The 57,671-nt window shown below is 52.2% G+C and carries 53 protein-coding genes, 1 rRNA gene and 2 pseudogenes (2 of these 56 only partly in view); 18 read left to right on the plus strand and 38 right to left on the minus strand.

What is annotated here, in order from left to right; all coding sequences use genetic code 11:
• The 4 genes from CIG75_RS15080 to CIG75_RS15095 form a co-directional block, all read right to left on the minus strand.
• A 16S ribosomal RNA gene (locus CIG75_RS15080) occupies positions 1–518 on the minus strand; it reaches 1,027 nt to the left of the window's first position.
• Between the two features lie 430 nt (positions 519–948).
• Positions 949–1,812 carry a 2-oxoacid:ferredoxin oxidoreductase subunit beta gene (locus tag CIG75_RS15085; RefSeq protein ID WP_094237367.1) on the minus strand — a complete coding sequence of 288 codons (864 nt, stop codon included), beginning with the start codon at positions 1,810–1,812 and terminating at the stop codon, positions 949–951.
• Positions 1,812–3,578, minus strand: coding sequence for a 2-oxoacid:acceptor oxidoreductase subunit alpha (locus tag CIG75_RS15090; protein WP_094237368.1), 1,767 nt, complete (start codon positions 3,576–3,578; stop codon positions 1,812–1,814). The genes CIG75_RS15085 and CIG75_RS15090 overlap by 1 nt, the downstream gene beginning before the upstream one ends.
• A gap of 262 nt (positions 3,579–3,840) precedes the next feature.
• On the minus strand, positions 3,841–5,028 hold the full coding sequence (locus tag CIG75_RS15095; protein WP_094237369.1) for a trans-sulfuration enzyme family protein: 1,188 nt from the start codon (positions 5,026–5,028) through the stop codon (positions 3,841–3,843).
• Positions 5,029–5,173: 145 nt separating this feature from the next.
• On the opposite strand from CIG75_RS15095, the gene CIG75_RS15100 reads away from it, so the two are divergent.
• Positions 5,174–5,887, plus strand: coding sequence for a 3D domain-containing protein (locus tag CIG75_RS15100; RefSeq protein ID WP_094237370.1), 714 nt, complete (start codon positions 5,174–5,176; stop codon positions 5,885–5,887).
• A 31-nt stretch (positions 5,888–5,918) separates the two neighbouring features.
• On the opposite strand, the gene CIG75_RS15105 is transcribed toward CIG75_RS15100, so the two are convergent.
• Complete coding sequence (locus CIG75_RS15105; RefSeq protein WP_094237371.1) at positions 5,919–6,704, minus strand: ABC transporter permease; 786 nt, start codon at positions 6,702–6,704, stop codon at positions 5,919–5,921.
• A 93-nt stretch (positions 6,705–6,797) separates the two neighbouring features.
• Here CIG75_RS15105 and CIG75_RS15110 point away from each other — a divergent pair, with 93 nt between their 5' ends.
• Positions 6,798–7,868, plus strand: a complete 1,071-nt coding sequence (locus tag CIG75_RS15110; protein WP_094237372.1) for a hypothetical protein — start codon at positions 6,798–6,800, stop codon at positions 7,866–7,868.
• A gap of 53 nt (positions 7,869–7,921) precedes the next feature.
• On the opposite strand, the gene CIG75_RS15115 is transcribed toward CIG75_RS15110, so the two are convergent.
• The 7 genes from CIG75_RS15115 to CIG75_RS15145 form a co-directional block, all read right to left on the minus strand.
• The gene (locus CIG75_RS15115; RefSeq protein WP_094237373.1) at positions 7,922–8,731 is read right to left on the minus strand and encodes an ABC transporter permease; all 810 of its coding nucleotides are present in this window, start codon (positions 8,729–8,731) and stop codon (positions 7,922–7,924) included.
• On the minus strand, positions 8,728–9,717 hold the full coding sequence (locus tag CIG75_RS15120; protein ID WP_094237374.1) for an ABC transporter ATP-binding protein: 990 nt from the start codon (positions 9,715–9,717) through the stop codon (positions 8,728–8,730). Before CIG75_RS15120 ends, CIG75_RS15115 begins: the two co-directional genes overlap by 4 nt.
• Positions 9,718–9,731: 14 nt before the next feature.
• Positions 9,732–10,166 carry a type VII toxin-antitoxin system HepT family RNase toxin gene (hepT, locus tag CIG75_RS15125; RefSeq protein ID WP_094237375.1) on the minus strand — a complete coding sequence of 145 codons (435 nt, stop codon included), beginning with the start codon at positions 10,164–10,166 and terminating at the stop codon, positions 9,732–9,734.
• Between the two features lie 301 nt (positions 10,167–10,467).
• Positions 10,468–11,760 carry a CapA family protein gene (locus CIG75_RS15130; RefSeq protein WP_094237376.1) on the minus strand — a complete coding sequence of 431 codons (1,293 nt, stop codon included), beginning with the start codon at positions 11,758–11,760 and terminating at the stop codon, positions 10,468–10,470.
• 28 nt (positions 11,761–11,788) lie between these two features.
• Positions 11,789–12,997 (minus strand): MFS transporter, encoded by a 1,209-nt coding sequence (locus CIG75_RS15135; protein WP_157729578.1) that lies wholly within the window; start codon positions 12,995–12,997, stop codon positions 11,789–11,791.
• A 14-nt stretch (positions 12,998–13,011) separates the two neighbouring features.
• Positions 13,012–14,223, minus strand: coding sequence for a tetratricopeptide repeat protein (locus tag CIG75_RS15140; protein ID WP_094237378.1), 1,212 nt, complete (start codon positions 14,221–14,223; stop codon positions 13,012–13,014).
• A gap of 620 nt (positions 14,224–14,843) precedes the next feature.
• Positions 14,844–16,118, minus strand: a complete 1,275-nt coding sequence (locus tag CIG75_RS15145) for an aKG-HExxH-type peptide beta-hydroxylase (RefSeq protein ID WP_094237379.1) — start codon at positions 16,116–16,118, stop codon at positions 14,844–14,846.
• Positions 16,119–16,384: 266 nt separating this feature from the next.
• Between CIG75_RS15145 and thiE the strand changes: the two genes are divergently transcribed.
• Together thiE and thiO are read left to right on the plus strand one after the other, a co-directional pair.
• Positions 16,385–17,050 carry a thiamine phosphate synthase gene (gene thiE / locus CIG75_RS15150; protein WP_094237380.1) on the plus strand — a complete coding sequence of 222 codons (666 nt, stop codon included), beginning with the start codon at positions 16,385–16,387 and terminating at the stop codon, positions 17,048–17,050.
• Positions 17,051–17,065: 15 nt separating this feature from the next.
• Positions 17,066–18,196, plus strand: coding sequence for a glycine oxidase ThiO (gene thiO / locus CIG75_RS15155; protein WP_094237381.1), 1,131 nt, complete (start codon positions 17,066–17,068; stop codon positions 18,194–18,196).
• Between the two features lie 173 nt (positions 18,197–18,369).
• Here the strand turns inward: thiO and CIG75_RS15160 are convergent, their stop codons facing one another.
• The 3 genes from CIG75_RS15160 to CIG75_RS15170 form a co-directional block, all read right to left on the minus strand.
• Positions 18,370–19,563 (minus strand): class I SAM-dependent methyltransferase, encoded by a 1,194-nt coding sequence (locus tag CIG75_RS15160; RefSeq protein WP_094237382.1) that lies wholly within the window; start codon positions 19,561–19,563, stop codon positions 18,370–18,372.
• 72 nt (positions 19,564–19,635) lie between these two features.
• Positions 19,636–21,396 (minus strand): DEAD/DEAH box helicase, encoded by a 1,761-nt coding sequence (locus tag CIG75_RS15165; RefSeq protein ID WP_094237383.1) that lies wholly within the window; start codon positions 21,394–21,396, stop codon positions 19,636–19,638.
• A gap of 139 nt (positions 21,397–21,535) precedes the next feature.
• Positions 21,536–21,976 carry a hypothetical protein gene (locus CIG75_RS15170; protein WP_094237384.1) on the minus strand — a complete coding sequence of 147 codons (441 nt, stop codon included), beginning with the start codon at positions 21,974–21,976 and terminating at the stop codon, positions 21,536–21,538.
• A gap of 96 nt (positions 21,977–22,072) precedes the next feature.
• Here CIG75_RS15170 and CIG75_RS15175 point away from each other — a divergent pair, with 96 nt between their 5' ends.
• Positions 22,073–22,333 carry a hypothetical protein gene (locus CIG75_RS15175; protein ID WP_227874243.1) on the plus strand — a complete coding sequence of 87 codons (261 nt, stop codon included), beginning with the start codon at positions 22,073–22,075 and terminating at the stop codon, positions 22,331–22,333.
• A gap of 20 nt (positions 22,334–22,353) precedes the next feature.
• Complete coding sequence (locus tag CIG75_RS15180; RefSeq protein WP_227874244.1) at positions 22,354–22,707, plus strand: spore coat protein; 354 nt, start codon at positions 22,354–22,356, stop codon at positions 22,705–22,707.
• A gap of 138 nt (positions 22,708–22,845) precedes the next feature.
• On the opposite strand, the gene CIG75_RS15185 is transcribed toward CIG75_RS15180, so the two are convergent.
• Complete coding sequence (locus tag CIG75_RS15185) at positions 22,846–23,589, minus strand: glycerophosphodiester phosphodiesterase (RefSeq protein ID WP_094237385.1); 744 nt, start codon at positions 23,587–23,589, stop codon at positions 22,846–22,848.
• A 164-nt stretch (positions 23,590–23,753) separates the two neighbouring features.
• Between CIG75_RS15185 and CIG75_RS15190 the strand changes: the two genes are divergently transcribed.
• From CIG75_RS15190 to CIG75_RS21635, 4 genes and pseudogenes are all read left to right on the plus strand, one after another.
• The gene (locus tag CIG75_RS15190) at positions 23,754–24,719 is read left to right on the plus strand and encodes a GntR family transcriptional regulator (protein ID WP_094237386.1); all 966 of its coding nucleotides are present in this window, start codon (positions 23,754–23,756) and stop codon (positions 24,717–24,719) included.
• A gap of 85 nt (positions 24,720–24,804) precedes the next feature.
• The gene (locus CIG75_RS15195) at positions 24,805–26,535 is read left to right on the plus strand and encodes a 2-oxoacid:acceptor oxidoreductase subunit alpha (RefSeq protein ID WP_094237387.1); all 1,731 of its coding nucleotides are present in this window, start codon (positions 24,805–24,807) and stop codon (positions 26,533–26,535) included.
• A 2-nt stretch (positions 26,536–26,537) separates the two neighbouring features.
• Complete coding sequence (locus tag CIG75_RS15200) at positions 26,538–27,407, plus strand: 2-oxoacid:ferredoxin oxidoreductase subunit beta (RefSeq protein ID WP_094237388.1); 870 nt, start codon at positions 26,538–26,540, stop codon at positions 27,405–27,407.
• Positions 27,408–28,498: 1,091 nt separating this feature from the next.
• Positions 28,499–28,678: pseudogene (locus tag CIG75_RS21635) on the plus strand (DapH/DapD/GlmU-related protein); the annotation flags it as partial.
• Between the two features lie 41 nt (positions 28,679–28,719).
• On the opposite strand, the gene CIG75_RS15210 reads toward CIG75_RS21635, so the two are convergent.
• From CIG75_RS15210 to CIG75_RS15230, 5 genes are read right to left on the minus strand one after another with little or no spacing between them, the layout of a single operon-like run.
• Positions 28,720–29,853: an alanine racemase gene (locus tag CIG75_RS15210; protein ID WP_094237389.1), complete on the minus strand. Its 1,134-nt coding sequence runs from the start codon at positions 29,851–29,853 to the stop codon at positions 28,720–28,722.
• Positions 29,854–29,859: 6 nt separating this feature from the next.
• Positions 29,860–30,351, minus strand: a complete 492-nt coding sequence (locus tag CIG75_RS15215; RefSeq protein ID WP_227874245.1) for an NUDIX domain-containing protein — start codon at positions 30,349–30,351, stop codon at positions 29,860–29,862.
• Positions 30,348–31,295, minus strand: a complete 948-nt coding sequence (locus tag CIG75_RS15220) for an NAD(P)/FAD-dependent oxidoreductase (protein ID WP_227874246.1) — start codon at positions 31,293–31,295, stop codon at positions 30,348–30,350. The genes CIG75_RS15215 and CIG75_RS15220 overlap by 4 nt, the downstream gene beginning before the upstream one ends.
• A complete protein-coding gene (locus CIG75_RS15225) occupies positions 31,279–31,845 on the minus strand; it encodes a 5' nucleotidase, NT5C type (protein ID WP_227874247.1) in 567 nt (188 codons plus the stop codon). Before CIG75_RS15225 ends, CIG75_RS15220 begins: the two co-directional genes overlap by 17 nt.
• Before the next feature lie 21 nt (positions 31,846–31,866).
• The gene (locus CIG75_RS15230; RefSeq protein WP_157729580.1) at positions 31,867–33,021 is read right to left on the minus strand and encodes a class I SAM-dependent methyltransferase; all 1,155 of its coding nucleotides are present in this window, start codon (positions 33,019–33,021) and stop codon (positions 31,867–31,869) included.
• Positions 33,022–33,084: 63 nt separating this feature from the next.
• Here CIG75_RS15230 and CIG75_RS15235 point away from each other — a divergent pair, with 63 nt between their 5' ends.
• Entirely contained in the window at positions 33,085–33,561 is a 477-nt protein-coding gene (locus CIG75_RS15235) for a GNAT family N-acetyltransferase (protein WP_094238460.1), read from the plus strand.
• A 13-nt stretch (positions 33,562–33,574) separates the two neighbouring features.
• Here CIG75_RS15235 and CIG75_RS15240 read toward each other — a convergent pair whose 3' ends face one another.
• Positions 33,575–34,600, minus strand: a complete 1,026-nt coding sequence (locus CIG75_RS15240; protein ID WP_094237391.1) for a hypothetical protein — start codon at positions 34,598–34,600, stop codon at positions 33,575–33,577.
• Positions 34,601–34,719: 119 nt separating this feature from the next.
• Between CIG75_RS15240 and CIG75_RS15245 the strand changes: the two genes are divergently transcribed.
• Complete coding sequence (locus CIG75_RS15245) at positions 34,720–34,968, plus strand: hypothetical protein (protein ID WP_094237392.1); 249 nt, start codon at positions 34,720–34,722, stop codon at positions 34,966–34,968.
• A gap of 258 nt (positions 34,969–35,226) precedes the next feature.
• Here CIG75_RS15245 and CIG75_RS15250 read toward each other — a convergent pair whose 3' ends face one another.
• Positions 35,227–36,396, minus strand: coding sequence for a CapA family protein (locus CIG75_RS15250; protein WP_094237393.1), 1,170 nt, complete (start codon positions 36,394–36,396; stop codon positions 35,227–35,229).
• 771 nt (positions 36,397–37,167) lie between these two features.
• On the opposite strand from CIG75_RS15250, the gene CIG75_RS20805 reads away from it, so the two are divergent.
• On the plus strand, positions 37,168–37,509 hold the full coding sequence (locus tag CIG75_RS20805; RefSeq protein ID WP_157729581.1) for a hypothetical protein: 342 nt from the start codon (positions 37,168–37,170) through the stop codon (positions 37,507–37,509).
• A gap of 2,076 nt (positions 37,510–39,585) precedes the next feature.
• Here CIG75_RS20805 and CIG75_RS15255 read toward each other — a convergent pair.
• From CIG75_RS15255 to CIG75_RS15275, 6 genes and pseudogenes are all read right to left on the minus strand, one after another.
• Positions 39,586–39,894: a hypothetical protein gene (locus CIG75_RS15255; protein WP_094237394.1), complete on the minus strand. Its 309-nt coding sequence runs from the start codon at positions 39,892–39,894 to the stop codon at positions 39,586–39,588.
• A gap of 12 nt (positions 39,895–39,906) precedes the next feature.
• Positions 39,907–40,026, minus strand: a pseudogene (locus tag CIG75_RS21640) (spore photoproduct lyase family protein); the annotation flags it as partial.
• A gap of 15 nt (positions 40,027–40,041) precedes the next feature.
• On the minus strand, positions 40,042–40,521 hold the full coding sequence (locus CIG75_RS15260) for a divergent PAP2 family protein (RefSeq protein WP_094237395.1): 480 nt from the start codon (positions 40,519–40,521) through the stop codon (positions 40,042–40,044).
• Between the two features lie 85 nt (positions 40,522–40,606).
• Positions 40,607–41,683 carry a M42 family metallopeptidase gene (locus CIG75_RS15265; protein WP_094237396.1) on the minus strand — a complete coding sequence of 359 codons (1,077 nt, stop codon included), beginning with the start codon at positions 41,681–41,683 and terminating at the stop codon, positions 40,607–40,609.
• Positions 41,684–41,886: 203 nt separating this feature from the next.
• A complete protein-coding gene (locus CIG75_RS15270) occupies positions 41,887–42,525 on the minus strand; it encodes a DUF2306 domain-containing protein (RefSeq protein WP_094237397.1) in 639 nt (212 codons plus the stop codon).
• A 157-nt stretch (positions 42,526–42,682) separates the two neighbouring features.
• A complete protein-coding gene (locus CIG75_RS15275; RefSeq protein ID WP_094237398.1) occupies positions 42,683–44,467 on the minus strand; it encodes a B12-binding domain-containing radical SAM protein in 1,785 nt (594 codons plus the stop codon).
• Between the two features lie 79 nt (positions 44,468–44,546).
• Here CIG75_RS15275 and CIG75_RS15280 point away from each other — a divergent pair, with 79 nt between their 5' ends.
• Positions 44,547–44,876: a YunC family protein gene (locus CIG75_RS15280; RefSeq protein WP_094237399.1), complete on the plus strand. Its 330-nt coding sequence runs from the start codon at positions 44,547–44,549 to the stop codon at positions 44,874–44,876.
• Between the two features lie 74 nt (positions 44,877–44,950).
• Here the strand turns inward: CIG75_RS15280 and CIG75_RS15285 are convergent, their stop codons facing one another.
• Positions 44,951–46,198 (minus strand): glycosyltransferase family 2 protein, encoded by a 1,248-nt coding sequence (locus CIG75_RS15285; RefSeq protein ID WP_094237400.1) that lies wholly within the window; start codon positions 46,196–46,198, stop codon positions 44,951–44,953.
• Positions 46,199–46,363: 165 nt separating this feature from the next.
• Here CIG75_RS15285 and CIG75_RS15290 point away from each other — a divergent pair, with 165 nt between their 5' ends.
• Both CIG75_RS15290 and CIG75_RS15295 read left to right on the plus strand, forming a co-directional pair.
• Positions 46,364–47,362, plus strand: coding sequence for a CotS family spore coat protein (locus CIG75_RS15290; RefSeq protein WP_094237401.1), 999 nt, complete (start codon positions 46,364–46,366; stop codon positions 47,360–47,362).
• Positions 47,363–47,397: 35 nt separating this feature from the next.
• Positions 47,398–48,018, plus strand: a complete 621-nt coding sequence (locus CIG75_RS15295; protein WP_094237402.1) for a DedA family protein — start codon at positions 47,398–47,400, stop codon at positions 48,016–48,018.
• 51 nt (positions 48,019–48,069) lie between these two features.
• On the opposite strand, the gene CIG75_RS15300 is transcribed toward CIG75_RS15295, so the two are convergent.
• The 5 genes from CIG75_RS15300 to phnC all read right to left on the minus strand — a co-directional run bounded on the left by CIG75_RS15300 (position 48,070) and on the right by phnC (position 52,029).
• Positions 48,070–49,200 carry an MFS transporter gene (locus CIG75_RS15300; protein ID WP_094238461.1) on the minus strand — a complete coding sequence of 377 codons (1,131 nt, stop codon included), beginning with the start codon at positions 49,198–49,200 and terminating at the stop codon, positions 48,070–48,072.
• Positions 49,201–49,269: 69 nt separating this feature from the next.
• Positions 49,270–49,548, minus strand: a complete 279-nt coding sequence (locus CIG75_RS15305) for a hypothetical protein (protein ID WP_094237403.1) — start codon at positions 49,546–49,548, stop codon at positions 49,270–49,272.
• A 116-nt stretch (positions 49,549–49,664) separates the two neighbouring features.
• On the minus strand, positions 49,665–50,474 hold the full coding sequence (phnE, locus tag CIG75_RS15310; protein WP_094237404.1) for a phosphonate ABC transporter, permease protein PhnE: 810 nt from the start codon (positions 50,472–50,474) through the stop codon (positions 49,665–49,667).
• Positions 50,471–51,253 carry a phosphonate ABC transporter, permease protein PhnE gene (gene phnE / locus CIG75_RS15315; protein ID WP_094237405.1) on the minus strand — a complete coding sequence of 261 codons (783 nt, stop codon included), beginning with the start codon at positions 51,251–51,253 and terminating at the stop codon, positions 50,471–50,473. Before phnE (CIG75_RS15315) ends, phnE (CIG75_RS15310) begins: the two co-directional genes overlap by 4 nt.
• Complete coding sequence (phnC, locus tag CIG75_RS15320) at positions 51,250–52,029, minus strand: phosphonate ABC transporter ATP-binding protein (RefSeq protein ID WP_094237406.1); 780 nt, start codon at positions 52,027–52,029, stop codon at positions 51,250–51,252. The genes phnE (CIG75_RS15315) and phnC overlap by 4 nt, the downstream gene beginning before the upstream one ends.
• Before the next feature lie 228 nt (positions 52,030–52,257).
• Here phnC and CIG75_RS15325 point away from each other — a divergent pair, with 228 nt between their 5' ends.
• Complete coding sequence (locus tag CIG75_RS15325) at positions 52,258–53,103, plus strand: HAD family hydrolase (protein WP_094237407.1); 846 nt, start codon at positions 52,258–52,260, stop codon at positions 53,101–53,103.
• 44 nt (positions 53,104–53,147) lie between these two features.
• Here the strand turns inward: CIG75_RS15325 and CIG75_RS15330 are convergent, their stop codons facing one another.
• The 3 genes from CIG75_RS15330 to CIG75_RS15340 all read right to left on the minus strand — a co-directional run bounded on the left by CIG75_RS15330 (position 53,148) and on the right by CIG75_RS15340 (position 57,330).
• On the minus strand, positions 53,148–55,130 hold the full coding sequence (locus tag CIG75_RS15330; RefSeq protein ID WP_094237408.1) for a methyl-accepting chemotaxis protein: 1,983 nt from the start codon (positions 55,128–55,130) through the stop codon (positions 53,148–53,150).
• A gap of 84 nt (positions 55,131–55,214) precedes the next feature.
• Positions 55,215–56,045 carry a Cof-type HAD-IIB family hydrolase gene (locus tag CIG75_RS15335; protein WP_094237409.1) on the minus strand — a complete coding sequence of 277 codons (831 nt, stop codon included), beginning with the start codon at positions 56,043–56,045 and terminating at the stop codon, positions 55,215–55,217.
• 16 nt (positions 56,046–56,061) lie between these two features.
• Positions 56,062–57,330, minus strand: coding sequence for an HD domain-containing protein (locus CIG75_RS15340; protein WP_094237410.1), 1,269 nt, complete (start codon positions 57,328–57,330; stop codon positions 56,062–56,064).
• Positions 57,331–57,502: 172 nt separating this feature from the next.
• Between CIG75_RS15340 and CIG75_RS15345 the strand changes: the two genes are divergently transcribed.
• Positions 57,503–57,671: the 5' end (the start) of a hypothetical protein gene (locus CIG75_RS15345; RefSeq protein WP_094237411.1), read on the plus strand. The gene runs 254 nt beyond the window's last position; only the first 169 of its 423 coding nucleotides appear in the window; it begins with the start codon at positions 57,503–57,505; its stop codon lies off the right edge, out of view.

Genomic DNA, 57,671 nt, shown 5'->3' on the forward strand with positions numbered 1-57,671 from the left:
TAGTTAGCCGGGGCTTCCTCCTCTGTTACCGTCAGGGTGTGAGCATTCCCTTCTCACACTTGTTCTTCACAGAAGACAGAATTTTACAACCCGAAGGCCTTCATCATTCACGCGGCGTTGCTCCATCAGGCTTGCGCCCATTGTGGAAGATTCCCTACTGCTGCCTCCCGTAGGAGTCTGGGCCGTGTCTCAGTCCCAGTGTGGCCGATCACCCTCTCAGGTCGGCTACGCATCGTCGCCTTGGTGAGCCGTTACCTCACCAACTAGCTAATGCGCCGCGGGCTCATCCGACAGTGAAGCGAAAGCTTCTTTCTCGATCCCCTCATGCGAGGGAATCGCTTATCCGGTATTAGCACTCGTTTCCAAGCGTTATCCCAGTCTGTCGGGCAGATTGCCCACGTGTTACTCACCCGTCCGCCGCTAACCTTTGGGAGCAAGCTCCCTCCGGTCCGCTCGACTTGCATGTATTAGGCACGCCGCCAGCGTTCGTCCTGAGCCAGGATCAAACTCTCAATAAAAGTTGAAAAAGTTTGTATCTTGACTCGCATCAGATCTCTGTAACACTCGTTTAGTTTTCAAGGATCAACAACGTTATATAGAATATCATATCGCCGCCAGCAAATCAACTGGTAGAATGTGTGCTTCGTCCGATGTCTCATCCGCGGCGACAGGAACTATCTTATCACGCCTGCGCTCAGACACCAATCTCAAGACTTGGACAAACGCAAACAAATCAATCCTCCTCGTTACTCCAAACAACAACACTCCTCTCATTCTCTAAAATGCACAGTATTGCTTGGCGTACTCACTCACCAATCCGTCAGCCATTTTAGATCATGTCGAAATTCAAGTTCAAGGCAATCCCTCTGCCGTTACAACCTTTTTCAGCAGCACAAAATCCTAACAAACAAAAGGCCCCCGCATTGCGGGAGCCTTTCGAAAACAACCTTATTTGAATTGAACTGCGAGCTTTTCCCACTGTTCACGAGTGAACTTGAGATCGTTTTTCGCGATCGCTTGCTCCGGATAGCCGCGCAGAACTTCGTCGTACGCTTGCTTGCTCGGATCATGGTAGAGGATGCCCGTTACATTTTCTTCAGCTTCCTCGATCTTGCGGATCGCAGCAAAACGGTCCGTTTTGTCATAGCTTGCATCGTCGTCTACATTGACCAGGTTGGCTTTGTAGTAGTCGTATGTGTTTACTTTATTGAAAGTAACGCACGGGGAATAGATGTTGATCAGGGAGAATCCACGGTGTTGGATCCCTTTTTCGATCAATTCGGTCAGTTGCTTCAGGTTACCGGAGTACCCTTGTGCAACAAATCCACATCCAGCCATGATCGCCATTTGCAGCGGATGTACCGGCTCTTCGACAGCACCTTCCGGAGCGGTTTTGGTTTTCGACCCTTTATCGGAAGTCGGGGAAGTCTGACCGGTAGTCAAACCGTAGATGTGGTTGTCCATTACCAAATACGTGATGTCGATGTTACGGCGCATCGCATGGATAAAGTGACCCATACCGATCCCATAACCGTCACCGTCGCCGCCTGCAGCAACTACGGTCAGGTCACGGTTCGCAAGTTTCACTGCCGTCGCAACCGGCAAGGAGCGACCATGCAGAGAGTGGAAACCGAAAGAACCCATGTATTGGGAAAGTTTACCAGAGCAACCGATCCCGGAAACGGTCACCATTTCCTCCGGCTCAAGACCGATGTTAACCGCTGCCTTTTGCAGAGCAGCCAGAACGGTGAAGTCACCGCAACCTGGGCACCAGTTCGGTTTTTCAGCACGGAAATCAACGATTGTTGCCATTAGAGAGTCACCTCTTTCTTCAAGCTGTCCGCGAGCGCCTTCGCCTTCGCATAGATCTCGTTCACGAGGAACGGATCACCGCTGTACTTCAGGCAGGACTCAAATTTGTTGTGATCGCCGTTGATGAACTGTTTCAATTGATTCTTCAACTGACCAGTCGAGTTCATCTCAGTGACGAGAACTTTCTTGGCGTTGTTGATGTACCCTTTGATCTCTTCGGTCGGGAACGGCAGCAAGCGAGCGATGCTCAGATGACCGACGCTCACACCTTCAGCAGCCAACTCTTCATACACTTCACGCTGCGGACCGGTCATCGAACCGAAATCAACGAGCAGCAGTTCTGCGTTTTCAGCACCGACATAAGTTGCGCCTGCAACGTCGTTGAAGTTCACCAGTTTCTTCGCACGCTTATCCATTTGCTTCACGCGCAGTTCCGGCTCTTCCATTTCCACGCCCACTTCGTCATGTTCGTTACCCATCGCAACGAAACGGCCGTTCTTTTGTCCCGGAATCGAGCGGAAAGAAACGCCGTCTTCAGGGGTGACGTCAAAGCGCTTGAATGCGCCTTTTTCCAACTCAGCGAGCTGCTCATCAGAGATCAGCTTGCCACGGTTGATTTTGAATTTATCGAAGTCGATCGATGCGACCGTTTGTTTGTTCATACCCATGTACAGGTCGGTAGCCACGATAACCGGGCATTGGTATTTCTCCGCCAAGTTAAACGCTTCCATCGTGAAGAAGAAGCACTCTTCCACGTTGCGCGGAGTCAGTACAATGCGCGGAATTTCACCGTGCGAACCATACATCATCGTGTACAAATCCGATTGCTCCGTCTTGGTTGGCAGGCCGGTGGACGGGCCAGAACGTTGTACGTCGATGATGACGAGCGGCGTTTCAGAGATACCAGCCAGACCGAGCGCTTCCATCATCAGCGACAAGCCCGGGCCGGAAGTAGCAGTCATCGAGCGCACACCGGTGTAGTTAGCACCGATCGACATCATCACCGCAGCGATTTCGTCTTCTGCCTGAACGACAGTACCGCCAACTTGCGGGAATTGCTTGATGATCTGGTACATAACTTCGGTCGCCGGAGTGATCGGGTATTGAGCGAGCAGACGGCAGCCGCCTGCGATTGCACCAAGCGATACCGCGTCGTTACCAGAGATGTAAAGGCGCTCCGATTTCAGTTCCGGACGAGCCGGCAATTCGATGGTCGCAGAGAAGTTCTCTTTTGCGAAATCGAACCCTTTTTGAATCGCAGCGATGTTGCTGTCGACAATCTCGTCGCCTTTGCCGCCAAACTTGTCAACGACAACCGAACGGAAATCGTCCGGAGTCAGGCCGATGATCGCAGCCGTCACACCCATCGAGACCATGTTTTTCATGATCGGGGAGCCAGCTTCTTTTGCAATTTCAGTGAGCGGAACCGGACAGATGTTGACTTTATCGTTTTCCGGTACTGTTGCATCTTTGATCGCGGTGTCATAGATCAACACGCCGCCATCGATCAGTTCGTGGAAGTTGTGGTTGATCGTCTCTTGGTCAAACGCCAACAAAATGTGGAGATCGTCGCCATGATGCCCAGTGATTTCGGACGTGATGCGAACTTTACCGTTCGTATGACCGCCCTTGATCAAAGACATGAAGTGACGATACGTGGAAACATAATAACCGAGACGGAACAACGACAGTGCAAAGATATCCTGAGTGGAGTCGATGCCTTCGCCTTGTGCGCCGCCTACTTTCCAGCCTAAATCTTTAATCACGATGGTTCACCCCTGTTTATACAAACTTTATGGATAACAACCCTGTATCAGTGAAGAGACAGCATCTGTTCCATTGTATCAACACTTTAGCAAAAATAGAATAGGCTAGTACACAAAAAAAGAGAATTTGATACTTTCGTCCATCTTTGTACTGATTAGTCACGGCGTATCATCCTAAAAATCGATCTGTATTACTGTGTTAAAAACAAAAAGACCCCAGCTGCAAAGCCGAGGTCTTTTCTAGCATTTGTTCGATCACAAGTTACGCCCGCAGCGCTTGATCCAGATCGGCGATGATGTCTTCCACATCTTCAATACCGACCGACAGACGAATCAAGCCGTCTGTTACACCAGAAGCTTCTCGTTCTGCTTTCGGCATGATCGCATGTGTCATCGAAGCCGGATGTTGAATCAACGTGTGCACATCGCCGAGCGAGACAGCAAGATGAGCCAGTTTCACACTGTTCATCAGCTTCTTACCTTTTTCGAACGATTTCACCTCGAACGACAATGTTCCACCGAAACCGCTCATTTGCTTTTTCGCCAGCTCATACTGTGGATGACTTTTCAGACCTGGGTAGTAGACCGCTTCCACTTCCGGATGCCCTTCCAAAAACTCGGCCACTTTGAGCGCATTTTCGTTGTGCTTCTCCATCCGCAGCGCCAAGGTGCGCACCCCGCGGTTCAGCAGAAACGCATCGAACGGCCCCATGATCGGCCCGATCTCTTTCAGATCGGCAAACAGCGGCTTGATGATATTCGCATACCCGACAGCGATCCCACCGACCACGTCGCCATGACCGCCGATATATTTGGTCGCAGAGTGGATCGACACATGCGCCCCGAGGTCGATCGGACGCTGGAAGTACGGGGACATGAAGGTGTTATCGACCACCACTTTGATCTCCGTGCCTTTGGTCAATTCTGCAATCGCTGCGATGTCGGCCATTTTCATCGTCGGATTGGCTGGCGTCTCCAAATAGATGACACGGGTGTTCGGCTTGATTGCAGCTTTTACTTTCTCAACATCGGAGGTATCCACCCAATCGATCTCCACACCGTATTTGTTTTTCAACGTCTTCTCAAACAGCGCAAACGTCGCGCCATACAGCGCATCGGCAGCCACCACATGGTCGCCCGTTTTCACCAAATGGAACATTACAGTTGAAATCGCAGCCATCCCCGAGCCGAAGCACAGACCCGCCTCCGCATTTTCCAACGCAGCGATCTTCTCCGCCAACGCATCTGTGTTCGGATTGCCCAGACGGCTGTATTTATAACCTGGATCGGTACCGCTAAAGCGCGCCGCACCTTGATCGGCATCTTCAAACACGAACGTCGAAGTCTGATAGATCGGCATCGTATGCGATCCGGTCGTCGGGTCCACTTTATGCCCCGCATGCAAAATTCGCGTCGAATACCCCAGTTTGCTAAAATCGTGCTTTTTCATCTCGACTTCCCCTTTCGACTATTTCCTCGGAAATAACTGACACTCTTCAACAAAAATTGCCTGTTGCCCGCATAGCCGTTTTGGACGGTGGGCAAGCTAACAAAAGTTTTAAAAACATACACTTCGAATGGAGTGACACATTGCCATGCAACCACGAAGTATGGTGATGGCCGTTTTGACCGCAATCCTGTTGCTGGTTACCAGCGGCCATCCCGCAAGCGAGGCGGAACAGGCGACGCCAGCTCTTCCGGCTCCAACTCTTACTGTCGCGCAGGCAGCAAACCAAACACCGCCGCTCGTCGAGCACACCGTGCAGACGGGGGACACGCTCTATGCGCTCGCAGGACGCTACAACACGACGATCGAGCACATCGTCAACCGCAACCCCGACGTAAACCCGGACAACTTGAAAGTCGGAGCTGTGCTTCGTGTGCCGACGAACACCGTAATAAAAGCGAAGTCTCGCGAAGAACTGGCACAAACTGCCGATAAGATGGTTCTCTCCTCATCCGGTGAGCCGAACCTCTATAGTAGAAAGATGCCCTGCAAACTCACCGCTTACACCAACTCCTTCGCGTCGACCGGGAAGCATCCCGGCGATCCGGGCTACGGGGTCACCGCCAGCGGCCGCTTGGCCAAAGAAGGCTTGACGATCGCTATCGACCCTTCCGTCATACCGATGCACAGCGTGGTGTACATCCCGGGAATTGGCGTGCGGTATGCAGAAGACACCGGCGGCGCTGTGATCGGCAATCACATCGACGTCTTCTACAACGATGATCACTATGCACAGACATTTGGCGTCAAAGACAACGTAACGGTCTACATCTTGGAAGAAGGGCCAAAAGGGGAGTCGTAAAGACTCCCTTTTTCCCTGCCCGACTCCAGCCTCAACTGCTCGCCGACTGGTAATTGCGCAAGGCGGTCTTCCAAAACAGCCTCGACAGCACGAGCAGTCCCCCAGCCATCAAAAGCGAGATCAGCGCCTCGCGTCCGCTCAGCCCGCCCGTAAACGCCGCCGCTGGAAAGGTGGTCAGCACGGCGACCGGAAACAGGTACGTCAGCAGCACGCGCAGCCAACCTTTGTAGACCTGTACCGGAAAGCGCGCCGTCTCGAACAGCGAGGTAAACACCAGAGTCAAATTCTCCACTTTCACAAACCAAAACGATAACGTCATCATCAAAAACCAAAGCGAATACAGCGTGACGACCGCGGCCAAAAAGATGACAAGGAACCAGAGCACGCTGAACAGCGACATCGCCACACCCATCTTCCAGCCCCCGTATATGATCATCCCAAAGCCGACCAGCACATCGCTGACCGGCCAGAAGACGATGTGCCGAAACGAGATGAAGAACTGGCTGTCGACCGGTTTGGTCAAAATGAAATCGAGCGTTCCTTTTCTGATATGCTGCACGATTCGTCCTATGTTCGGGCGCAGCACCATGCTCACGACGCCGCTCAGCGCGTTAAATACCCCCAGCAGCACCAGAACCTGCTCAAACGACCACCCGCCGATCTGTTCGGTCTGCAAGAAGAACACCTGCAGGGTGAGCAGCGCAAAAAACAGCCCGGACACCGTCCCCAGCACGTTGGCGAAGAAATTCGACCGGTACTCAAATTCCTCGACGACAGCGGCGCGAATGAACTCTTTCAGCAATCGAACGTATTTCACGGTCGCCCTCCTCAAAAATAGCTCCCTCACAGCAGGGACATCAGAATCGCATGTGGAAATTAGCAGAATTATATCTCGATGGGGGAATCACTTTTGAAAACGCAGATTCCAAAACAGCGCAAGAAGCAAGCGAACACGTCTCGCCCTGCCCCAGCTTCGTCGCCCAGTCAAGTCTCGTCCCCCTTGCCTGCTTCCCGCATCACCCAGCTCCAGCAGACGATCGGCAATCGCGCCACGATGCAGCTGCTCAAATCCCGCACCGCACATCCGCCCGACCGTTCACAACCCCCGATTCAAGGCTGGTGGCTGCGCCGGAACAACGCCGTCACGTGGCAAGGAAAGACCGACCACCCGCTGGACTCGGAACAAAGCAGGTATCAAAAGACCGGGGACAAGCGCTGGAAGTACTCCTACCTGCCGTCGTTCCTGAACTCCGAGCTGGACATCTGGGAAGAGCGGCCGAAACAAGTGCCGAAAAAAAGCGGCAAAGGCAGAACAGCAACTCCCCCCTCTACAACCACCGTTCAGTCGCCTACGCTGACCGAGCCACTCAGTGATCTGTCGTCCCGTCATGAACCGTCGACTTCCATCACCACAACCCGCATCGAGCCGCAGCGCCCGACCAAGCCGCCGATTCAAGAACTGACCCGCAAAGAATTGAAATTCCGGGTCGAGCAGGAACTGAGTAAGAAAAAGCGGCAAAAGGAAGAAAAAGATGAGACCTATTTCACGCGGGTTCACGAAAGCCTGTTGCGCATGATCGGCAACGATTACACCATCGACGACGAAGGCAGTACGACCTTGCTGGACTACATTAAGGAGGTCGTGAAAGAAATCTCCGACCAGACCACCACCGATGCGCCCGTCACCGTCGCCACAACCGAACGTCGGGGAACTACACGGCCTCAGCGCACGTACGCGATCAACGACCTCGCTCGCCACGGGAATCTCACAACGGACACGCTCGCCCGCATCCAAGAGCGGATCGACGCCTACAACAACAATGAAAGAGGCTTCCACCTGCACATCGGGGTCGGCAACGTCCCGACGATGGACGTGACGGGGACGCAGTTTGGCGGCAACGGACGCGGTGACGTGCGGCTACAATTCCTGTCCGACGGCACGCTGCGGCTTGTCGGCCACAACAACCGCTCCCTGATCTGAGCCTGTACAGGCGGTTCGCGCTCTTCAGAGCAGTGAACCGCCATTTCTTTTCCTCAGCCTCCCACTGCGCTGTACTTCTTCATGCCGCGGTTCCACATCCAAAAGTACAGCACGATGAACAGCACTTGCCAGAACGCCTGAACGCCAAGGCCAAACCACACGTCCCCGCCGCTTATCTTCCCGGTGATCACATCGACCGGGAATCCCATCGTCCAGTAGAACGGCAAATAGCTCGACACCTGCTGCACCCACTCCGGCAGCAGCGCATACGGCGCGATCCGCCCGGAGATGAACTGGTCGGCGAGCATGACAAGGTTAAAAATCGCCATCATCCGCGTCGTCCAAAACGCGAGCAAGGACAGGCAAAAGCCCATCATGTAGCGGATCATCACCGCCAAGAGCACCGACGAGCAAAAGACAGCGAGGAATCCTGGCTCCAGCGGGATGCGCACCACTTCAAAAAACGGCCAGCAGAGCGCCCACGCAGCCACCATCAGCACCCCGTAAAACAGCTTGTACACCAGGTTTTCCGCAAAGCGCCAGTGAAAATACGCCGACGGACGCAACAGATAATTGGACAACGAACCGTCCCTCATGCGCTCCTCCAGCTCCCACGGTTCCCAATGTGCGGCCAGTCTGGAGACGAACAGTACCGCTAAAAAATAGAGTATAAAATCCTGCTGGCTGTAGCTGCCGATCGCACCGTTTTCCGAGATCGTCAGCCAGACGGCCAGCGTCACGAGCGGAGAGATCACAGAGCCGAGCATATAGAAAAACGTATCGCCCCGATATTCCAGCAGAATCGCCCAATGCACTTTCATCATCCGGACGTAGACGCAAAACATCCGCTGCGCCGCGCTCACGCTCTCGACCTCGCAAACGCCAGTCCGATCACATCTTCCATCGACGGATCTTCGACCGTGAAATCCTGCACCGGCAGCTGCGCCAAAATCTGGGCCGACCGCGCCGATACATCCGCCCGCGGCAGTTTGATCGAGACTTGCAGGTTGTCGCTGTGCAGCACTTCGCCGTAGGTTTCCAACACACCCTGCGCCACCGGTTCGGACAAGACGAGCTTGGCCACTTTGTACGGAGCCAGCGTCGTCGCCAGCCGCCCCAAATCGCCGTCGAACAGGATCTTGCCGTGGTTAATGATGATCACCCGCTTGCAGAGCGCCGTCACGTCCGCCATATAGTGCGAAGTCAGCAGGAAGGTGGCCTTGAAGCGCTCATTGTACTGTTGGATGAACCTGCGCACCGCTTCCTGCATGTTGACATCAAGCCCGATCGTCGGCTCGTCCAAAAACACGATGTCCGGCCGATGCAATAGCGACGCGGCCAGCTCGCATTTCATCCGCTCGCCCAGCGACAGGTTGCGCACCGGCTTTTTCAAGAGCGGCGTGAGATCGAGCAGGTCGGTCAGCTCGCCCAGGATCTCCTTGAACTGGTGATCAGGAATCTCGTAGATCGCCTGGTTGACCAGAAAGGTCTCCGAAGCGGGCAAGTCCCAGATCAGCTGCGACTTCTGCCCCATGACGAGGGTGATGCGGCGCTTGAAGTCCGCTTTTTGCTCAAACGGGACATAGCCGCCCACTTGCACGCGGCCGCCGGACGGGTGCAGCAGCCCGGTGAGCATCTTCATCGTCGTCGTCTTGCCAGCGCCGTTCGGGCCGAGGAAGCCGACGATCTCGCCCGGCTCGATCGAGAAGGAGATGTCATCGACCGCCTCGACCATGCGGAACTTGCGGTTGAACAGGGATCTCCACGCACCGCTGAGGCCAGCCTCACGCTCATGGACTTTGAAATGCTTGCTCAGGTGTTCGACTGTGATTCCGTTGTTCGGCTTCATCGCTCACCTGCGTTCTACGTAAGCTGCACGTACTTGGCGATCGAAGTCTTAACCGTTGCAAAATCCTCCGCATGCTCCTGCACCACGCGAAAGACATGCTCATGGGTCAGATCGAGGTAGTCGTGCACCAGTGTTTTACGGAAGCGCACCGCTTTTACAAAATGCTCGGCAAACTCTTTTTCAAACACGCCTTCTTCCGTCAAAATCAAGAAGATGTCTTCATAGCTCGCCGCGTCGCGCATGACCAGCGCATCGATGATGATGTTGCCGATGTCGGTAAGACATTCCAAAGCAATATGTAAAGCGCGTTCCGCGGCCGCTTGCAGCACAGGCTGCGTTTGAAACTCATCGGGAGTGTGCTCTTTAATTGTGCAGAGAATTTGGGACTGCCCCTCCATCACTTCCAAAAACCTGCGAATCTGTGTGCGATGTTGATCTGTGATGAACATGGATATGTAACCCCCTCTGATAAAAAACAAAGTTATCCTATCTTCATTGTACCTATAAATGCCGATCGAGTCCACGTCCGCACATCACACAATAAATACTATGTGGATGGCAAAAGTCGCCCTTCAATGAATTTTCCATAAAAATATAAAAGAGCGCATGGTCACGACTCGACCGATGACGCTCTTTTACTAGCCAAGGAAAACTGCATACTCCCGATAAACGATTTATTCAATAATTTTGCGCTTTTGCAAGACTCTCGTTGATATGAATGGTCCCAGATCCCTTTGATCGTGCAGGTTTTCATCGTCCAACCTCGATAATCCCAATCCCATTTTGTTTGTGAAGAGTTGTCCCGAACTGCTGCGACAGATGCTGTAGTTTGTCCAAGATCTCCTCTTTCTCTTGCCAATCGGCTAGGGCCGGGACCCCCTTTCTTGAGCGCGGTAAATCAAAGCCTAACGAAACGGGGTGTAGCTCAATCGTTTTCAGCGCTCCTGCTTCCATAACAATAGAAGCAATGACCGAAAGATAATTGTCCCGCATCACCGACAAGCCTTTTGTTCCGTGATCACTTCTAGCCAAATAGGCATCCATAGGAACATGCTCAGCACCTAACCCATATCGATCAAAAAATTCAGAAGGCTGTTTTTCAACCGTTTCATTCTGAAAAATGAAGTTGCCCAAACTATAAAAGATTGGTGCATTTTTATAAACCTCAATCCCTCGTAGCACATGCGGCCCATGCCCCAAATAGGCGTGCGCTCCTTGGTCGATACAAAAGCGGGCAAACTCCTGAAGAAAATCGGCTGGTTGCTCACTTGACTCCCCTTTCTTCTCATGAGCATGATGGCTGACCAGCACAACATCAGCTTGTTGCGCTGCGGAACGAATCGAATGCCCAATCCTTTTTGCATCTTTTTGATTCATCACAGTTTCGGTACGTCCCGCAACACCTTCCCGAAACGATAAATCTCCCAAACTGAGTTCCTCATCACTATGAGAAAGTTGAATCATCCTCTGTGCATTCCCTTCCATTGTTAGAAGGGTACGTTTCAGTTGCGCGAAGTCTTGTTTCGAGACGTAGTGTGTTGAACGGTATCGTAGCGCATTCACACCAGGTCGCCCGAGCAGGTCAGGACGCTGCTCCCCAGCCAAATGCCAGTCCGGAACGGTACTAGTAACCGCAACTAAGGCAACACGACCGTGCTTGGTCTCAAAAAACTTTGGCTGATTCGCCTCCGTCAAGTTGCGCCCCACACCTGCATAAATCCAGTCTTCCCGCTCTAAATGTTCAAGCGTCTTCAACAGACCATGGTGAGACCAGTCAAGGGTGTGGTTGTTGGCACATGCCATCAGATTAAACCCTAACCACCTCAAGTCTTTCAGCACCGCAGGACGTGCCGCAGCCCAAGTTCCTCCGCTGACCGCCGAAGGATATACATCATAGTCATGAATCGTCACTTCCAAATTGGTAAATCGCACATCTGCTTGGTTGAGCAGTGTTCGCACCTGATCCAGGTTAGTACTCTCGCAAGCAAGTCTCTGCGCAATAAAACTATCTCCAGTCGCCATAATTCTAATTTCCTTCTCCATGCGATCCTCCTCGTTTACCTACAGTTGTTTAGGTAACGGCCGACGTTTGCTTCATGTCAGTACCCGCGTATCTTTTCATGCGCAACGTTAAAAGAGCGGTCAGCAAAAGGGCAGACACCCCGATACCTGCTAGCGCCAATTCCAAACCAACCCAGTCAAATAACACACCGATGAGTAGAATCGTGCAATTCATGACGACCCGTTCCAACATGTTGGAAAATGAAAAAAAGCGTCCGTGAAATTCTTCTGGAATGTTTTGTTGAAAAATCGTATTGATCAACGGAAAATAAATGCCAGACGCCATCCCGAATAATGCGAAGGAGAGCATCGTAATCCAATGACTATGGGCAAAGAACAATAACAATTGTGAAAGGCCAACAACCGAACAAATGACACCGATCAGCACGGTGACATTTCGTCCCTGAGCCAGTCGCTTTCCAAAGAACCCGATTAAGATGAGTGCAATTCCTTCAATCGCATACAAATATCCTTTGATCGTCGGGTCGCCCTGTAAGACGCTGATCTCCATGACGATCAGGTTGAATCCGCCAATAAAAATCATCGGGATAACCTGACTGATCATCACCAGTTTTACGAGGGAATTTCCAGAAATCACTGGTAACACCTCGCGAAACGTCCCGCGACTTTTCTTTTGATTCGGCTCCCTCTGCCGTGTGGATTCTTGTACTCGCAAAAACAACGTGAAGAGCAAAAGCAGAGAATATCCGATGATCGCACAGCTATACAACATTTCTAAAGATAAAATTGTCAACAAAGTACCGGCCAACACCGTTCCTACAATCCTTGCTGTTGTCAATACGTTAAAATACAGGGCGTTTGCCTGCATCAAATGCTCCTTGTCTGTCACTCTCGGTATTAGCGCTCTGACTGCCGGAATGTAAAACCCTGCGGAGCACGCGATACACAAACTGTAAACAACCATTAAGGAAACCGATCCGGACCACATCGCGAGGAACATGCTCCCTACTCCAATGATGCGAACCGCCCCTGTTACAAGCAGGATTTTCTTTTTATCATAGCGATCGACCGCCGATCCGGCATAAGGGGCGATCAAGAGAGCAACCACAGGACCTGAGATCAGTAGCAAAGCTTGTAGCGCATGTGAGGCGACATGAGTTTGCAAAAATTCCAAATTGCCGATCAGCCCCATCCAAAGCCCCAACTCAGCCCCCAGCACACCTGTGATCAATATCCATAGATTTTTATTTCTCCACATTTGCAACACCTTCTTCATAGAAAGAAATATGTTTCCGGCTTATTCAAAGATTTCGCAAGGAACGCGATTCGTTTTAAAGCGGCCTGACCACCGCCTGTCGGACTAAACTGAACAGAATTTTGGTACGCTTGAAGCGCAGCTTCTGGTTCTTGAAGCAATTCATAGCATTGACCTGTCATAAACCAAGCGAGCGGAGTCAGCGGAAAACCTAATTCAGCAGAGTGACGATATGAAGCCAACGCTTCCACGATCCGATTTTGCTCGAGTAGTAGCTTCCCAAGCCTTAAATGGGTTTTCGGATCATACGGATCATGTTCGACAAGTCTCCGTGTTCTTTCAAATGCCAATTCGGTATCACCTAGCCATTTCGCCTCTCTCGCCCGCGTCTCCAACAACGGAAACATGTTTTCCCGATACATCTGTTGATATCTGGTATCCTCCGCTGGAATTTGCTGGCCCAGTTCCATTGCCAGATCTAAGATTCGAACTGTCTCTGCTCGATCTCCTTTGAGGAAAGGCAAGAAACTGGAGGCACGATAATACATGCTAACCAAGAGAGTTTCAACAGGATCAACTGCCGGAGTTCGATAGTGAAGCGCATGATCGCCTAGTTCACACCATTCCTGAACTTGTGCGATCTCGTTTTGTTTCGAATAATAAACGATCAACTGGGTAATCGCAGCAAACCGCTCAGGGCTTTCCACAGGTGTGAGTCGAACGATTTTTTTATAGAGATCGATCGATACTTGCCGATTTACTCGTTTGCCCAGCGCATTCGCGTACCTGCGCGCCAAGCGCGCCATCGTCGGATCTTTTGCAATTTCTTGATCCTCAATCGGATCTACATAATCCAGAACGGTTTGGTAAAAGCCAAGACGGCACAACACCAACACTGTGTTGTCTTTTTCGACTGCGTTTAAGTTATCCCAACGATCAAGAAGATCGCACAACCTTTGCCAAGCGTCAGTCCGCAACGATTCAGGAAGTTCATGTGGTGATTGGATGACTACATCCTGGGGGTAAAGTTCGTGTAACATTGACCGAAAAACGGAAAGTGTGTTTAATTGATGCGGAATCGCTGATACATGAGCATGATGCAGCAGATTCTGGCCCAGTTTGACTAACGAAAGTGCATGAATCGGTCCCTTATCCCCTTCAACTGCTCCAAGGTTGAAATAAGGCTGTAGACAGTTCATTATATACTTATCAGAAGATGATAAAATCATCAACTCCTCCCTCCCCTTCAAATCAATAATAAGTTAAGAAAACGCCAAGCACCCTGACAAATGTACAGGATGCTTAGCACTCGGTATTTGCAGTTCCACAAGATTAGTCACAGTATTGACCTTCGTCCATCCCCATCACGATCCCGAACTCTGCGTTGAGTTCTTGCTCAGTTGCAACGATGTTGTTGGTTTCCATTGTCGATTCACCTCCTTCTCTTCTTGATCTACGCCAAGACAAATTAGTCACAGTATTGACCCTCATCCATCCCCATCACGATCCCGAACTCTGCGTTGAGTTCTTGCTCGGTTGCAACGATATTGTTGGTTTCCATCTTCGACTCACCTCCTCCTTTTCTTTCTCTATGCTAAGTCAAATTAGTCACAGTATTGACCTTCATCCATCCCCATCACGATCCCGAATTCTGCGTTGAGTTCTTGCTCGGTTGCAACGATATTGTTGGTTTCCATCTTCGACTCACCTCCTTCTCTTCTTGATCTACACCAAGTCAAATTAGTCACAGTATTGACCTTCATCCATCCCCATCACGATCCCGAACTCTGCATTGAGTTCTTGCTCAGTTGCAACGATGTTGTTCGTTTCCATTTTGATTCACCTCCTTTCAAGAAACTTGTGGAGCAGTAGAGAATCGATATTCTTCACGATAACGCAAGACGATCTCAGACATCTCCCCCATCAATCTCTGCCCACGATCTGTAAAAGTTGCGTGTTCATTGAGAACTTGCAAGGCCCCGTCAAGCTGTATCAGAACTTTTTCCAACCGTTGGAGGTAGGCAATCTCTTTAGACACCCGGTAGCCTCTCGCACAAAATTCAGCGATTCTCGCAAACACGAATGCACCATGGAAGATTCCGCGAAGTGGCCTTGGGTCGCGTCGAAACGGTGAAGTGTATAGTCCTTGCTCTGCCTTCTCCGTGAACAGACGGTCTGATCCCATAATGATCGTTAATCGCAAATGGGACGCTTCGTGGAGGAAATGCTCCGCGGTATACATACGATCTGCAAAGGGCTTTAGGGTCTGGGACATAAATACAGCGCCCATGAACACTGAATCTGTAAAAGTGGACGACCAACTGCTTTTATACGGTACGATCAACTTTACATAGCGCGTTGCCTCTTTCCATAGATCCGGCCAAACTTCTTTCAATAATTCGAAGGAATATTCGAAATGTTCCATGTACTCTGTTGAAAAATCGTCCATCGATTCAAAATCGTATGACCCATATCCTTCTAATGGAGGTCGACTATTAAAGGCGGCGAACAAATTCCCTACCCAAGGGTCTGTCGCGTCGATTTCAAATCCAGATCGTGAGCGTTTTCTCGACTTCAGCATTGGGTGCTGCGAGTCACCTTCAGCACACAGCAGATCTGCTACCGGAATGCGATACTCGGAAAATTTGCCCGTCAGTACAAGCGCTTCCCCTTCTAAAGTGGCGAGCAATTCGGTCTCTTGCGTTTCGCCTAGGGAAATATGATGGCGAATACCTGGGAACCGCACCTCATTGTGTACAACGTGAAGCACAATTGATTGTTTCCCCCATGTGCCGTTCTTGAGCAATGGGATGACCAAAAACCGCCCAAAATCTGCTAACCACGCCGCAATCTGCTCACTTTGCCCTGATTTGACTCTGTCAACAAGCTTCAGCCACCAGTAGATAAAATACGGATGACCTACCACTTGCATTCGAACCGCCTCGGGAAGCTCCAGATAACTCTTGATCAGCTCAGAATGTCTAGAACCAACTTCCTCATTGAGCACTCCCAACAATCGAGGGGCAACTCTTGGAATTGCCTTATCGAGGCTTTCAAGGTAATGCTTCTGTTCAATGTCATCTGAAGCGGCGATCTCCAGAGTAAATTCTCGCTCTCGATTCAAGTATGTTCACCACGCTTCCAATGTTTTACTTGCCTTCATTATAAGTACATAAAACATAGAGGTCAATATTATTTCTTATTATTTTTAGTATTATTAATATTTTCTGTTACCTATGAATTTATTCATTCCTTTATTCCATCTTTCTCACAACGCGCGGAATATTCAGTTAATTTTATTTGTTCATCTCTTTTACCAGCACTTTAGAAACTTGTGCTAAAATGGTTTCAGTTTCAAACTCGTACATTCGTAGAAAGTAGGTAGCAAGTTTGACGACCAATCGACGTTTTCAACTCCATGTGATCACCGACGGCATTCGTCAGGTGGAAGAACTGAAAACAATCGTCCGTCTTGCGGTACAAGGCGGCGCTGATGTGATTCAACTTCGCTATAAATCTGCTCCTGCGCTCGATCTGTTTCGTCTCGGTGAGGCGATCCATCCTTTGATTCAGCAGGAAGGCGGTCGGCTTTTGATCAATGACCGGGTCGATGTGGCCCTGGCACTCAATGCCAGCGGTGTTCATCTCGCAGGCAAAAGCCTGCCGATCGCAGCCGCTCGCCCGCTGTTTGCGCGGTCAGAAAAATGGACGGGCTGCTCGGTACACAGCGTGGAAGAGGCGCTGCTCGCCGAGCGACAAGGCGCGACCTATGTGACCTATGGGCACGTCTTCACCACCGGTTCTAAGCCCGGGTTGCCTCCGCGCGGATTGGATGCTTTGCGTCAAGTCGTGGAAGCGGTACAGATTCCGGTGCTGGCGATCGGCGGCATCACGACGGACAATATTGATGACGTGCTGGCGACCGGAGCAGCAGGCATCGCCGTGATCTCGGCAGTCATGGCCGACGGCAACCCCGAGCGTGCCGCGCGGGAACTGCGCGAGAAAATGGACGCCTCTTCACACCAGCCGCGACATGCACTTCCCGGCAGCAAGTAGAAAGGGGACATCATCATGATTGGAACTTCATACCAGACGGACACGTTGATCGTCGGCGGCGGCGTGATCGGTTGCGCGATTGCATACGAACTGGCCAAAGCGGGGGTACAGGTGACCGTGCTGGAAAAAGATACCCTAGGCTCTCAGTCCACCCGAGCCGGCGCAGGCATGCTCGGCGCGCAGGTGGAGATGACGAAGCCCGACCCGATGTTCGACTTGAGCATCCAAAGCCGCGCCCTGTTCCCGAAACTGCGTGAAGAACTGCTAGAGCTCTCCGGCATCGACATGGAACTGCACACATCGGGCATCTTCCGCATCGCCGTCGATGAAGCAGACCGCGCGGCGCTGCTCGACCGACAATCCTGGCAGACGGAAGCGGGTCAGCGTGCCGTGTGGTTTGAAGACGAAGAGTTGCGCGGGGAGCTGGGCGATATACTGTCCCCCACGTATGGTGCCCTGTATCTGCCAGACGATCATCAGGTGCGCAATCCGCAACTGTTGCTTGCTTTGGCCGCTTCCTCGAAACGGCTAGGCGCACGTTTTCTGGAACATTCGGCGATGGTCTGCTTCCTCCAGGACAACGGAGCGATCGTCGGCGTCAAGACGGTTGACAGCGAAATTCGTGCCGATCGCGTGATCCTCGCCGCAGGGGCCTGGTCGGGGTTGATCGCCAATCAGCTCGGATTGGAACTCCCCGTCTTTCCCGTGAAAGGACAGTCTTTTCTGCTCGACTCCTATTCTCCGCCGACGCCATTCACGATCTACACCCATGGCTGCTACATCCTGCCGAAACGAAACGGCCAAGTGTATGTGGGAGCGACCGAAGAAACTCGCTCCGGCTTTGACCGTCGCCCCAACCTTCGTTCGTTGGCCACGCTCTCATCGCAAGCGGTGCAACTGTTGCCCTCGCTCGGCGATCTGCCCTTTTCCACTCCGCTGGCCGGACTGCGGCCCGGTTCGCTTGATGGTCTGCCCTTTCTCGGTTCTGTCCCTGGCATCGCAGGTCTCTACGTCGCAACGGGCCATTTCCGAAATGGCGTGCTGCTGTCAGCGATCACCGGCCGCCTGATCGCCGAGTTGCTCACAGGCAAAACGCCTTCGGTCGATCTGGAACCCTTTTCGCTATCTAGATTGCAACACTCATAACACAAAAAGAGCGCACGTCTTTTAGCCAAGACGCTGCGCTCTTTTTGATTCCCAATGCATTCTCATCTCCACAGACTGTTGCTCGCACAAATACGCTCGCTCCATCTCGCTGTCATGATTCTCCAAGACCTGCCCCAAAGACACGTATAAACAACTAACCATGCGATGGCTTACTAGTCGCCTCGCGTTTGCAGTTGAAAGATCGGCTCCAGCTTGTCCTTTAACACCACTTCCAAATACGGCTCGATCTGCAAAAACGACTTGAACGCCAGATAGCTCTCCGCAATCTTTCGAACATCCGCCTGTCGCTCTTGTTTGACAGCGCGAATTAGCAGATTCTTCGGAGTATGCTCAAGATCGATAAACTCCAGCAACTGCGTCTTATATCCGACCAGATCTAACAGCTGTGCCCGCACCGAATCGGTCGCCAGCGCAGCGAAACGCTCCTTGATGATCCCGTGCTGAAGCATGGTCTCCAGCGTTTTGTTCTCAAGCTGCGCGTTCAACTCATGTTGGCAACATGGCACAGACAAGATCACATCGGCTCCCCAGCGCACCGCTTTTTCCAACGCCGCATCGGTAGCCGTGTCACACGCATGCAGTGTCACAACCAGATCGACTTGATCAAGTTCGTCGTACTGATTGATATCCCCATGCAAAAACGTGAGGTGTTCATAGTTCAGCGCCACCGCCAACGCATTGCAATGGGTGATCACATCCCGCTTTAAATCAAGGCCGATCACATTCAGCTCGAATCCTTGTTCTTCCTTCAGATAATGATACAGTGCAAACGTCAGATACGATTTGCCACAGCCAAAATCGACAATGTTCAAGATGCGGTCTTTTTTCAAAAACGGCACCACATCGTCGATCATCTCCAAAAATCGGTTGATCTGCTTGAACTTGTCGTATTTTTTGGCCAGCACTTTGCCCTCTTTGTTCATTACGCCAAGCTCGATCAGAAACGGCACGGGCTTACCTTCTTCGAGCAAATATTTCTTTTTCCGATTGTGGGATAGCTCCACAGTCGCCTTCGTCGCCTTTTGCTTGAGGATTGTCGCACTGCCCTTTTTCGAAATCAACACTTGATGGTCCGCTTCTTTACTATGCAAAAGCGCCTGACGAAAGACCGTTTGCATGAGCTCGACTAGTTTCTGTTGCGTCTGTGCTCCCGATCGATTCTCATTGGTAGTCTTTTTGGCAAAATGATAGGTGAATTGGTATTTCAGTTCATCTTTGATCAGCACCGGCTTGACCGTTACTTTATTGAACGCATCTGCATCTTTCTGCCTGACATTGCTCAAAGTCGCCTGTGTCAATTGAGCTTCGCCGATCAGTTTAGCTAGCAAGGATTCCAGCGTTTGCATCCAGATTCTCCTCTCGCGTCTGTGGGTAAAAAGAAGCACATCCCCCTAACAGGAGGATGTGCAGGTGACATCTTAGAAATGCGTGCGTCGTCCGCCGCCGGTACCGCCGCGATTGCCATCGCGATTACCATCGCGTCTGCCTTCACGGTTGCCATAGCCGCCGCCTTCACGGTTGCCATAGCCACCGCCTTCACGGTTGCCATAGCCGCCGCCTTCACGGTTGCCATAGCCGCCGCCTTCACGGTTGCCGTAGCCGCCACTGCGCTTCTCACCGTATCCACCGCCGGTGCTGCTACCACCACCGTAGCCGCCGCCCGATGCACGACGATCTTTGTTGTAACCGCCGCCACCAGTGCCGCTCGATTTCTTGTAACCGCCACCGCTGCTGCGACGATCACCACCACGGTAGCCGCCGCCACCGCGACGATCACCATACCCACCGCCACTGCCGCCGTAGCCGCCGCCCGGTCGGCTTTGACGCTGATCTTTGAAGCGCTTGGAGAAGTCGATGACTTCGGACGCGCTCATGTCGATCGAAGACAATTCTTGATCGCCTGTCAGATCGTTGCCGATGATCTTCAGTGCGGCTGCCAGCACAGCCGTCGAGTTGTGCTGAGCCAGCAATTCGGACGCCAGTTCTTCATACTGCGAAGCGGTCTCGTCAATTTCGCCGAGCAATTTTTCCATGATGCGCGCCTGTTGACGCTCTTTTAATTCCATCAGCGTCGGCAGCAACGATTTGTGAATGCGCTTGCCGATCGCCGATTCGATCATGCGCAGCAATTTGAACTCGCGCGGGGTGATCAAGGTCAGCGCCTTCCCTTCACGACCTGCACGACCGGTACGTCCAATACGGTGCACGTACGAGTCAACGTCCTGCGGGATGTCATAGTTGAAGACGTGTGTAACCCCTTCAACGTCCAGACCACGCGCTGCGACGTCAGTTGCGATCAGCAGGTCGATCGAGCTTTGACGGAACTGATGCATAACTTGATCACGTTCACGCTGAGTCATGTCCCCGTGCAGACCTGCTGCCAAGTAGCCACGGCTCTGCAGAACGCGCTGCAGTTCATCGACACCTTTTTTCGTGCGGCAGAAGATCACGCCGAGTTCCGGCGACTCAACATCGAGGAGACGGGTCAGCGCATCCACTTTGTTCTTTTCAGCCACTTCATAATAGATCTGAGCAATTTTCGGCGCAGTCACGCCTTGCGGTTGGATCTTAACAACCTTCGGGGAGTGCATGAAACGCTCAGCCAGACGGCGAATCGGGTCGGGCATCGTCGCCGAGAAGAGCAGAGTCTGGCGCTCGGTCGGGATTTCAGCGAGGATCGATTCGATGTCCTCCAAGAAGCCCATGTCGAGCATTTCATCCGCTTCGTCCAAGATGACGATCTGTACTTCACTCAAGTTGACCGTTTTGCGGCGAATGTGGTCGAGCAGACGCCCCGGCGTACCGATGATCATCTGCGGAGTGCGCTTCAACGCTTTGATTTGACGATCGATCGGTTGGCCACCGTAAACCGGAAGAACATTGATGCGCGAATATTTACCAAGTCTCGAAGTCTCTTCCGAAACCTGAATCGCCAGTTCCCGCGTCGGAGCCATGACCAACACCTGAATTGCACGTTTATTCATATCGATTCGCGAAATAGTCGGGATGACAAAGGCTGCGGTTTTACCCGTACCCGTCTGTGCTTGCCCGATTACGTCGTGCCCTTCGAGGGCGATCGGAATTGTTTCCGTTTGGATGGGAGTCGCTTGCTCAAACCCCATCTCCTCCAGGGATTTCATGATGTCTTCCCGTATATTCAGCTCTTGAAATGTAGCCATTCATTTTCCTCCTATTTGTCAAAAACCTCACTGGTTAAAGTATGCCCAATTTCCGCGCAGAAAAAAAAGAGCAATTTCTTGGAGCTCTTCACAAGTCTCCATGTGCTCACCCAAAAAACTATTATACAGCAAATCCTTCTTACGTGCGAACTTTTTTCCAATCTCCCTTGACAACTTCGTGAAAATCTAGCGTTTCATCCCCCCATAGCCCTTGGTTCAACACAAAACGCACCTTCGTATCCTCGCCAAATCCCATTTTGCGAAAGGCTGCTTCGGCCTCTTTCACTGCCGCTTTCATCTCATCCAGCTCCAAGTTCCCCAGATCGGCCACTTCCAATTTATTTTCAGCGAAAAAGCACACGACCGAAATTCCCTCCTCATCCAGTTCGGCCACGGCGAGATCGTGGAGCAATTCTATGGTAAACGCATACAGCTCACCTTCTGGAGTCAACAGCACACGGCATTTGCCCGGATGCTCCGTCTGTTTGGCGAGCTCTTCTACATCGCTTCGATCAGGACTGATATAGACCTCATAGTAGCGCTTGTCATATTTACCGAGAAATCCGGTATGAAACGGCATTGGGTATTCCTCCAATTCGCGAGTCTCTGTCCATTATATACAACTCATCGCGAAGAAAAAAGAAGCCATACTCTCTTGTAAAGGAGTGTGAAACTCATGCAACAACAGTCACAACAAATGAAACAGCAGATCAAACATCAGTATGCCGGCCAATACAGCCAGCTTTCGACCAAGGACTTCAACTATATCAAAGACCATCTGTCCTGGGAACTGCTCGCTGCAAAAAAATGTGCACATTATGCCCAAGAAAGCCAAGACCCACAACTTGCCACTCTGATCAACCAGATCGGCCTGATGCACCAGCGCCATTACAACACGCTGTTGCAATACGTCAATCCGCAAAGCGTACAAGACTAGCACGTGACAGGGGGATCTACATGCAACACATACCGACCAATACGCAGGAACATATCATGATGGTACAGCAAACGGGCAACCTACCTCAAGTAAAAGATCCACAGATGAACGACCGCGACCGCCTCAACGATCTGCTCGCCACCGAGAAGTATTTGTCGATGGGTTACAATGTGGCACTAAACGAATTTTCACACCGGGAACTATATGATACGGTCAAAATGATCCTAAGCGATACGCACGATGCCCACCGCGTCACGTTCGAGCAGATGTTTAACCTCGGTTGGTACAAACTGCCGCAACAACCGCTCGATACGGTGGCGCTGGCCTACAATCAATTTTCAAATTATCAGGGTCAATTCCCTTATCAACAGTGACAACACAAAAGCACACCCGTCCTTTCGGCGGGTGTGTGCAACACATTGGCTTGAAAATGTTTGGGCCAAAGTTTCGCTTGAATCCGATAGCTTCCTATTATATAGTCTATGAACTGCATTTAACTTACTAGATTGAGTCTAATCCAAAACTGAGTTCAAAACCTCGTAGAGCAACTGCGGATCGTTGGTGATGATCGCATCTACGCCCGCTTCCGCACAAAGTCGCATCTGCTCCTCATCGTTCACCGTCCAAACGTTCACTTGCACTCCCGCCGCCTTAGCCTCTCTCAGCAAATCCGCTTTCACCGTCCCGTAGAATGGATGCAACGCAGACGCCCCAAGCCGTTTTGCATAGGTGACCGCATCCACCAGCACGCAGTCATACAACAGTCCAGTTTTCAAATCGGGTGCCAGACGGTGCAGCGTTTGCATCGACTTGTGATGAAAAGAGGAGATCAGCACGTTTTGCTCAACACCGTAGTTGCGGATCAGTTCGATCACCTTTTCTTCCAGCCCCGGCATCTCGTGATACGAGTTCTTCAACTCCACATTCAGATACAGATCACCGTAGGTCTGTAGCACCTGCTCCAGCGTAGGAATACGTTGGCCTTGAAAATCCTGACCATACCATACTCCGGCGTCAAGGCGTGCAAGTTCATCGCTGGTGTGCTCGATTACATAGCCCTTCGCTCCGGTCGTTCGCACGAGCGCCTCATCATGGATGATCACCGGAACGCCGTCTTTGCTGAGCTGTACGTCAAACTCAAAACCGTCTGCCCCGATTTCCTTCGCGATGCGAAAGGCAGCCATCGTATTTTCCGGCGCATACCCCGATGCGCCCCGATGCGCGAGATTTAACACCTTGTGCTTTCGTTTCCGCATATTAGCCACCTCTCCTTCCTGCACTCTTCTTAATTATCCCAAATGTTACCCAATCTGCAAATTTAACTTTCCGTAAACGGATTGCAGGTGTATAATGTTGGCGAAGCAAATAATACACGAAAGAGTGACGAAAGTGGACTTGTTCCCTTTCGCGAGGTGAGCACATGTCTTTTCTGATCACCCGGAAAAACGGAATTCCCCTTTACATCCAAGTGAAGGATGCCGTTCTTGCCGAGATCAAGCGTGGAGAGTGGAAAGCTGGCGACAAGCTGCCAACGGAGCGTGTGTTGTCCGAGAAACTGCAAGTCAGCCGCAATACGGTATCGCAGGCTTACCAGGAACTTGAAGCGGAAGGCATTTTGTCATCCGTACAAGGGCGTGGTACTTTCGTATGCGACCGTGACGATGCTGTCCGCTTGGAAAACCGTAAGGATCTGCTGCTGAAAATCATCGACATTGCGATGGAAGAAAGTTTGCAGCTCGGGTTTTCGCTGGAAGAGTTCGTGGAGTTGACCGGTCTTCGGGCGAAGGAAAAGATAGACTTTTTACGTCAGGTGCGGGTTGCCTTCATCGAATGCAATCGCGAACAGGTCGAATATTTTGCCAAACGCCTCCAATGCGAATCTGGGGTATCGATCACGCCGATCGTTTTAGACGAACTCCGGCAAGATGTTGAGCGCTACGAACAGGCAGTTGCAACGTCCGACCTTGTCATCACCACATTCTTTCACTATGATGAAGTTAAAGAGCTTTTAGGAATGCGAAAGAACGTACTCGCGATCGCGCTCGATCCGCAGATCGAAACGATCGTTCGCATCGCCCGCATCTCGCATGGGAGAAAAATCGGTCTGGTGTGTAAATCGGACAATTTTGCGGGCAAAGTATTACTGGCGCTCAAAAACGCGGGCTTGGACACTGTGGACATCGAAGTATGCGCCGGAATGTCCTCGCAAGAGCCGGTGGCAGAGATCGTTTCACGGCTCGATGTCGTGATCTGTTCCCCTGGACGGCGCCGCGAAGTGGAGCTCCATGCTCACAGGCGCCAGGAGATCATTGAGTTTATTTACAAGCCGGATGTAGCATCGATCAATTTGTTGCGCGCCGCTTTGATAGATCTTCGACGCCAATAGCACTACGACGACAGCGCATTCGAGTCTGTAGCATCAATCACTGGAGAATCAAACACTTTCGAATCAACGAGGAGTGGGACAACGAATGTTAGATCAGCTTTCTTGGAAAGTTGGGGGCCAGCAAGGTGAAGGTATCGAATCCACCGGTGCAGTATTGGCAACCGCATTGAACCGTCACGGTTATTTCATCTATGGGTATCGCCATTTCTCGTCTCGTATCAAAGGCGGCCACACGAACTACAAGATCCGCATTGCGACCAAGCAACGCTTGGCAAATGCAGACTATCTGGACATCTTGATCGCATTTGACCAAGAAACGATCGACTTTAACGCGCATGAACTGCGCGACGGCGGCGTTCTGATCGCCGATGCGAAGTTCAACCCGGTTGCACCGGAAGGAAAGAACATCCGCTTCTTCGCCGCGCCGCTGACGCAAATCGCAGAAGACAACGGTTCCGCGATCATGCGTACGATGGTTACTGTCGGCGCTTCTGCAGCTGTGCTCGGGATCAACCCGGACACCTTCCTGTCCGTCATTCAAGACCGCTTCCTGCGTAAAGGTGAAAACGTTGTCAAAGCAAACATGGACGCTCTGCAAGCGGGCATGAAATACATCAACGACCAAGGGATCGACCTGTCCGACCTGCAACTCGCAGCGGGCGACGGCAAGGAACGCCTGTTCCTGACCGGTAACGATGCGTGCGGCTTCGGCTCTTTGGCAGCAGGCGTGCGCCTGATGCCGGCCTACCCAATCACCCCTGCGTCCGATATCATGGAATACTTAATCAAAAAACTGCCGGACGTCGGCGGCCACGTTCTGCAAACGGAAGACGAGATCGCAGCGCTGACCATGTGCATCGGATCCTCCTTCGGCGGCTCCCGCGTCTGCACATCGACATCCGGCCCTGGTCTGTCCCTGATGATGGAAGCGATCGGTCTGTCCGGCATCACCGAAACTCCGCTCGTCATCTTTGACACCCAGCGTGGCGGCCCGTCCACCGGGATGCCGACCAAGCATGAGCAATCTGACATGTACGCTGCGCTGTGGGGCACCCACGGTGAGATTCCGAAGATCGTTCTTTCCCCGTCCAACGCGGAAGAGTGCTTCTACATGACAGCTGATGCGTTTAACTACGCTGATAAATACCAAGTTCCGACGATCGTCCTGACCGACTTGGCACTGTCTTTGGCAGACCAAACGGTCGAGCCGTTCGATCACAGCAAGATCACGATCGACCGCGGTCGTCTGGCAACTGCTGAAGAACTGGCAGCCACTCCGGAAGGCGAACTGTTCAAACGCTACCAGTTTGCTGAAGACGGCATCTCGCCGCGCGTCTTCCCAGGTAGCAAAGGCGGTATCCACCACGTAACCGGTGTTGAGCATAACGAAGTGGGCCGTCCGATCGAGGACGCAGGCATCCGTACGAAAATGATGGATAAGCGTCTTGGCAAACTGGCAGGTCTGGAACTGCCGAATTCCTTCTCCTTTGACGGCGACGACGATTACGAACTGTTGCTGATCGGCGTCGGTTCCACCGCTGGCCTGATCGCAGAAGCGATGGAACGCCTGCATGCAGAAGGTCAAAAAGTCGCGCACTTGCATATTAAAGCACTGAGCCCGTTCCCGATCGCATCCGTTCAATCGTATGTTGAACGCGCGAAGAAAATTCTCGTAATCGAGAACAACGCGACTGGCCAGTTGGCAAACATCATGCGTTTCAACGGCATCAAAGGCGACTTCAATTCCCAAGTCAAATATGATGGCAACCCGTTCGTTCCGTCTGAAATCTATAACTACATTAAGGAGATGAACTAACAGTGGCAACAGTAAAAGATTTCCGTAACAACGTCCGTCCGAACTGGTGCCCTGGCTGCGGCGACTTCTCCGTTCAAGCTGCGATCCAGCGTGCACTGGCGGAACTTGGTAAAGAGCCGGAAGAGTGTGCAGTCATCTCCGGGATCGGCTGCTCGGGTCGTATCTCTGGTTATATCAATTCCTACGGTTTCCACACCATTCATGGCCGTTCCCTTCCGGTGGCTCAAGGTGTAAAACTGGCAAACCGCGACCTGACCGTTATCGCGTCTGGTGGCGACGGCGATGGATTTGGTATCGGCCTCAACCACTTCATGCATGCGGCACGCCGTAACATGGACATCACCTACATCACCATGGACAACCAAATCTACGGTTTGACCAAAGGCCAAACTTCTCCGACGTCCGCGCATGGCTTCAAAAACCCGAAGTCCACTCCGCACGGTAACATCGAGAACTCGCTGATCCCGACCCAAGTGGCACTGGCAGCGGGCGCAGGTTTTGTTGCACAATCCTTCTCCTCGGACATCAAACAAATGACCGAGATCGTCAAAGCTGCGATCGCACACAAAGGTTTCTCCTTGGTCAACGTGTACTCGCCGTGCGTCACCTACAACAAGGTGAACACCTATGACTGGTACAAAGAACACCTCGTCAACCTCGATGACATCGAAGGTTACGACCCGACCAACCGCATCCAAGCGATGACCACCATCCTTGAAAACCGCGGTCTGGTCAAAGGGATCATCTACCGCAATGACGAGATCAAAGCGTACGAAGATCTGATCCCGGGCTACCGTGAACAAGCGATCGTACACCAAGACATCGAGATTTCTGCAGAAGACTTCCTCAAAGCGATGAAGGAATTTGCATAAACATCCTTACAATTTGTGAACAAAAGGCGACCATACTGGTCGCCTTTTTTATTTCCCTTTAAATCCCATCGGTGTTTTACACATTCTTTCCACAATTAACGATTATCATGGGGTAGACATGATCGGATTTACAAGTGGACAAGATGATGCTGTCAGCGACAGCAGAGGCGAGGCTCGCCCATCTGCTGAGGCGAATCAGGTCTGTGACGAAGACCTGCCTCACACGATCGAAACTGTCACACAGGCCGTCAGATCAATACTGAGCGCGCCTCAAGGAATCGCCCATCCCGCAGAGCATAGCCTTAGAGCAAACTGAGGTAGCCGATCTGATTCTCTAGTGACTCGATCAAATGTAAGGATCACTGCAACCGCTGCAAGAAGATGACTTTGATCTGGCATCTAGGAGGTACTACGCAATTTTTACGTGAAACTTGCAATTTTCGAAACTTATTTTCATTAATCCCTACGGACACAATGAAAGAGTTTTTCACGAAACTAGTATATCGTCACACTTTTCGAGATACTAAATAGGGGAGGAAACTTCATTGTCTCAATACAAAAGCTCACTATCTACAACCAATCAACATGATGGAGGCAAAGCCAGACGACTCCTCGGGGTCTTCACTCGATTGCTCACAGGCGACGTCCTGAACTATATAAAAAGCATTTACTGGACCTCCAAAATCACCAGCAACTTCTCTATGCCGCTTCGCGTCTTCACACACTGGAAAACGCGTTGGAGCATCGACAAAACGGCGACCGTCACGGTCCGCGAGCAGCTGATCGTTGGCCGACTTGACACTCAGATCGGTCAGAACGGCCAAGAGGGCATCGACCGCAACGTGATCCAAGTCGGTGAGCAAGGTGTGTTGGAAATCGACGGCAAAGTCCGCTTCGGACCGGGAGTGCGCGTGCTGGTCGGCCCGAACGCAAAGCTGAAGATCGGTGATCGAAGCTACATCACCGCCAACTCGAAGCTGATTGTCAAATCGGAAGTGGAGATCGGCACCGACTGCGCGATCTCATGGGATGTGCAACTGATGGACACCGACTTCCACCGCATCGCAGAAGGTGCGGTGAACACCAAGAAGATCACGATTGGCAACAAAGTCTGGATCGGCTCCCGCGCTACGATCATGAAAGGGGTTACCATCGGCGACGGTGCTGTGATCGCAGCGGGCGCTGTCGTTACCAAGGACGTGCCTCCCGGTGCGGTCGTTGGCGGCAATCCGGCCTGCGTGCTTCGTGAGCAAGTCAAATGGGTGCCATAAACAACAGAAAACCGCTGACCCTTCCGGTCAGCGGTTTTTTCTTACCTCACATTTCCCCGCGCAATCACGTCCCACGATTCCCGCGCCCCAAAATCATCGAGCACAATCAGTTCATCGGTCAGATTGACCACCGGGCAGGAATGGTTCGGAATGATCTCCAACACATCGCCGACGCGAATCGGGCTATTCTCTGGAATGCGCACCACACCGTGCTCCTCCGACAGACGCTCGATCACCGCCAGCTCCTGACCCACAATCAGCCCATATCCGACCAGCCCCTCGCGACCATGCGCCCCTTTGTCGAGCGCCAGCGTCTTCGCCCCCGCATCGATGACGATCCGTCCCGCCTCAGGTCGCGCCACCACTCGAGTCAGGACGCGAAGCGCGCACCGCTCTGGTGTTACCACACCAAGACTGACCTGAGTCGCATCATAAAACACATAGTTACCGGGTCGAATCTCGGTCACGCCTAGCACTGCACCTGAAGTTTTCACAGTTGGCGTCGAACCGACACTGATACCAAGTTCGATCCGGACATCCGACTGCACCAGTTCCGCAGTTGTCAGCAAACACATCGCCTCATCCTGCCCGATCTTCTTCACCTGCTCAGACGATGCCGCACCATAAGCATGCCCGGCATGTGTCAACAAGCCAAGCAAGCGAAGTCCCGGCATCTGATGCACCGCTTTCACCAGTGCCGCTGCCGGCTCGCCTGGCAGTACGCCCACCCGTCGCAGCCCCGAGTCCACCTTCACCCACACCGGCAACTCCAGACCCCGCGCTGCGGTCACCTGCGCCAACTCGCCAGCACGCTCCTTGCAGTCTACGATCGTCTGCAACTCCGCCTGTGGAAAACGCTCCAGCAGCTCAAACAACCGTTCCACCTTGCGCACTCCAACCAGCGGATAGGCGACAAGAATGCTGGTCACCCCACGCTGTAAAAACACTTCTGCTTCACCAAGCTTTGCACAGGTCAGCCCCACGGCCCCTGCCTTCGCCTGCATCGCGAAGATCTCCCACGTCTTATGCGTCTTGACATGCGGTCGCAGCGCTACGCCCTGCGCCTTTGCAAAGGCGGCCATCTCGGTGATGTTCTCCTCCAGCCGCCCACGATGCACCACGACCTGCGGCGTATCCCACTCCACAGTTGTCAGCGTCTGCCACAATTCTGCCATCCCGCCTCACCTCGCAGCGAAGCGATGTTCACGCACTCGCTCCAGCGCATGCAGATACACATCATCCTTCAAAATCAAACTATACTCCGCCCCTGCTTTCACCACTTCTGAGGAAGGCGGGTTCGCAAAATGACGCACCTCTTCGGTCTCAAAGCCGTCCGGTAGCGAATGCATCCGCTCAACCTTCGCGACGTAGATCGTCTTCACCAGCGGGCCCATTCCTTCCGCCTCGATGACATACTGCCCGAGCGGTTCGATCGCACAGACTTCGGCGCCCGTTTCCTCATACACTTCACGGATCGCCGTCTGCAGAGGCCACTCGCCAGCTTCCCGAGTGCCGCCTGGCAGTTCCCAGCCTCTAGTTTGATGGCGGGTCATCAGCAGTTTCCCTTCATAAAAAGCAAATACCAACACATATCCCGCGTCGAGAAAGTCGGTTGCCTCAAAGCTCAGCCGCACCTGCTGACCGGGATAGGACCCGGCAAATTCATACCTCACCGCTGTTCCCCCTTTTGCATGACCAACAAAGACACTTGCTTCGCTGCGATCATCGCCTGCCCGACCGCAGATGCGATGCTCGAATACAGTGGGCGCGTACACACATCGCCCACCGCGAAAATGCCCGCTGCGCTCGTCTGTCCGGTCGCATCGGTCCGTATGTAGCCGTCCATTTCGGTCTCGACCTGGCCGCGCAGCAGATGTGAGTTGGGCTCCACCCCGATTCGCACAAACAGGCCGTCAACTGCCAGCCGCCGCACCGTATCGCCCGCCATGCGCACATCCACCCCCTGCACCGCTCCCGCTCCGAAAATCCGTTCCACACTCGCATTGGTCAAGCGTTCGATCTTCGGATGAGCAAGCACCGGATGCAAAAATTCCTCCCGTGCTCGAAAGTGCTCAGAGCGGTGGATCAACAGCACATCGGCCCCTTGTTCGGCCAACAACAGCGCACCTTCCAGCGCGCGATCTCCGCCGCCAACAATGGCCACCTTTTTTCCAGCAAATCGACCACGATCACGCGTCGCCGAATAGACTTCGCCCCGCTCGATCATCTCCAGCTCACCAGGCACACCCAGCCTGCGATCACCCGCTCCTGTCGCTGCGATCAGCCCGCGAAAGGAGATCTGCTCCTCACCGCCCGCCGCATCGCGCACCGACAGAGAACGACCCGCAATATCGACTTTCTGAACCTGCACGCCGCGTTGCACCATACAGCCCATCGCCTCTACATGCGCGGCGAACAAAGCCTGCACTTCCGCCCCGCTCTTCGCTTGCACGCCGGGATAATCGAACACCTCGTTTTGAATGGCAGACAGCTGTCCGCCCAGCTCTTCTCGCGCCTCCAACAGAAGGTGGGACAGTCCGAGCCGCTTGCACCAAAGAGCGGCGGTCATGCCCGCAGGACCGCCGCCGAGAATCACCACATCAGGTTGTCTGTTCACCCTCGCTCCCCCACTTTCGCTCGGCAAGTAACGATTCGAATTCCAGCCACCCAGACACGCGCGGCACCTTGACCGAACGGTTGTACGGGTAGTCCATCGCAACAGCCAGCCTGCCGGTCGCCGCGAACGCCTCCAGATTGTGCGGCGCATCGTCAAACAGTAAGTCGCCTCGAACCATGTCCTTGCGGTGTGCAAAAATTAGATTTTCTTTGCTCAGAAACGGCAGATGCTCTGCCACCCACTGCTCCTTCTCCGTATACGCAAACGTCCGCGAACTGGTCACGATCAACAGATCGTAAGCCTTTGCCAATCGCTCCAGCACAGCCACCGCATCGGGCAGCGGCTGCAATCCGCGAAACAGGCCCGGCGCATCCAAATACTCATAAATCTTCTTGCCGCACACAGGCTTCACATACTTCTCCGTTTGCCAACACATTATCCGCTCCACCGTCAGATCGTCATCATGCTCCTCATTGTAACGGCGAAACCACTCGCTCATCAGGTCGACGATGACCGAGTCCATATCCACTAATATCGTCTTGACTTCCAACGTTCTGGCCCTCCTGTGTCATCAATCATCCAGCGAAAATGTCAGAGCCCCAATCTTCCCTTGTACAGCGGCTGGTTCCAAGCCTTTGACTTGAATCAGCACTTTAAAAACTTCACCGAGCGACTGCGGCATAAACAACGCCAGCATTTTATGGAGTTCCTCATCGGCCATCAGATCGAGATGCTCCCGCGCCCGCTTCTGCAAGTCTGCCACTTTGTTCAAAAATCCGTTGCCGCCGAGAAAATGCATCTGGTCGGTAAAACCCACCTCGCACAGTCCGACCGCTTCCCCGCGCCGAATCAGCAGTGAGAAATCGAGATCGGCTGTCAAATCCTGCTCCCCGACCCGTTCCAGTGGTTCGACCAGCTTTTGCTTCCAAAAGGCTCGCACACCTGTGCCCTTACGGTGCCGCAGGTGGACCTCAGGCGCCAGATTCCCATAGTCGATGGTTAGCACAAACCCCCGCTCCAACAGTCCGCCCATCGCAACGATCACGTCGGCAGCCGCTGGACAGACTTCGAAGCGCTCGCCCACTTGCAGCTGTGCCTTGGTTTCCTCATCCACCAAGTCGAGCAACTGCGGGTCGGACAACGCTCCTGCCACTTCGCAGTACCCGTCACCGTCTGCGCTGATGTAATATTCCACGTAACCTTCATCGAGCTTGCCCAAACGGTGCACCGGCAGCGCGTCGAACAACTCATTGCTGAAAATCACCCCGACCTGCCCGCCCGCCACTTCGTCGAGCGACTGAAACCAAGCGATCTTGTCTGCAAACCCGCATTCTGCGGCATAAGCCTGTTGACGTCCGCGCAAGTGCTCGCCTTGTTCGACGATGTGGTAGCGAACGGCATTAAAAAAGGCAGCATCCCGCTCAGCCATCCTTAAAAAATCGACCGCCAGCGTGCCAACGCCAGCCCCCATCTCCAGGACAAAGAACGGATCGGGTCGGTCGAGCAAATTCCACATCTGCCAGACCTGTCGTGCCAAACAGGCTCCAAAGATCGGATGCACCATCGGACTGGTGTAAAAATCGCCGCCTGGGCCGATCGTCATCGCAGGTCGATTGTAATACCCGGCTGTCGGGTGATACAACGCCGTCTCCATAAATTCTGCAAAAGTCAGTTGCCCTTTTTCATGCAAAAGTGCTACCAACGATTCGCGCACAAGATCACGCATCAAAAAAACCCCTTTCCCGAACCAGTCTGCTATAGTTATTGTAACATAAGGAGGTATTTCCTGATGCTGATCATTCGTCCTTCCACCGCCGAAGATGCGGTCCAATTGGTCGCCCTCGAAAACATCGTCTGGACGTCCGACATCGCGCCAGTCCCGATTCATTGGGACTCGACCGCAGACTATTTGCAGAGCTGCCCGCCCGGTTCACAGCTCGTCGCCGATCTCGACGGAGTGATCTGCGGCTATGTGCAAAGCAAACCCCCAACCCCACTGCCAAGCAATTCGCATGTGACCGAACTGGCCATCGCCGTACACCCCGCTTACCACAGCCGCGGCATCGGTAGCCAACTGCTGCAAGCGATTGAAGCGGACGCTCGCCTGCATGGCAAGCGAAAACTCACCCTGCGCGTCCTCGCCAGCAATGAGAAGGCGATCCAGTTTTACAAGCGTTGCGGCTATCTAGAACAAGGTCGTCTCGTCCAAGAATTTTACCTGAACGGCAACTATATCGACGACCTTTTGATGTACAAACTGCTCTAAAAAAGGGAAGAGCCTAGTGGCCCTTCCCCTCCTCGAGCTCCTGAACAAAAGACAGCGGCTCATCAACTTTTAGCAACACGCGGGTGACGCGAGACTTCTTCCCGAACGGTCCGTGCAAAATCACCGGTTCGTGCAGCTTGATCTCTAGCTGTGGCTCTTCAAAAAACAGCACCGCGTAAAAGGCGTGCTTGTCACGCTTTTCTTCGAAGCTTATCGGAATCGGCTGCACGGACGCGATGTTGTGCTTCGCAATCAACGTGTGGCTGGAAAATCCGATGCGCAGATAGACGGCATCGTCGCTCACCAGAATCGGACAGTGCTTGAACGAGTTGTAATACCCCACCAATCCCACGATAGCGTATAGACTCGACGCGGTGGCGATCCACGCCGCGGTGACGCTCCAGATTTCGATCACCAGATGCATCAAAACGGCTTCCAGCAAGGCCAGCAACACAAAGACGATCACCAGTGCTTTGATGCTGGAATCTCGATGATAGGTGAACGAGCGATATTTTGCGGGCTTTTGTTTGCCAAAGTGAAAGGCATAAAAGATCATGCCAAGATCCATCACCAGAAAATCGAGCAGTCGGGACTCCCCGATCGTAGCCCCTAACGCTTTACGCAAAGCATCCAGCCAGTGGAACTCGGTCTGTTGAAACGCCTGCATAGATTTGACCAAGGATCGCAATTTCACCAGCAGAAAGATCAAAAGCAATGCCTCAATCGCCGGAACGAGATAGAGTAGCACATCGAAAAACGCTTGCTGCGACGCGGGCAGTAGATACTTTCCGACCAGCGTCCCCAAAAACAAGACGGGCAGTACGGCGAACCATGATTTTTTCTGCTTGCGAACGACGAGAAAATAGTAGAGCAAAGGAATGGTCAGCACCAGATCGAGCGCAACGCCGAGGACGACTGCGCTTTCATCGTCCGGATATTGAACCGCCACTTGCAAAGCAGCATAGTCGGCACCGACAACTAGTATGGCGAGCAGCAAGAACCATTGTAACGGACCCAAGATAGAAAGAGATCGTTTCACTATCGTTCCTCCAATCGGAAATCCTTTCCTATTTTAAGTATAGCAAGAAAAGTGTGTCCAAGCTGTGGAGAAAGCAGCAATCGTGTACAATAGAGAGCGAAAAGGAGTGAGATCAAGCGATGCAAATGCCCAAAGAATGGACCGAGGCCGAAATCCCGGAAGGCGGCACACTGCTGCGCAAAGAGACGTACGAGTACCAAACCGAAAAAGGCGACTTCCAAATCGAAGTCTTTGAAAATCTAAAAGGTGAATTCTACGCGATCGGCACCCCGCAAAACGGAGACAAATTGATCGTCTACGGCAGCAACCTCACAACCTCCCGCGCCCTCGCGCTTTCTGTCGTCCTTGACAAAATCGAACGCGAATAAGCAAAAAACACCTCTGGCCAGGCATCGGCAGAGGTGTTTTTGATCCGATATGCAAAAGATGATCGTGTACGTAAAATGCATGAACAACCACGTTTCCATTCACATCTGCAAGTCTTCTCAAGTCTTCTCAAGTCTTCTCAAGTCTTCTCAAGTCTTCTCAAGTCTTCTCAAGTCTTCTCAAGTCTTCTCAAGTCTTCTCAAGTCTTCTCAAGTCTTCTCAAGTCTTCTCAAATCTTCTCAAGTCTTCCTCACAGACCTTTATTTCGGCATCGTGTTCTTCAGTTCCGGCACCCATTGCTTCATATGAGCGTTGATTTCTTCATAAAGTTCTTTGCTCTTTGGCAACTGCTGGGGCGTTACATCAGCAAGCGGAATCACCTTGTACTGCCGCCAGTTGCGTTTGTGTGTCCACACGGGCAGGAAGGCCGGATTTTTCAAGGTGATCGTTTTCTCATCACCTTTGGTCACCTTTTCCACCTCAAGTTCCAAGATTCCACCGATCTCGCGGTAGATCTCGTCTTGACCGGAGATAAAATTGCCCAGGGAATAAATGACAAACGACTTTCGCCCATCCCCGTTATCAATCCACTCCACTGGCTGGAGCACATGCGGATGGTGACCGAGCACGATATCGACGCCCTCTTTGGTCATTTCCCGCACCAGCTCTTTTTGCTCGTCGCTGGGCAGACGCTGATATTCATTGCCCGTGTGCAAGTTCATGATGACCACATCGGCCATCCCCTTCGCCTCACGTACCGCCGCTTTCATCTTGACCGGGTCGATCAAGTTGATCAGATAGTCCTTTCCTTCTGGAACCGGGATTCCATTCGTGCCGTACGTGTACGATAGGATGGCAAATTTGATCCCGTTTTTCTCCACTACCCGAATCTTCGCCTGGTCTTCTGCCGACTCATACACGCCGACATACGGAATTCCAAGCTCGTTCCAATGTTTGATCGCGCTGCGAATGCCTTTCTCTCCCGCATCGAGCGAGTGGTTGTTGGCAATCGACACCACATCGATCCCTGCGTCCTTGAGCGCATCGCCCACTTCATAAGGAGAGTTGAACATCGGATAGTCGGACAAGCCGACCTCCACGCCACCGATCATCGTTTCTTGATTGGCGATGGCCAAGTCAGGCTTGAGCAAATACGGCTTGACCAACTCAAATTGATAGCGGAAATCGTAGCCACCGTTTGCCGTCTGGGCATCCTTATACAAGGAAGAGTGGATCAAAATATCCCCGATCGCTGCCACCGTCGCCTGTGTTGTCACCGCCTTTGCTTCTTCTTTCGGCGGCGAATTCACCGCATTGGGCGTTTGAATCTGTGCATTTGGATTCGGAGCGCCATTCCCTGCACTGCACCCGCTCACCCCGACCAGCAAAGCGACCGATAACGCTGTCAACCATACTTTCTTCACGTACATAACTCCTTTTTCGCTTATTCTCCTCTCAATTTAACTAAAGAATTCATTTTTGGCAATTCATATACTTCCTTTGCTCAATCAATCTTTCGAATCGTCGGATTCATCCACATCAGCACCAGCAAAAGGATGCCAAACGCAAAGATTGAATCAAGACCCAATCTCGTTGTGTAACCATAGTTCGGTACGCTACCGAACTATGGTTTTTTTACATTCTTGCCTATAAAAAATCCCCTCCGACATGCGGTAAGGGACCTTTCCTTACGTAGCGAGTCAAAGGGGAACTTATTCTATAGAAGAAATCGAACTGATTTTCCAATCGGTACGTTCCTTACTCCGATTTGCGTTTGACTGGATTGAACAGGATCAACAGTAGCCAACCGAAACTGCTGATGTTGCGGGAAAATTCGCTGATCAACAACTCCGACATTACACGCACAGACAGCGAAAAGGCCAGTGGAACCGAAGTTATCGTCTAAATGCCAATCGCACTGGAGGGCGTCCACGCACCTGCGGCACCTTCCATGTAAACTTCATCGATCGTGGCATGTTAGTGATCGGCATCCCCAACCCCAGCACGCACAGCGATCCCGTTGTTCCTATAGAAGTTTTTCACAAGCGCAAACACAACACTCGGTTGCCCATGATCCTCTTGTAGCCAACAGGCAAGCTTGGCTTATCGAGCGAAAAGTTGAGTTTCCCTTCTATTACCTGCTGCATCATGACGTCAGCACATTCACTAGAAACGATAGCCTCATCTCGATCACGACTAACATGGCACCGATTGTCGGTGCGACTGATGAAACGATCAATGAAACGATTGTGTTGATTGATGTAGCAAGCGACTTTGCTTATATCAGCGCCTGGCTGGCACCAGAAAATGCACCGCAAGCGAACTTGCTGGGTAATGGTCATTGCCAGTTTGAAAACACCTGCTCCTATATTAGAAACAAACTGAGCTGCTATTTATTAGAAGATAGATTCTCGAAAGCAGTTATTATCTTCCATTGGGTTGTGTTCTGTCACTATAGAAGAGTTTGTACTTTAGCCATGATGATGCCTACATTTAGAATGACTTTAATTCAGAATATTTCGATACATTCAGTTTACGTTTAACTTATTGACCACCAGTCCAGTGTAAAACTATTATATATCAAATAAATTTTTCAGAAAATACTTGCGTTTAAACTTTTTTCATGCAAAAATATAGACAACAACAGGTTAACACTTACGCTACAGCTTAAAGTTTAAGGGGGGTGCAACAGCATGGAGCGTAACGGTGTAAAAATCTCGATCACAGTTGAATTCTAGTCTTGAATCACTCTGATGTAGCAACTAACTTGGGGCGGGGGTGGAACTCATGGAACGCAATGGTGTAAAAATCTCCATCACTGTAGAATTCTAGTCCTTGTTTATCGGGTTTAAATAAATACAATCTAAAAAGGGGGTGCAACAACATGGAACGTAACGGAGTAAAAATCTCCATCACTGTTGAATTCTAAAATTTATGAAAAATTAAAATGGGCACAGCTAATTGGGGGTGAATCAACATGGAACGTAACGGCGTAAAAATCACCGTAACCATCGAGTTCTAATCCTACCGTCCGCTTAAGCTTCACTAATCTACCAGATCGGGGGTGTCACGAACATGGAACGTAACGGCGTAAAAATCACTGTAACCATCGAGTTCTAATCCTACCGTCCGCTTAAGCTTCATTAATCTACCAGATCGGGGGTGTCACGAACATGGAACGTAACGGCGTAAAAATCACTGTAACCATCGAGTTCTAATCCTACCGTCCGCTAAAGCTTCACTAATCTACCAGATCGGGGGTGTCACGAACATGGAACGTAACGGCGTAAAAATCACTGTAACTATCGAGTTCTAATCCTACCGTCCTCTTAAGCTTCATCAATCTACCAGATCGGGGGTGTCACGAACATGGAACGCAACAAAGTAACTATCACTGTAACCATCGAGTTCTAATCCTACCGTCCACTTGAGCTTCACCAATCTACCAGATCGGGGGTGTCACGAACATGGAACGTAACGGCGTAAAAATCACTGTAACCATCGAGTTCTAATCCTACTGTCCACTTGAGCTTCACCAATCTACCAGATCGGGGGTGTCACGAACATGGAACGTAACGGCGTAAAAATCACTGTAACCATCGAGTTCTAATCCTACCGTCCTCTTAAGCTTCATCAATCTACCAGATCGGGGGTGTCACGAACATGGAACGTAACGGCGTAAAAATCACTGTAACCATCGAGTTCTAATCCTACCGTCCGCTTAAGCTTCACCAATCTACCAGATCGGGGGTGCCACTAACATGCGTAACAAAGTAACTATCACTGTAACCATCGAGTTCTAATCCTACCGTCCGCTTAGGCTTCATCAATCTATCAGATCGGGGGTGCCACGAACATGCGTAACAAAGTAACTATCACTGTAACCATCGAGTTCTAATCCTACCGTCCGCTTAAGCTTCATTAATCTACCAGATCGGGGGTGTCACGAACATGGAACGTAACGGCGTAAAAATCACTGTAACCATCGAGTTCTAATCCTACCGTCCGCTTAAGCTTCATCAATCTATCAGATCGGGGGTGCCACTAACATGCGTAACAAAGTAACTATCACTGTAACCATCGAGTTCTAATCCTACCGTCCACTTGAGCTTCACCAATCTACCAGATCGGGGGTGTCACGAACATGGAACGTAACGGCGTAAAAATCACTGTAACCATCGAGTTCTAATCCTACCGTCCTCTTAAGCTTCACCAATCGATCAGATCGGGGGTGTCACGAACATGGAACGTAACGGCGTAAAAATCACTGTAACCATCGAGTTCTAATCCTACCGTCCTCTTAAGCTTCACCAATCGATCAGATCGGGGGGGATAAGATATGATTAGTATCCAAATCTTAAATTACTCAGACTTTTACTAAGTTTGTAACCTTGATCTGATTCACAATAAACTGAACAGGGGTGACATTCATGGAGCGCAACTGGTACATCGGCATCGGTATCACTTTTGAATTCTAGAATTAGGCCACTGTTTTTACTAAAACGGCGAGGAGGTGTTTCGAATGGAGCGCAACTGGTACATCGGCATCACCGTCACGATCCCGTTCTAGTTCATATGAAAACCGCCATCTCTAAGGAGATGGCGGTTTTCATGTGCACTTAGACATCCGAGCTGTCATCATAGTCGGCCCGAAAACCATCTTTCGCTGCCAGCGGCTGACCATCGCCATCCTCATCTTGACGGCCGGTGTTCAATCCTTGCTGCAATTGGCCTCCCAACTCAGCCACCTGATTTTGCATGCCCTCATCTTCCGCCACCCCACAAGCTTCGTCCAGCCCCTGTTCGCTCGCATTGCGTTTCTCTTCCACGATTCCATCTCCCCAGCGATTCTTGTAGGTAAAACTTTCGTCCGTTTCTGCTTCAAATTCAGCCATCAAATGGCTTTGGATGCCATCCCGCTCACTCATGTTCGTATCCTCCTACGTGAAATACTCAATTTTGGCCCATGGAAAGTATTCCTCAATCAGCCCTCGCAGATGCAGGTTTATTTTATAGACATCGCTTCCTGCGTACACCCACTTACCCCGCCCATATTTTCCATATTTATAGTCCTCTTAAAAATACAACCAGTACAACGCCACCCCGAGCGCAATCCCATACGCGGCCCCACCCGCCACTTCGATCGGATGGTGCCCGAGCATTTCTTTCAACTGCTTTCTCTTCCGGCGCAACAGATGTCTTGAAAACTCCGGGTCGTCCGTCTCGATGTGCTTGTCAAACGCCGTTTCCAATTCGTTGATCGCAATCGCCTGTTCCCCAGCATGTCTTCGAATGCCCATCGCATCGTACATCACGACCAGGCCGAGCACGACGGCCAATGCAAAATATGCAGAATCGAGCCCCTCTTGCACGCCGATTGCAGCTCCCAGCGCCGTCACCCCCGCCGAATGAGAACTCGGCATGCCGCCCGTGCTAATCATCTGCTTCAGGTCCCACTCGCGGTGGTACAGATAATGCAGCGGAATCTTGATCGCCTGTGCGGTGAAGATCGCAGCGAGGGCAGCAACGAGCGGATAGTTGTCAAGAACACTCAACGAGACGCCCCCCTTTCTCCACGTAGTATGGGCAAAATAAAAAAAATCCCTCATCACATGGATAAGGGATTTCCGAAACGATGGCCTACCAGTTTTGAATCGCGTCCACCGTCTTGCGGTCGAGCTTTTTGATCACCGCGACGAGAAGATCGGCAGCCTGCTCCCAGTCCTTCTTGGACAGAATCGCTGTGTGCGAGTGGATGTAACGGGTCGCAAAGCCCAACGAGATCGTCGGCACGCCATTGTTGGAGATATGGAACTTGCCGCCATCTTGTCCGCCCCCGGTCAGCGCATCGACTTGCAGGTTGATGCCCATCTCCTTCGCCGTGTCATGCATAAGATCGCGCAACGGCACGTTCGGGATCATCGACGTGTCATAGATAAAGCTGAGCGGGCCTTCACCCAAGTTGCAAGTCTGTTGATAGCCTTCAAAGCCCGGCGTGTCATAGGCAACACCGACATCGAGCGCAAACGCGATGTCCGGCTGCACCAGGTTCGCCAAAACCCCAGCGCCGCGCAGTTGAATCTCTTCTTGCACGGTCGCCCCACCATACAGAATGTTCGGGTGCGCTTCGTTTTGCAGACGCTTCAACACCTCGACCGCCAGCCCACAGCCAGCACGATTGTCCAACGCCTTGCCGACCCACAGGTCACCGTTACGCATCGTGGTGAACTCCGATTGCGGTACGATCATGTCGCCCAGACGGATGCCCATCTCTTCAACTTCTTCGCGGGAGGTCGCGCCGACGTCGATAAACATTTCTTTGATTTCTAACACGCGTTCACGGTCTTTCGCCGGAAGCGCGTGCGGTGCTTTCGAACCGACGATCCCGAGCACGTCACCCGTTCTCGTCTTGATCTTGACGCGCTGCGCCAAGACCACGTGCGGCCACCAGCCGCCGAGCGGTTGAAAGCGCAGAAAACCTTTCGGCGTCACGTATGTAACCATCCAGCCGATTTCGTCAAGGTGCCCTGCAAACAAAATCTTCGGACCGTCTGCAACCCCTGTCTTTTTGCCGACGATGCCGCCGAGACGGTCGGTCAAAATCTCTTCCGAAACCGGCTCCAATAGCTCACGCATCTTGATGCGCACCTCGCGCTCAAAACCTGGAATGCCATCCGTGTCGCAGAGGTCTTTTATCATCTTGGTTGTTTCATCCATCTTTCGTTGCCCCCTTTTCTCTAACAGCTCCTACTAATACATACTCCTATGTTATCATGTTCGAAAACATTTCGGAAAGCATAAATATAACCTGTAATCTTGATTCTATGTTTAAATAAATATACGCATTCTATTTTTTGAAAATTTTCGCTATAAACATCTGCTTTTTCACATCAGATCGGATGCCGTGGCGATTCGGTCGTTTATAACGATTGAGTGCGCCGTCTGATGCGTATGTAGCCTTCTGCCACGACTAGGTTGATGATCCAGCACGCCCACACAGCGATCACATAGGCGGTCACATAATCAAGGCTGACCAGCATGGTCAGCGCAATATTGACCACATACAGCGTGTTGTTTGCCAGCGTTACCGCATAGCTGCGTATCATCCACACACGATGCGCTTCTACCTGTCCGCGCCGAATGGTGCGATAGGCCAGCATCGTGCTGTACAGCCAAATGCCATTGAGTAGGAAAAAGCCGGCCGTGGCGATCCATCCGCCCGTCGCATACAATGCGACATAGAGTGCGGGGAGCGTATTGAGCAGGACAGAGCCAATGTACAGTTTCCCAACTGCGCGATGGATGGCCGGACGTTGCACTCTAATTTTTTTCACAAAACCGAGCGGGCCGGCTAGGATGGCGACGACCGCCAGCAGGATATGAACGCGGACTGCCAGGGTCCACAGTTCTTGATTAAAACCGACTGGAATCGTCGACTTGTACATCAAAAACTTGACGAACTCCGGATCGGTCCAAAAATTTTTGGTCAGGGTATGCAAGGCCCACATCAGGGCCACAAAGAGCAGCGGATAGATCGCCCAAGAACTCTTTTTACGCATGAGACGGGATCAACCCCCTTTCGCACAACTAACATATCATTCATACACTTTGCAGCTCCAAAATGCAAGAAAAGTTAGGCGATCTTCAAAGTTTCTTCACATCGCCTTTTGCTGCGCCATCGCAAAACGCCCCCGCAGTCACGCGGAGGCGTTTTTCTCAGCTTTGCGGTTGCAACGCTTGAATGTTGCGCAATGCACAGGTGAAAAATTGAGGTTCCTGTTTTTGACCTGGTTCGTAGTAGGTGATCAGCAGATGATCTTCGCCCGCCTCAAATGCCTGTCCCTTCTCATCGAGCAATTGGAACGGCACCGTCTCCAGCAGACAGTGCTTGTGAATCTCCTGCTCACTCAGCTTCATCTTGGCCCACTCGGCCCCGAGCAGCTCCGGCTGTCCGAGCACCGCTTGAATATAGTGCTGCGCATCGGCCTTGTCGAGCGTACGCTCCCACCAGATCCCGCGCGGTTTGTTTTTAAAACCGATCAGATAGTCGATCTTCATCAGGCCGAGCACGATATCCGATTGCTTCAACCCGTGCACCTGCAAGAACTGATGCAAGCGTCGGAAGAGGTCCTCCACCTGATGCCCGATGCGATTCCAGCCTTGTTCCTCCCAGTAATCGCCAAAGTCTTGGAAGAAATCAAACGCTGATTGAAACTCCTCCGCCACCAGATAGCGCACTGTGCGGTTGGTGCGGTGCGCGTTCCAATATTTCTCCAGCACGTCTTCCACGCGCTTGATGCGAATCACATCGTCGAACGACAGCACATCATTGCTCAAAATCTCATACGGAGCTTTGTCCATAAATTTGTAGCCATATTTGTCCGCATCGAGACGCACACCCACTCCGCGCAACATTTTGAGGAAACCAAGTTGCAACTCCTCGATCTCGAGGGCAAACACATCGTTGAACGTCTTTTTAAACGACTCGTAGTTCTCCTGTGGCAAGCCTGCGATCAAATCCAAGTGCTGGTCGATCTTTCCGGTCGCTTTGACGCCAAGCACCGTATTGGTCAACTTCTCCCAGTTCTGTTTGCGCTGGACGATCTCATTGGTCACATCGTTGGTGGACTGCACACCGATTTCAAAACGGAACAAGCCGGGCGGCGCGTGTTCGGCCAGGTACTCGACAACGCGCGGTTTTAAGATGTCGGCCGTGATCTCAAACTGAAACACCGTGTCCTTGTGCGTTTTGTGCTTTTCGATCAAAAATTCAAAGATCGACAGCGCATAGCGCATATGAATGTTGAATGTGCGGTCAACAAATTTGACCGTTTTCACGCCCGCATCGATCAAGCGCTCCAAATCAGTTTTGGTGCGCTCCAAGTCGAAGTAGCGCACGCCCGTCTCGATCGAAGAGAGGCAATATGAACAGGAAAACGGACAGCCCCGCGAGCATTCAAAATAGACGACGCGGTTGACCAGCGTTGGGAGGTCCTCCTCTTCGAACGGCGACGGAATCTGGTCCAGTTCCAATTTGTCGCGGAAAAACGTCCGTTTGATGCTCCCGTCCGCTTGCCGAAACACGATGCCTGGCACCATCTCCAAGCGGCTCTCACCTGCAAACTCTTGGAGCAGGTGATGGAACGTCTTCTCGCCTTCCCCGACGACGATCGCATCCACTTCCGGAATCCGCTCGATCCATGCTTCCGTATCATAGGACACTTCCGGTCCACCTAGCACAATTTTGACATCGGGTAGCACTTTGCGCAGCATTTCCAAGATCGGGATCGTCTCTTCGATGTTCCAGATGTAGCAGGAAAACCCGATCACATCCGGCTTGCGCTTGTAAATGTCAGCAACGACGTTCATCGGCTGATCTTTGATCGTGTATTCACAAAGGTCGAGATCGGGGAAGTCAGGCTTCGCAAACGCCCGCAGATAGCGCAGGGCAAGGGAAGCATGTATGTATTTTGCATTCAGTGTGGCCAGTACGATTTTCATTTCTTTCCTCCGTGACTCATAGAGTTTCAACGCTCATCATATCGTGATACAAACTGATTTTTTGACAAGGAGGAGTCTGATGATCAACGTCATCCCCATCCATTTCGGTGATCGCATCGCCCTCGGAATCTCCGTCACATTGCCCAAGACCAACCTTGTGATGGTCACCACCGAAAAGGGGTACATCATGTGTGGTGCACTCGATGTCGGGCTGCTCAACGAAAAGCTGGCCAGCCGCGGCATCCTCGCAGGTCGTGCCGTCGGCGTCAAAACGCTCGACGAACTGCTCGCAGCACCGCTTGAATCGACAACGCTCAAAGCTCAGGAACTCGGGATCGTCCCCGGCACCAGCGGCCGAGACGCCATCGAAATCTTGCTCGGTCTCGACCAAGAGGAACGGGTGCAATAAAGTCTGTCTGTCCTCTACCATTCCCAACAAAGGATACACAGAAACACCCCCTGCTTACGCGGGGGGTGTTGTTTTTAGTTGCTCAGCTCATCCAGTCGGATCGCACGGTTATGCGCCGTATGGCTCCACGTCTTGTTGTTCTTCGTAAAGAACGCCACAAGCGTGATCGGGAACCAAGAGATCAGGAAGATTGGATAGACGACCAAAGCTGCATACGCTTTCCAGTTTGCTTTTTCAAGCCACATCGAAAGCGGGAGTTGTGCGAACAACAACGCATTGACCAAAACCCAATATTCGGTCGGCAACAGGACGCGCTGCACGTCGGTGACCGCCCACCAAGACGGCATGACGAGCTGCAGGTACAAAATGATCGCCGTCACCAGAATGATCAAAAGACGCATCGGCTGGAACAGATAGAGCGCAGCATCGAGCATCGCCCAGTTGCGGTTCTTGATGCTCTTGCCAAGCAACGGCCAAAAGTAACGGGACGCACAGTCAAAGTGACCTTGCATCCAGCGCAGGCGCTGGTTGTACGAGGCTTTCATCGTGTTCGGCTTCTCATCATATACTTTTGCATCATGTGCCCAAGTCGGGTAGATGCCGCGCTGCACGCAACGCGCCGTAAATTCAACATCCTCCGTCAAAGAGTGAGCGCCCCAGCCCATCTCTTTGAGCAAATCGGTATCGATGCAGATCCCTGTACCGCCTAACGCGTTGGAAAGTCCCAAGTTGTAACGGGCAAGTTGCCACATACGATTGGTGAAATAGTACGAGATCGCCATGGAAACGGAAATCCATGAGTCGTTCGGGTTCTTGGTGTCCAAGTACCCTTGAATGACGCGATCACCTCGCATCAGCTTCTCGTTCATGTGGATCAGGAAGTCCTTCGCCGCCAAATTGTCAGCGTCGAACATAACGACAGCATCATATTGCCTCTCTAGTTCCCACAGACGCTCCAGCATCCACTCAATCGCAAAGCCTTTGCCGCGCTTCGTATCGTCGAAGCGTTCAAAAGCGATGGCACCGGCATTGCGCACGATCTCAGCCGTGTTGTCGGTGCAGTTGTCACAGATGACAAAGATATCGTAGAGCTCTTTCGGATAATCCAGTTTCTGCAGGTTTTCGATCAGGGGTTCAATAACCTCGGCTTCGTTGTGTGCCGCGACGACAACTGCAAACGATTTCGCCGGAGCATGGGTGATCGTATCTTTCGGTTTTCTCAGACCGAACAGGGATACGCCAACCTGATATGCACTCAAAGCACCAGTCAAACCTTGAAGAGCGATAAACGCACCATCCGCCAGAGTACCAAGTATGCTCATGTAAGTATTCCCTCACTTTTTAGTGCTCTTCTGAACAAACATGCTAACCTACTATAACAGATATGCCATAGCAGGACAAGTATACGCAGATCATAATAATTTTCCTGTTTCGTTCGCAATACACTGTAAAAATTCCTGCAATTTCAATTCGGGAGGTGAACGCACTTGGTCCCTGTCAAAAAGTTGCTCGAAGAACACTGGCAACTCGCTGTCGAAAAGGTGACAGCAGTCGGCCCGGTCTGGCGCGTGCAAACGGTTCAGGGCGATTTTTGCTTCAAGCGCGGCAAGCACAGCCTCGCCAGACTTTTCTTCGACTTCCATGCGATCGAATATTTGTGGAAGCAAGGATTTACCAGCACACCCCGCCTGATTTCCACCGTCTACGGCAACCCGATCATCCAAACGGACGACGGGCCCTTCTTCTTGACGCAATGGGTCGGGCGTCCGCTGCGCTCCACGTCCAAAGCAGAATGGATGCAGGCGGCGCAAACGCTGGGTGAATTCCATCAAGCATCCAAAGGTATCACCTTCCCGCCTGCGATCAAACGATTCACATTTGACGGCAAGTGGACGTTGCGCTTTCAAGAGCGCACCGAGGAGTTGCAGCAGTGTTTTGCTGCCTATCACAAGCCCCGCAATGAATTTGAAAACAAAGTCCACCAGGATGCGTCCGAACTGATGACGATCGCCACTCAGGCCAGCTCCGCATTTGCTGACTCCGACTATGAGCGGCTGGTCGCAGAGCTTGCCCATTCCCCATCTTTGGTGCACAGCAATGTCAAAGCGGAAAACTTCTCCGTGGCGCAAAGCGGTGCGGTGTCCCTCATAGACTTCGACAGCTTTCGGATCGATCTGCCCGTGCAGGACCTCGCCAACCTGTTCCAAGATTTACTGCCCGCGCTAAACTGGTCACCCGATGATGCTTTGGACATTTTTGCCGCCTATCAGCAAGCTCGCCCCGTAGACCCCGTGGAGATCCCAGTGCTGCTCGCCTACCTCGCCTATCCGCATCGCGTATACAAAGAAATTCGCAAATACAGCACCCAGCCCGATCGCCCGCTGCAAAAATGTCTGCGCAAGTGGCAACCCGCGTTGGACGAAATGTATCAGAGTCATGAATTTTTGAAAAAATGGGCAATTCCGCTGAAAAGATGTGTACAATAAGCATAGACTGAGAAGACAAGCGAGGTATTGTACACATGCTGCATGCATTGATCGAATGGCTCTCCAGCATCGCGACAGGGCTGATCGAAACATTTGGGCACTGGGGCATCTTTTGGGGAATGTTGATCGAAAGCGCCTGCATCCCGCTGCCGAGCGAGGTTATCATGCTGTACGGCGGCTTTAAGGCAGAAGAGGGCTTGCTCTCGTTCTGGCCGGTCGTCTGGGCAGGTGTGTTCGGCAATTTGGTAGGGTCGGTGCTCACCTATTGGATCGGAGCCAACGGCGGACGACAGTTCTTGCAAAAATATGGCAAGTATGTGCTGATCAACGAAAAGCACATTCATACCGCCGACCGCTGGTTTGCAAAATATGGCGATTGGGCCGCGTTTTTTGGACGCAATCTGCCCGTCATCCGCACATTCATCTCGCTGCCCGCCGGGATTGCGCGGATGAACTTCTGGAAATTCACAATCTTCACCTTCATCGGCTGCATACCGTGGAACTGGGCGCTGACTTGGGCCGGTTTCAAACTCGGGACCAACTGGCACGCCGTCGAACCGTACATCAAGCCGTTCTCCTACGGCATCTTGGGTCTTTTGATCGTCGCGGTGCTCTGGTTTCTCTTCAAAAGCCTGCGCTCCCGCTTGGCACATTAATTCAACCAAAACAAAACCCGCGCCTGCAAGTTGCAGGACGCGGGTTTTTGCTTATGCATTCGCAGCTTTCGTCTCGCCTGAGCGGCTGACATAAATGCGATAGAACACAAAGGCCAGCACAGTCAGGATGACACCTGCAATGTACGGCGAGTTGATCGACAGCACGTAGACCGCTCCTCCAAGTGGCGGGCCACCGATCCGGCCCAAAGATTCGAAGGAGGACAATAACCCCGTAGCGGCGCCTTGTCCAACTGTCGTGCGCTTCGAGATCAATGCTGAGACGGCCGGACGAATCAGACCGTTGCCAATTCCAAAAATGGACAGGAACAGCGCTGCCGTCCAAAACGAGTTGGTTAACAGAATCAAGGCAAAGCCGATCGCCGAGATGAGCAGGCCGAGTTGGATGACCATGCCTTCACCGCGCTTCTTGATCAGTCTGCCGACCAAACCGCCTTGAACGAATGCCCCTGCCAGCCCCATGATCATGAAGATGTAGCCGAGGTGCAGCGTATCAAGACCCGCCTTGTCGGCCGCAAAGTAGGCAAACGTGCCTTCGAGCGCCGACAGCGAGAAGGTGACGAAGAACATCAGTACATAGAGATAGGACAGCGAGCCAGAAAATGCTTTCCAGCGCGGCTCTGCCACACCTTTTTTCATGCGCTTTTCAGGCGGCAACGACTCTTTGAGCACGAAGAGCACGAATAGGAACGTGATCGCCGAAACGAAACCCGCGATGAAAAATGGGGTGGAGTAGCTTTCAGCGGAGAAAATACCGCCGATCGCCGGACCGAAAATGAAGCCGAGGCCGACCGATGCGCCGATCATCCCCATGCCTTTGCCCCGATTTTCCGGGGACGTGATGTCTGCCACATAAGCCATGACTGTCGGCATGTTCGCCGAGGAGAGGAAGCCCGCGAGAATCCGGGATACGAACAGCATCCAGAGCTGGTCAGACACGGCAAACAGGAAGAACGACAGCGCCAGTCCCGAGATGCCGATCAGAATGACCGGTTTGCGACCGATGCGATCGGAGATGCCGCCCCACATCGGGGCAAACAGGAATTGCATCACCGAGTAGGAAGCCATCAACAACCCCAATTGGAACGGAGAAGCTCCAAGTTCTTCTGCAAAGAATGGCATGACCGGGATGATGATCCCAAATCCCAGCATGACGAGGAACATGACCGCAAACAAAATGCCTAACGCTTTCTTGTTCACCCTCTAAACACCCTTTCTTGCGCCTGTTACAGATTAGCGTCCGCGACGGAACGCTTTTGCGAGGAATGCGCCAAGGAATGCACCGATCAACGCCAGGATGATATCGGTCACAATCGGTGTTGCCGTACCTCCGAGGTCGATGATCGGCCCAAAGGACAGGTGCAGCATATGGCCGCCCACAAACATCAAACCTTGCGCCAAAATCACACCTAAAATGATCGAAAGCACCTTCGGTGCTTTACGCGAAAACGTGGCGATCAACGCTGATACAATCGCAACGCCCCAAGTAAACAGCATAAATGTGCCAGACAAAGTGAAAAGCCCCCTTTGTGATATGTACCACATTCTATTTTAGACTACTCTGCCATTCCGTGCCACTCAAAGCGAAAAGCCTGGCCCGCAAAGGACCAGGCTTTTCTCTTCACAGCTTAGACAAGGCGTTTGCGGATCGAACCAGACACGTAGTCGATGATCATGACTACGAGGATGATACCGACGAGGATCGCACCGACGCGATGCCAGTCATGGCCCATCAGCGCGAACAACAGCGGTGTACCGATACCGCCTGCACCGACCATCCCGAGGACGGATGCGGCACGAACGTTGATCTCGAACTTGTAAAGCGCGTAGGACATGAACTCCGGCAATACTTGCGGCAAGACGGCGAACCACATCGTTTGAATGCGGTTGGCACCGGAAGCGGTCATCGCTTCGATCGCGCCTTCGTCCATGTTTTCAATCGCTTCGGAATACAATTTCCCGATCATCCCGATCGAGTGGAACCCGATCGCGAGCACACCGGCAAACGGTCCTGGACCAACTGCAACGATGAAGATGATCGCGACGATCAATTCTGGCAAAGTACGGATGACGTTCAGAATGCGCTTGCCAAGCGAGGAAACCCAACGCCGCTTACTCATGTTCGTAGCGGCGAGGAAGCCGAACGGAACGGCGAGCGTTGCGGCAATCGTCGTCCCGAGAAGAGCGATCGCCAGCGTCATGAACATGTTGTCGATTACGCCTTCATCTTCTGGAATGAACGACCACTCGACATCGAAGAGCTGCGAGACGATCGCGCCTGCGACCGGCAACGATTCCTGGACTTTGCTGACGTCCACTTCCATCCCAGAGAAACACCACGTATACAGGAGGATGAAGAAAATGACATAGAGAACGAGTTTTATTTTTTGACCGAGCGTCTTCGGCGGCGCTGCCAATGCTTTCTTTTGTTGGCTCATAGCAGTTTCTCCCGGATTCTAGTACTGATCGTATCGATAAGGATTACGATGACAAGGGTGAAGAGGATGATCGAAGCGACATGCGTGTACTGGTACATCGCAAGCGCGGTGTTCAGCACGTGACCAATCCCGCCAGCGCCGACGAGACCGAGGATCGCTGAAGCACGAACACACACTTCAAACGTATAAAACAGATAGGCCATAAATGCCGGCAATGCCTGCGGCACAACGGCAAAGCTGATAAATTGAATCTTGTTCGCCCCGACGGCGGTCATCGCTTCAAGCGGGCCTGGGTCGATCGTTTCCACTGACTCGTAACAAAGCTTCGCGATGATACCGAATGAGAACAGGGTGAGAGCAAGCACACCTGCGAACGGACCAAGACCGACGACAGCAACAAAAATACCTGCGAAGAGCAGTTCCGGAATGGTACGCACGATATTTAAGAACGTGCGAGCGACGGTGGTGACTTTCTTGCCGAAAACATTGTTCGACGAGAGCAGGATCACCGGTATGGCGAGGATCGCGCCAAATGTCGTACCGAGGATCGCCATCTGCACCGTCTCCAGCATCGGGTCGAGGATTTCCATGAAATATTTAAAATCGGGCGGCCAGAGCTGAGCCATCATGTTCCCGATGTTGGGCAGACCTTCGATCAGTTCCCCGATGTCCGCATCAACGCCCCGCCACGAGATCACATAGAGGATCGCCATGATCAAAAAGATGATCGTGAACTTCAGTTTCGATGGAGCTTTGATCGATTTTTGCGGCTGACTCATACGCCTTCCTCCACAGCGCCGAGCAGCTCATCTTTATTGATCTGACGGCCGTAGATTTCAGCAAACACCTGATCGGTCGCCTCTTCGACCGGACCGTCAAACACCACTTTACCAGCGCGAAGGCCGATGATGCGCGTGCCGTACTCGCGAGCAAGGTCGAGGAAGTGCAAGTTGACGACGGTGGTGATGCCGAGTTCACGATTGATACGCTTCAAGTCGTTCATAACTTGACGCGTGGTCAACGGGTCAAGAGAAGCGACCGGTTCGTCAGCGAGAATGATCTTTGCTTCCTGCGCCAGAGCGCGGGCGATCGAGACGCGCTGTTGCTGACCGCCGGACAGCTCGTCCGCACGCGCATATGCCTTTTCCTTGATGTTGACACGACCCAACGCATCCAGCGCCAGTTCGATGTCGCGCTTCGGCCAGAGACCGAGCAAGGTGCGCAGCGTGCCGTGGTATCCAACGCGCCCAGAGAGGACGTTGCGGATGACAGAAACACGCTTGACGAGATTGAAATTTTGGAAAATCATGCCGATGTCACGGCGAAAGCGGCGCAGTTCTGCACCTTTTGCACCGGTGATCGACTGACCGTCGATCAAAATATCACCTTCACTGATTTCATGAAGACGGTTGATCGAGCGAAGCAGTGTCGATTTCCCTGCACCAGAAAGGCCAACGATGATTACAAATTCACCCGGATGAATCGTCAAATTGATATTATCCAGGCCGACAGTCCCATTGGGATACACTTTTTTCACGTTCTTAAATTCGATCATTCTCTTCCCAACTTTCGTTTCGGTCTAAGTTATCACACGTGATGGATACTAGCTAGTATTCGCTCCGCAAAGGGGAAAGTATCCACGGAAAGGCAAGTACCATTGTATCTAAAAGCGCTTTCAAAAGAAAGATAAACTTTGTAGTTTTTCGACGTATTTCTCATATCTCCGATTCCGATTCGACATTTACGGTATAATAGAGAACAGGAAAGGAAGGGATATTGGATAATGGATCTATCACGCGTTCAACTGATCGTCTATGATTTGGACGGCACCCTTTATGAAGACACTCATCACTTTGATTATTACGCAAACGAATTGAAGAAGCGTTTACCTGAAGATGTGCAGGCGAAATTCCAAGCGGAATACGAGGCGGCGCAGCAAGATCAGCACCCACTGCGCATCGGACGTACATACGATGCTAACCGCGACTTGATTCTCGTGCAATTGAAAGGCGATGTCAAGCAGGTATTCCATTGGGACGGCACCGAACTCCCGGCGGAGCAAGTCAAATCGCTCTACCCGGAGCCGGTCACCGTCAACCTCGAAGACATGTTTTCGATCGGTGACATGTGGTGGGTACCGGGCTGTATGGCTCGCCATTACGGCTTGAACGACGCCGGAACGAGCGAAGCGTTTCTCGCCACCCGCGAGTTTATGATGGGGCCCGATTTCCACATGAACCGCATCCCCGGTCTGGTCGAAGCGATCGCAGAGTCGCGCGCAGGTGGCGTGAAGCAAGTGCTGGTCACCAATTCGCCAGAAGTGGACTCGACCAAAATCTTGGAGAAACTCGGCCTGCTCGACTCTTTCGATCTCAAAGTGTTCAGCGCCCGCAAACCGTCTGGCACCAAAGCGGTGTTCGCGCGCATCCATGAGCAGTTCGACCTGCCGTACGCGCAGTTCCTCTCCATCGGAGATAACTGGGTCAACGAGATTCTGCCCGCGTTCGAACTGGGCTGTCAGTCGGTCTACATCGACCCGCACGGCATCGGCAAAGACTGGGAATGCGACAAGCGCATCTCCTCGATGGAACAGGCATTGACCCTGATCGCAACTGCAGGCAGACCATAAGCATGATAAAAGGCACAGCGGACATCACCGCTGTGCCTTGTTTTTTACAGTTTGAACTTACCAGCGTCATCCTCAAGCCCTTCCGCGAGGTTGGCCAAGCCGTTCGAGTTTTCGGCGATGGTCTGCACCATGGCGACTATCTCTTCGGTGGCCGCGGTCGTCTCTTCGACGCTCGCCACCATTTCGGAGGCCATCTCTTTGACCGCGTACACCGCATCGGCACCCGTTGTGGTGATCGCTTCCTGCTGGCCCGCTTCACGGCTGATCTCGACGATCTGCCCTTCTACCGCACCGATGTGGCGCAAAATCTCGGCAAACGCCGCCCCGGTGGCATGCACCGCATCGACGCCTTTATCAAGCTGATCATTCAAAAGTCCTGTCGTTTCACACACGTCCAGCACGCTTTGTTTGATCCGCTCGACGAGCGCTTCGATCTCTTCGGTCGTGCCGCGCGTCTGCTCGGACAACTTGCCCACTTCGCTGGCTACGATCACAAATCCACGACCATGTTCCCCGGCCCGCGCCGCTTCGATCGAGGCGTTGAGGGCCAACATCCCGGTCTGCGTGGAGATCGCTTTGATCCGATCGACCATCAAGATGATCTCTTCGGCGGCCACTTGTAAGGCCAGCACTTTTTGCTCGCTTTCCTGCGAGGAAGTCTTGATCATCCGCATCGTCTCGATCGAGCGGTCCACCTGCTGATGTCCATGCCCAGCCGCATCCTTCATCTGCTCAGCCGCCAAGACGGCCGAATTGGCATGACCTGTGATCGTTTGCGATTGGTCGGACAATGTGCTCAGCTGTTGGGCCGCCTCTTCGACCTGCCCAAATGTGCGATCGACCAGCGAACGAATGTCTTCCGCCGAGGCTGCGATCATCTGCAAAGACCCGCGCGCCTCTTCGGTCGAAGCAGCAAATTCCCGCGAGTTTTCCGAGAGTTGGAACGAGCCTTCGTGCACTCCTTTGGCCAGCTTGCGCAGCCCATCGGTCATCGCGAGGAACGCTTGCGTAATCTCGCCGATCTCGTCGTGGCGCGTGCTCGCAGCCAATTGCTTCGTCTCGGAGCTTTGCGACAGATCCCCAGCTGCGACTCGTACCATCGCTCTGCTGATGCGGCGCAAGGGGGTGGACAGGATCTTGTAAAACAGGACGGACAACAAGGCCCCGATGCCAAGCAATAAGAGGAGAGCGACAGCGGCTGCGATCAGCAATTTATCGCGGATCTGCGCCCCCGTTTGGGAAACGGTCTCCGAAGCCAAAAAGCCGATCGACTGCCCGTACACATCGATCAATTTGTCTGCGCTTTCGACATGCTGTCCCAGCGCATCATTTGTCGAAACGTTGAACGGCTCGTTTGCATTCGCCACCTTAGCGGCCAACAGTGCCGCCCTACTGTCGTCAAACTGCTCGTTGGTCGTCACGACCGTCTCCCCGTCAAAGACGGTGATGTCCGTCTTGTTGACCGCCTGTATCGTCGCCAAGAACTCCTTATCGACGGTGCGCGTAAAGATCAGTACGCCGTTGGGGGCTTTCGTTCCATCTTCATTGCTGACCCTCGCAAGCGTCACCATCTGCAACCCGCGCTCGGTGCGTGCCAAACCGGTCAAGTTCATCTCGTTGCCCATCTGCTTGATCATCTCTGGCAGTTGTCCAGCCAGATTGAGCGGTTGATGCTCCCGCTTGACCAGCACCACGCCGTTCAGGTCGGTCACATAGACGGACGATAGCGAGGTGACCACATCGATCACCGGAAGGACGCTATCTTCGAGAAATTGCTTGTCCATTTTTTCAATCGCCGCATGGTGCTCGGACCAGTACGCATTGGTCTTGGCGGTCGAAGCGATCTGCGAACCGATCACATCGAACATCTGATAGGCGGCCTGCAAGTTGCTGACCCCGCGCTCCGATTCGATATTAGCCAAACTTTTTTGCAAATCAGCATAAAACCAATACCCAGCAATAGATAGCGGAACTATTATTAAAGAGAAAATAGCTACTAATATTTTGGTGGTAATCGTCTTATTCATGTTGGGCCCCCTTTCAACCCTGACTATAGTCCCATGAGTTATTTCTACATTTTCCAATTACCACCTTCTTTAAATAACGAATATTTATTTTAACATCCACTTATGAACCAAATAAGCTACCCCATCTTCATCATTGCTTTTGGTCGTCCAGTCTGCCGCCTGTTTTAACTCCTCGACACCTTGGCCCATCGCCACGCCAAGTCCGGCGTAACGGATCATCTCGAGGTCGTTCGCATTATCGCCGACTGCGACCACTTCCTCCGGTTTGATGCCGAATTCTTTCGCCAGATGGTCGATCCCCGACGCCTTGCTCGAAGCATGGTCGAACATCTCCAAAAACGTGTACCCAGGAAAGTCATAGGTTGAGATGAACATCGAAAACTGATGGTCGTCAATCTTTCGCAAGTCCTCGATCAGCGGCTTCATTTTATCCGGCGTGTCGATCAGCAGTACCTTCAACGGTTCGACGCCGGTCACATCGCGAAAATCTGCCACCTGCTGTGAAATCTCCGGGTCGCGGTTGACGAACAAATAGGCAGCATCAAAGCCAGGATCGCGGTCATAATACGTGTCGATCCCTTCGAAAGTATGTACAAAAACGCTCGACCACAGACCGTGTCCGCGAATCACATCGAGAATTTTATGAGTCGTATCGAGCGGTAACGGGCGGTGCAGCAACGTTTCACGTTTCATCGGATCGACGATCACCGTTCCGTTGCCCAAGATGACCGGGACGCTGACGCCCAATTCCTCGATCAAAGGCAGCACGCCGCGCAGATTGCGCCCGGTGGCCAGCGTGACGATCACCCCCTGATCATGCAGGTCGCGAATCGCCCCTTTGACCCCATCGGTCAGGCGCCCCTCCGAGTTGAGCAAGGTACCGTCAATATCACATACGAGCATTTTGTAGTTCATGATGTTGTTCCTCCTTTTATTCTTTCATCGCATCGAGCCAGCCGCGGATCGGCTTGTATTTTCCCTCGCCGCGCAACACTTCTTTTGGACAAAAGATGCGAAACTTCGATTCGGGCGACAGCGATCGCACCAAAGATGAGTGCTTGGAGATATCGCCCAGATCGCGTCCGCTCTCATCGACGAGTGTGATGCCTTGATGGTACATGTGGTAGCCGCCAGTCGTCGCCGTCTGGAACGATAGGTAATAGTCTGGGTCCAAGCCGCAATTGCGAAACAGCTCGCGAATCGTCTGGCGCTCCACCTCTTTTAACTCTCGCGTATCGACCACACCAAACAGATGCCGATTGACAAAACGGTCGGACAGGTCGCGCAAGATCGGATCGTCTGCACGCGTCCATCGCTGCATGGTATAATTCATCACGCTCTCATCCAACTCCAGATACTCAGCCACCGAGATCTGCTCCGCTTTGCGGGACAAAAAGGGCTTCAATTCCGCAGGCAAAAACACAGATTCCTCGCGGTCCCACAGCGTTTTCACCCGCGCGACCACATGGCGCAGCAACACATCGCTGCTGACGGTGACCGGGTGCAAGTAGACCTGTGAATACATAAAATAGCGGGCGAGGATGTACTGTTCGACCGTCTTCATGCCCGATTTTTTCACGACCACATCATTGCCGACCGGACGCATGACCCGGATCAGTCGCTCCAATTCAAACGTGCCGTACGTAACCCCCGTGTTCATCGCATCGCGAAGTAGATAGTCCATGCGATCGACATCAAGCTGTGAGGAGATCAGTTTGACGACAAGTGGAAATTTGTCTTTTTTGGCGATCACATCGGCCACGTCTTGGGGAAAATCATCATCGACCCGTTGCAAAATGTTGGTGACTTCAGGGTCATCGATCAAAATGCGCTGCGTCCACGTCTCATGATGAAACTGAAACACGCGCTCGATCGTGTGCGAAAACGGACCGTGCCCGATGTCATGCAACAACGCGGCGCAAAGAGCCAACAAGCGCACACGGTCATCGGTGGGCCAACCAAAGTTGCGTTCAAAATGGGACAACACTTTGCGCATCGTCTCGTAGGTGCCCAGCGAATGAGTAAAGCGGCTGTGCTCCGCGCCGTGATACGTCAAAAATGAGGTACCGAGCTGTTTGACGCGGCGCAATCGCTGGAAAGCCCGCGTGTTGATCAGATCCCAAATCAGCCGATCCTTCACATAGATGTAGTCGTGAACCGGATCTTTGAACACTTTCTCTTTATCGACCCATTCGATCATAAAATCCTCCCGTAAACTGGTATGTCATATGTGAGAAGAATATCATAACTCGCTCTAAATCACATAACCTAGAAGGAGTCTTTTCCCTGAGGCATGGTTTTTTTCAACAAACTTTTCTATAATAAACTTTGACCTATCCAAACTACTTCCGTTCAAAGGAGTCCTAAGAACGATGAATAAACACGACCGACTCGTCTACTTGTTTGATCGTCTGAATGTGGAACAGCAACAAGATCTACTCAATTTGATGGAAACGTGGAACGCCATGCCGCGTCCGGCAGAAGGTAACGGGGAAACCACGTTGAACCCGGCGCTCGAAGAAACGCTCGGCCGCGAGTGGA

The sequence above is a fragment of the Tumebacillus algifaecis genome (assembly GCF_002243515.1).
GTDB lineage: Bacteria > Bacillota > Bacilli > Tumebacillales > Tumebacillaceae > Tumebacillus_A > Tumebacillus_A algifaecis.

Bases quoted from the DNA above. Each gene is read 5' to 3' on its own strand.
- CIG75_RS15100 (WP_094237370.1), top strand. From the start codon at position 5,174: ATGCAACCACGAAGTATGGTGATGGCCGTTTTGACCGCAATCCTGTTG.
- CIG75_RS15335 (WP_094237409.1), bottom strand. From the start codon at position 56,045: ATGAACTACAAAATGCTCGTATGTGATATTGACGGTACCTTGCTCAAC.
- hepT (WP_094237375.1), bottom strand. From the start codon at position 10,166: ATGTTCATCACAGATCAACATCGCACACAGATTCGCAGGTTTTTGGAA.
- CIG75_RS15135 (WP_157729578.1), bottom strand. From the start codon at position 12,997: ATGTGGAGAAATAAAAATCTATGGATATTGATCACAGGTGTGCTGGGG.
- CIG75_RS15085 (WP_094237367.1), bottom strand. From the start codon at position 1,812: ATGGCAACAATCGTTGATTTCCGTGCTGAAAAACCGAACTGGTGCCCA.
- CIG75_RS20805 (WP_157729581.1), top strand. From the start codon at position 37,168: ATGGCACCGATTGTCGGTGCGACTGATGAAACGATCAATGAAACGATT.
- CIG75_RS15250 (WP_094237393.1), bottom strand. From the start codon at position 36,396: ATGTACGTGAAGAAAGTATGGTTGACAGCGTTATCGGTCGCTTTGCTG.
- CIG75_RS15325 (WP_094237407.1), top strand. From the start codon at position 52,258: ATGGATCTATCACGCGTTCAACTGATCGTCTATGATTTGGACGGCACC.
- CIG75_RS15230 (WP_157729580.1), bottom strand. From the start codon at position 33,021: ATGCGTGATCTTGTGCGCGAATCGTTGGTAGCACTTTTGCATGAAAAA.
- CIG75_RS15160 (WP_094237382.1), bottom strand. From the start codon at position 19,563: ATGCAAACGCTGGAATCCTTGCTAGCTAAACTGATCGGCGAAGCTCAA.
- CIG75_RS15270 (WP_094237397.1), bottom strand. From the start codon at position 42,525: ATGCGTAAAAAGAGTTCTTGGGCGATCTATCCGCTGCTCTTTGTGGCC.
- CIG75_RS15185 (WP_094237385.1), bottom strand. From the start codon at position 23,589: ATGCGGAAACGAAAGCACAAGGTGTTAAATCTCGCGCATCGGGGCGCA.
- CIG75_RS15275 (WP_094237398.1), bottom strand. From the start codon at position 44,467: ATGAAAATCGTACTGGCCACACTGAATGCAAAATACATACATGCTTCC.
- CIG75_RS15130 (WP_094237376.1), bottom strand. From the start codon at position 11,760: ATGGAGAAGGAAATTAGAATTATGGCGACTGGAGATAGTTTTATTGCG.
- phnC (WP_094237406.1), bottom strand. From the start codon at position 52,029: ATGATCGAATTTAAGAACGTGAAAAAAGTGTATCCCAATGGGACTGTC.
- CIG75_RS15140 (WP_094237378.1), bottom strand. From the start codon at position 14,223: ATGATTTTATCATCTTCTGATAAGTATATAATGAACTGTCTACAGCCT.
- CIG75_RS15190 (WP_094237386.1), top strand. From the start codon at position 23,754: ATGTCTTTTCTGATCACCCGGAAAAACGGAATTCCCCTTTACATCCAA.
- CIG75_RS15175 (WP_227874243.1), top strand. From the start codon at position 22,073: ATGCAACAACAGTCACAACAAATGAAACAGCAGATCAAACATCAGTAT.
- CIG75_RS15095 (WP_094237369.1), bottom strand. From the start codon at position 5,028: ATGAAAAAGCACGATTTTAGCAAACTGGGGTATTCGACGCGAATTTTG.
- thiO (WP_094237381.1), top strand. From the start codon at position 17,066: ATGATTGGAACTTCATACCAGACGGACACGTTGATCGTCGGCGGCGGC.
- CIG75_RS15120 (WP_094237374.1), bottom strand. From the start codon at position 9,717: ATGAAGCCGAACAACGGAATCACAGTCGAACACCTGAGCAAGCATTTC.
- CIG75_RS15235 (WP_094238460.1), top strand. From the start codon at position 33,085: ATGCTGATCATTCGTCCTTCCACCGCCGAAGATGCGGTCCAATTGGTC.
- CIG75_RS15170 (WP_094237384.1), bottom strand. From the start codon at position 21,976: ATGCCGTTTCATACCGGATTTCTCGGTAAATATGACAAGCGCTACTAT.
- phnE (WP_094237404.1), bottom strand. From the start codon at position 50,474: ATGAGCCAACAAAAGAAAGCATTGGCAGCGCCGCCGAAGACGCTCGGT.
- CIG75_RS15180 (WP_227874244.1), top strand. From the start codon at position 22,354: ATGCAACACATACCGACCAATACGCAGGAACATATCATGATGGTACAG.
- CIG75_RS15300 (WP_094238461.1), bottom strand. From the start codon at position 49,200: ATGTTCCTCGTCATGCTGGGATTTGGGATCATCATCCCGGTCATGCCA.
- CIG75_RS15265 (WP_094237396.1), bottom strand. From the start codon at position 41,683: ATGGATGAAACAACCAAGATGATAAAAGACCTCTGCGACACGGATGGC.
- CIG75_RS15255 (WP_094237394.1), bottom strand. From the start codon at position 39,894: ATGAGTGAGCGGGATGGCATCCAAAGCCATTTGATGGCTGAATTTGAA.
- CIG75_RS15195 (WP_094237387.1), top strand. From the start codon at position 24,805: ATGTTAGATCAGCTTTCTTGGAAAGTTGGGGGCCAGCAAGGTGAAGGT.
- CIG75_RS15245 (WP_094237392.1), top strand. From the start codon at position 34,720: ATGCAAATGCCCAAAGAATGGACCGAGGCCGAAATCCCGGAAGGCGGC.
- CIG75_RS15295 (WP_094237402.1), top strand. From the start codon at position 47,398: ATGCTGCATGCATTGATCGAATGGCTCTCCAGCATCGCGACAGGGCTG.
- CIG75_RS15340 (WP_094237410.1), bottom strand. From the start codon at position 57,330: ATGATCGAATGGGTCGATAAAGAGAAAGTGTTCAAAGATCCGGTTCAC.
- CIG75_RS15330 (WP_094237408.1), bottom strand. From the start codon at position 55,130: ATGAATAAGACGATTACCACCAAAATATTAGTAGCTATTTTCTCTTTA.
- CIG75_RS15210 (WP_094237389.1), bottom strand. From the start codon at position 29,853: ATGGCAGAATTGTGGCAGACGCTGACAACTGTGGAGTGGGATACGCCG.
- CIG75_RS15165 (WP_094237383.1), bottom strand. From the start codon at position 21,396: ATGGCTACATTTCAAGAGCTGAATATACGGGAAGACATCATGAAATCC.
- phnE (WP_094237405.1), bottom strand. From the start codon at position 51,253: ATGAGTCAGCCGCAAAAATCGATCAAAGCTCCATCGAAACTGAAGTTC.
- CIG75_RS15285 (WP_094237400.1), bottom strand. From the start codon at position 46,198: ATGAGCATACTTGGTACTCTGGCGGATGGTGCGTTTATCGCTCTTCAA.
- CIG75_RS15280 (WP_094237399.1), top strand. From the start codon at position 44,547: ATGATCAACGTCATCCCCATCCATTTCGGTGATCGCATCGCCCTCGGA.